General features: G+C 72.6%; 46 protein-coding genes (1 of these 46 running past the window's edge). 31 read left to right on the top strand and 15 right to left on the bottom strand.

Going from position 1 to position 57,671, the window contains the following annotated elements; genetic code table 11:
• Positions 1-691: the start of an FtsK/SpoIIIE domain-containing protein gene (locus QSK30_RS27245; RefSeq protein ID WP_285507058.1), read on the bottom strand. It extends 2,012 nt beyond the left edge of the window; only the first 691 of its 2,703 coding nucleotides appear in the window; the start codon lies at positions 689-691; its stop codon lies off the left edge, out of view.
• Positions 692-781: 90 nt separating this feature from the next.
• Complete coding sequence (locus tag QSK30_RS27240; RefSeq protein WP_285507057.1) at positions 782-1,033, bottom strand: hypothetical protein; 252 nt, start codon at positions 1,031-1,033, stop codon at positions 782-784.
• A 254-nt stretch (positions 1,034-1,287) separates the two neighbouring features.
• On the opposite strand from QSK30_RS27240, the gene QSK30_RS27235 reads away from it, so the two are divergent.
• The 8 genes from QSK30_RS27235 to QSK30_RS27200 all read left to right on the top strand — a co-directional run bounded on the left by QSK30_RS27235 (position 1,288) and on the right by QSK30_RS27200 (position 8,943).
• Positions 1,288-2,724, top strand: a complete 1,437-nt coding sequence (locus QSK30_RS27235; RefSeq protein WP_285507056.1) for a S1 family peptidase — start codon at positions 1,288-1,290, stop codon at positions 2,722-2,724.
• 121 nt (positions 2,725-2,845) lie between these two features.
• A complete protein-coding gene (locus QSK30_RS27230; protein WP_285507055.1) occupies positions 2,846-3,820 on the top strand; it encodes a LysR family transcriptional regulator in 975 nt (324 codons plus the stop codon).
• Between the two features lie 597 nt (positions 3,821-4,417).
• Positions 4,418-4,774 carry an antibiotic biosynthesis monooxygenase family protein gene (locus tag QSK30_RS27225; protein ID WP_285507054.1) on the top strand — a complete coding sequence of 119 codons (357 nt, stop codon included), beginning with the start codon at positions 4,418-4,420 and terminating at the stop codon, positions 4,772-4,774.
• A gap of 79 nt (positions 4,775-4,853) precedes the next feature.
• Positions 4,854-6,029, top strand: coding sequence for an acyl-CoA dehydrogenase family protein (locus QSK30_RS27220; protein WP_285507052.1), 1,176 nt, complete (start codon positions 4,854-4,856; stop codon positions 6,027-6,029).
• Positions 6,029-7,036 (top strand): s-methyl-5-thioribose-1-phosphate isomerase, encoded by a 1,008-nt coding sequence (locus QSK30_RS27215; protein WP_285507051.1) that lies wholly within the window; start codon positions 6,029-6,031, stop codon positions 7,034-7,036. Before QSK30_RS27220 ends, QSK30_RS27215 begins: the two co-directional genes overlap by 1 nt.
• The gene (mtnC, locus tag QSK30_RS27210; RefSeq protein WP_285507049.1) at positions 7,033-7,761 is read left to right on the top strand and encodes an acireductone synthase; all 729 of its coding nucleotides are present in this window, start codon (positions 7,033-7,035) and stop codon (positions 7,759-7,761) included. Before QSK30_RS27215 ends, mtnC begins: the two co-directional genes overlap by 4 nt.
• Positions 7,758-8,363, top strand: a complete 606-nt coding sequence (mtnB, locus tag QSK30_RS27205; RefSeq protein WP_285507047.1) for a methylthioribulose 1-phosphate dehydratase — start codon at positions 7,758-7,760, stop codon at positions 8,361-8,363. Before mtnC ends, mtnB begins: the two co-directional genes overlap by 4 nt.
• Before the next feature lie 7 nt (positions 8,364-8,370).
• Complete coding sequence (locus tag QSK30_RS27200) at positions 8,371-8,943, top strand: 1,2-dihydroxy-3-keto-5-methylthiopentene dioxygenase (protein ID WP_285507046.1); 573 nt, start codon at positions 8,371-8,373, stop codon at positions 8,941-8,943.
• Between the two features lie 51 nt (positions 8,944-8,994).
• On the opposite strand, the gene QSK30_RS27195 is transcribed toward QSK30_RS27200, so the two are convergent.
• The gene (locus tag QSK30_RS27195) at positions 8,995-9,636 is read right to left on the bottom strand and encodes a DUF305 domain-containing protein (protein WP_285507045.1); all 642 of its coding nucleotides are present in this window, start codon (positions 9,634-9,636) and stop codon (positions 8,995-8,997) included.
• 77 nt (positions 9,637-9,713) lie between these two features.
• The gene (locus tag QSK30_RS27190; RefSeq protein WP_285507044.1) at positions 9,714-10,496 is read right to left on the bottom strand and encodes a lytic polysaccharide monooxygenase; all 783 of its coding nucleotides are present in this window, start codon (positions 10,494-10,496) and stop codon (positions 9,714-9,716) included.
• 425 nt (positions 10,497-10,921) lie between these two features.
• Here QSK30_RS27190 and QSK30_RS27185 point away from each other — a divergent pair, with 425 nt between their 5' ends.
• Positions 10,922-12,988, top strand: a complete 2,067-nt coding sequence (locus QSK30_RS27185; RefSeq protein ID WP_285507043.1) for a DNA gyrase/topoisomerase IV subunit B — start codon at positions 10,922-10,924, stop codon at positions 12,986-12,988.
• Positions 12,989-13,037: 49 nt separating this feature from the next.
• Complete coding sequence (locus tag QSK30_RS27180; RefSeq protein WP_285507042.1) at positions 13,038-16,580, top strand: DNA gyrase subunit A; 3,543 nt, start codon at positions 13,038-13,040, stop codon at positions 16,578-16,580.
• A gap of 77 nt (positions 16,581-16,657) precedes the next feature.
• Here QSK30_RS27180 and QSK30_RS27175 read toward each other — a convergent pair whose 3' ends face one another.
• The gene (locus tag QSK30_RS27175; protein WP_285507041.1) at positions 16,658-16,879 is read right to left on the bottom strand and encodes a hypothetical protein; all 222 of its coding nucleotides are present in this window, start codon (positions 16,877-16,879) and stop codon (positions 16,658-16,660) included.
• Positions 16,880-17,074: 195 nt separating this feature from the next.
• Between QSK30_RS27175 and QSK30_RS27170 the strand changes: the two genes are divergently transcribed.
• The 5 genes from QSK30_RS27170 (at position 17,075) to QSK30_RS27150 (ending at position 24,427) form a co-directional block, all read left to right on the top strand.
• Positions 17,075-18,424 carry a helix-turn-helix transcriptional regulator gene (locus QSK30_RS27170; RefSeq protein WP_285507040.1) on the top strand — a complete coding sequence of 450 codons (1,350 nt, stop codon included), beginning with the start codon at positions 17,075-17,077 and terminating at the stop codon, positions 18,422-18,424.
• A 112-nt stretch (positions 18,425-18,536) separates the two neighbouring features.
• Positions 18,537-19,136, top strand: a complete 600-nt coding sequence (locus QSK30_RS27165; RefSeq protein ID WP_285507039.1) for a NucA/NucB deoxyribonuclease domain-containing protein — start codon at positions 18,537-18,539, stop codon at positions 19,134-19,136.
• Positions 19,124-19,750, top strand: a complete 627-nt coding sequence (locus tag QSK30_RS27160) for a DUF6461 domain-containing protein (protein WP_285507037.1) — start codon at positions 19,124-19,126, stop codon at positions 19,748-19,750. The genes QSK30_RS27165 and QSK30_RS27160 overlap by 13 nt, the downstream gene beginning before the upstream one ends.
• Positions 19,751-19,986: 236 nt before the next feature.
• Positions 19,987-22,749: a helix-turn-helix transcriptional regulator gene (locus tag QSK30_RS27155; protein ID WP_285507035.1), complete on the top strand. Its 2,763-nt coding sequence runs from the start codon at positions 19,987-19,989 to the stop codon at positions 22,747-22,749.
• Between the two features lie 538 nt (positions 22,750-23,287).
• The gene (locus QSK30_RS27150; RefSeq protein ID WP_285507033.1) at positions 23,288-24,427 is read left to right on the top strand and encodes a S1 family peptidase; all 1,140 of its coding nucleotides are present in this window, start codon (positions 23,288-23,290) and stop codon (positions 24,425-24,427) included.
• Between the two features lie 69 nt (positions 24,428-24,496).
• On the opposite strand, the gene QSK30_RS27145 is transcribed toward QSK30_RS27150, so the two are convergent.
• Positions 24,497-27,262 (bottom strand): ATP-binding protein, encoded by a 2,766-nt coding sequence (locus tag QSK30_RS27145; protein WP_285507031.1) that lies wholly within the window; start codon positions 27,260-27,262, stop codon positions 24,497-24,499.
• Positions 27,263-27,482: 220 nt separating this feature from the next.
• Between QSK30_RS27145 and QSK30_RS27140 the strand changes: the two genes are divergently transcribed.
• Positions 27,483-28,169, top strand: a complete 687-nt coding sequence (locus tag QSK30_RS27140; RefSeq protein WP_285507029.1) for a dioxygenase family protein — start codon at positions 27,483-27,485, stop codon at positions 28,167-28,169.
• Between the two features lie 366 nt (positions 28,170-28,535).
• Here QSK30_RS27140 and QSK30_RS27135 read toward each other — a convergent pair whose 3' ends face one another.
• Positions 28,536-29,237, bottom strand: a complete 702-nt coding sequence (locus tag QSK30_RS27135; RefSeq protein ID WP_352231630.1) for a GntR family transcriptional regulator — start codon at positions 29,235-29,237, stop codon at positions 28,536-28,538.
• Positions 29,238-29,588: 351 nt separating this feature from the next.
• On the opposite strand from QSK30_RS27135, the gene QSK30_RS27130 reads away from it, so the two are divergent.
• Both QSK30_RS27130 and QSK30_RS27125 read left to right on the top strand, forming a co-directional pair.
• A complete protein-coding gene (locus QSK30_RS27130; protein WP_285507028.1) occupies positions 29,589-30,251 on the top strand; it encodes a hypothetical protein in 663 nt (220 codons plus the stop codon).
• A 29-nt stretch (positions 30,252-30,280) separates the two neighbouring features.
• Entirely contained in the window at positions 30,281-31,732 is a 1,452-nt protein-coding gene (locus QSK30_RS27125; RefSeq protein ID WP_285507026.1) for a tyrosine-protein kinase domain-containing protein, read from the top strand.
• 28 nt (positions 31,733-31,760) lie between these two features.
• On the opposite strand, the gene QSK30_RS27120 is transcribed toward QSK30_RS27125, so the two are convergent.
• Positions 31,761-33,119, bottom strand: a complete 1,359-nt coding sequence (locus QSK30_RS27120; protein ID WP_285507024.1) for a sugar transferase — start codon at positions 33,117-33,119, stop codon at positions 31,761-31,763.
• 165 nt (positions 33,120-33,284) lie between these two features.
• Between QSK30_RS27120 and QSK30_RS27115 the strand changes: the two genes are divergently transcribed.
• A complete protein-coding gene (locus QSK30_RS27115; protein WP_285507020.1) occupies positions 33,285-34,325 on the top strand; it encodes an LCP family protein in 1,041 nt (346 codons plus the stop codon).
• Between the two features lie 200 nt (positions 34,326-34,525).
• Here the strand turns inward: QSK30_RS27115 and QSK30_RS27110 are convergent, their stop codons facing one another.
• From QSK30_RS27110 to QSK30_RS27100, 3 genes are read right to left on the bottom strand one after another with little or no spacing between them, the layout of a single operon-like run.
• Positions 34,526-35,149: an arsenate reductase/protein-tyrosine-phosphatase family protein gene (locus tag QSK30_RS27110; protein ID WP_285507018.1), complete on the bottom strand. Its 624-nt coding sequence runs from the start codon at positions 35,147-35,149 to the stop codon at positions 34,526-34,528.
• A 9-nt stretch (positions 35,150-35,158) separates the two neighbouring features.
• The gene (locus QSK30_RS27105; protein WP_285507017.1) at positions 35,159-36,385 is read right to left on the bottom strand and encodes a glycosyltransferase family 4 protein; all 1,227 of its coding nucleotides are present in this window, start codon (positions 36,383-36,385) and stop codon (positions 35,159-35,161) included.
• On the bottom strand, positions 36,385-37,374 hold the full coding sequence (locus tag QSK30_RS27100; protein WP_285507015.1) for a GDP-L-fucose synthase family protein: 990 nt from the start codon (positions 37,372-37,374) through the stop codon (positions 36,385-36,387). The genes QSK30_RS27105 and QSK30_RS27100 overlap by 1 nt, the downstream gene beginning before the upstream one ends.
• A gap of 122 nt (positions 37,375-37,496) precedes the next feature.
• Between QSK30_RS27100 and gmd the strand changes: the two genes are divergently transcribed.
• The 7 genes from gmd to QSK30_RS27065 all read left to right on the top strand — a co-directional run bounded on the left by gmd (position 37,497) and on the right by QSK30_RS27065 (position 45,503).
• Positions 37,497-38,561, top strand: coding sequence for a GDP-mannose 4,6-dehydratase (gmd, locus tag QSK30_RS27095; RefSeq protein ID WP_285507013.1), 1,065 nt, complete (start codon positions 37,497-37,499; stop codon positions 38,559-38,561).
• A complete protein-coding gene (locus QSK30_RS27090; protein ID WP_285507011.1) occupies positions 38,558-39,721 on the top strand; it encodes a glycosyltransferase in 1,164 nt (387 codons plus the stop codon). The genes gmd and QSK30_RS27090 overlap by 4 nt, the downstream gene beginning before the upstream one ends.
• Positions 39,700-40,506 carry a glycosyltransferase gene (locus QSK30_RS27085; RefSeq protein WP_285507010.1) on the top strand — a complete coding sequence of 269 codons (807 nt, stop codon included), beginning with the start codon at positions 39,700-39,702 and terminating at the stop codon, positions 40,504-40,506. Before QSK30_RS27090 ends, QSK30_RS27085 begins: the two co-directional genes overlap by 22 nt.
• An 11-nt stretch (positions 40,507-40,517) precedes the next feature.
• Positions 40,518-41,180 (top strand): acyltransferase, encoded by a 663-nt coding sequence (locus tag QSK30_RS27080; protein ID WP_285507009.1) that lies wholly within the window; start codon positions 40,518-40,520, stop codon positions 41,178-41,180.
• A 120-nt stretch (positions 41,181-41,300) separates the two neighbouring features.
• The gene (locus tag QSK30_RS27075; RefSeq protein WP_285507007.1) at positions 41,301-42,764 is read left to right on the top strand and encodes an O-antigen ligase family protein; all 1,464 of its coding nucleotides are present in this window, start codon (positions 41,301-41,303) and stop codon (positions 42,762-42,764) included.
• A gap of 1,147 nt (positions 42,765-43,911) precedes the next feature.
• Positions 43,912-44,655 carry an FkbM family methyltransferase gene (locus QSK30_RS27070; RefSeq protein WP_285507005.1) on the top strand — a complete coding sequence of 248 codons (744 nt, stop codon included), beginning with the start codon at positions 43,912-43,914 and terminating at the stop codon, positions 44,653-44,655.
• Complete coding sequence (locus QSK30_RS27065; RefSeq protein ID WP_285507003.1) at positions 44,652-45,503, top strand: FkbM family methyltransferase; 852 nt, start codon at positions 44,652-44,654, stop codon at positions 45,501-45,503. Before QSK30_RS27070 ends, QSK30_RS27065 begins: the two co-directional genes overlap by 4 nt.
• Before the next feature lie 50 nt (positions 45,504-45,553).
• On the opposite strand, the gene QSK30_RS27060 is transcribed toward QSK30_RS27065, so the two are convergent.
• Complete coding sequence (locus QSK30_RS27060; RefSeq protein WP_285507002.1) at positions 45,554-46,135, bottom strand: serine O-acetyltransferase; 582 nt, start codon at positions 46,133-46,135, stop codon at positions 45,554-45,556.
• Here QSK30_RS27060 and QSK30_RS27055 point away from each other — a divergent pair.
• Positions 46,134-46,964 (top strand): class I SAM-dependent methyltransferase, encoded by an 831-nt coding sequence (locus tag QSK30_RS27055; RefSeq protein WP_285507001.1) that lies wholly within the window; start codon positions 46,134-46,136, stop codon positions 46,962-46,964. The two genes, QSK30_RS27060 and QSK30_RS27055, sit on opposite strands and share 2 nt — an antisense overlap.
• Positions 46,965-47,072: 108 nt before the next feature.
• On the top strand, positions 47,073-47,837 hold the full coding sequence (surE, locus tag QSK30_RS27050) for a 5'/3'-nucleotidase SurE (RefSeq protein WP_285507000.1): 765 nt from the start codon (positions 47,073-47,075) through the stop codon (positions 47,835-47,837).
• Here surE and QSK30_RS27045 read toward each other — a convergent pair.
• The 3 genes from QSK30_RS27045 to QSK30_RS27035 form a co-directional block, all read right to left on the bottom strand.
• Positions 47,834-48,214 (bottom strand): anti-sigma factor antagonist, encoded by a 381-nt coding sequence (locus QSK30_RS27045; RefSeq protein ID WP_285506999.1) that lies wholly within the window; start codon positions 48,212-48,214, stop codon positions 47,834-47,836. The two genes, surE and QSK30_RS27045, sit on opposite strands and share 4 nt — an antisense overlap.
• Before the next feature lie 220 nt (positions 48,215-48,434).
• A complete protein-coding gene (locus QSK30_RS27040) occupies positions 48,435-49,412 on the bottom strand; it encodes a helix-turn-helix transcriptional regulator (RefSeq protein ID WP_285506998.1) in 978 nt (325 codons plus the stop codon).
• Between the two features lie 509 nt (positions 49,413-49,921).
• Positions 49,922-51,262, bottom strand: a complete 1,341-nt coding sequence (locus tag QSK30_RS27035) for a PucR family transcriptional regulator (protein ID WP_285506996.1) — start codon at positions 51,260-51,262, stop codon at positions 49,922-49,924.
• Positions 51,263-51,831: 569 nt separating this feature from the next.
• Between QSK30_RS27035 and QSK30_RS27030 the strand changes: the two genes are divergently transcribed.
• The 3 genes from QSK30_RS27030 (at position 51,832) to QSK30_RS27020 (ending at position 57,407) form a co-directional block, all read left to right on the top strand.
• The gene (locus QSK30_RS27030; protein WP_285506994.1) at positions 51,832-53,928 is read left to right on the top strand and encodes a DUF6801 domain-containing protein; all 2,097 of its coding nucleotides are present in this window, start codon (positions 51,832-51,834) and stop codon (positions 53,926-53,928) included.
• A gap of 75 nt (positions 53,929-54,003) precedes the next feature.
• Positions 54,004-55,728, top strand: a complete 1,725-nt coding sequence (locus tag QSK30_RS27025) for a DUF6801 domain-containing protein (protein ID WP_285506992.1) — start codon at positions 54,004-54,006, stop codon at positions 55,726-55,728.
• Positions 55,729-56,201: 473 nt separating this feature from the next.
• A complete protein-coding gene (locus QSK30_RS27020) occupies positions 56,202-57,407 on the top strand; it encodes an IS110 family RNA-guided transposase (RefSeq protein ID WP_285506991.1) in 1,206 nt (401 codons plus the stop codon).
• The last annotated feature ends 264 nt before the right edge of the window (positions 57,408-57,671 follow it).

Genomic DNA, 57,671 nt, shown 5'->3' with positions numbered 1-57,671 from the left:
GGTCGTCGAGCCGGGTCGGGTCGTGCACCACCAGCAGGCCCGCCGCGGTGAGCGGGTGCAGGTTGGGCAGCGGGCCGGTGAGGTGGCCGATGTCCCACAGGTGCAGCCGGACCAGCCCGGGGGTGAACGTGCTGAGCAGCCGCAGCAGCAGGGTCTCCACCATGGAGTCCACCGCGGGCCGGGCACCCAGCGCCGAGTTGAGCCGCAGGTTGGCCCGGTCCAGGAACGGCACCGCCAGCGGGAACCCGTCCTCCGGCGAGGCGTGCTCGACCTGCGCGGTGCCCAGCCGCCACAGGCTCGGCGCGCTCGCGCCCGGGTCGGTGCCCAGCCTGCCCAGCCAGTGCTCCCACGGTGCCCCCGGCGGACCCGCGGTCTCGGCGGTCGCCAGCGCGCGGACCGCGCCGAGGCCGTCGCGGCGCCACTCCTCGTAGCCCGCGTCGCGCTCCGCGCAGATCCGCGCCCACACCGCGGCCAGCGCCGGGTCGCCCTCGACGGCCGCGCGGACGTCGGCGTCCCGGGTCGCCCGGGCCAGGCCCAGCTTCTGCACGGTCTGCTCGAACTCCAGCGCCCGCTTGGCCGTCTCGGCCCGCTCCCGTGCCCCGCTCGCCGCGCCCAGGGCCAGGTTCAGCACCGCGCGCAGCTCGTCGAGCGCGGTCGCCGCGCGCCGTCGGCGCTCACCCTTGCCCAGCATCCACGGCCCCATCAGGTAGTAGTCGGGTCATCGGCCTGCGCGGCCACGTGGCCGGCCCGCGGCGTGGCGGGTCGGCGTCCGGGCCGGTCGTCAAAGGCGGGCCGCGCAACCCTCGGCGGAGGTCATGCTCGCGCGCAGGGTGCCCTGGGCGGCGTCGAGGCCGTGCTGGGCGTCGGCGAGCAGGTCGAGCGCCTCGGCCAGCCCGGGGTGCCCGCCCCCGGTGAGCAACGCCGCGCGCGCGTCGTCGATCTCCAGCGACGCGTGCACGATGGCGGCCACCGCCGCCTGGGACTTCTCGGTCGCCACCGCGATCCCGGCACGGATCTGCTCTACGCCCGCCATACCTGGACAGGTTACTGCCGATGATCTCTCCCGGCCGAACCGGGTTCGGCCCGCTACTCCGATCGTGTCCGGGCCCGCGGATGGGAAGTGCTATGGGGATTTGTGATCTCTCCGCCCTGGTCAAACGCGGTTTACCTTCGGTTCACCCGCCAGCGCAGGCCCGTCGACGGCCTGCCCCCGGCCGCGGCGGCCCGACCGGCGGCCGCACCGGAGGCGGGCCCGTCCCCACGCCCTGCCCGACGAGGAGTTCCCGCATGCCCAGAAACCGCCTGTCCCCGGCGATCGCGCTGGTGGTGACGACCACTGTCGCGGGTGCGCTGGCCGCTGCGGCACCGGCGATCGCCGCGCCACCACCAGCGGCCGACCCGCAGGTCCTCGCCGCGATGACCCGTGACCTGGGTGTGGCCGAACCGGGCGCCCGGTTGGCCGCCGAGCGGGTCGCCGCCAAGACCGACCGGGTGCTGCGCGCGACCCTCGGGTCCCGTCTGGGCGGCAGTTGGTTCGACGGCGAAACCCTGGTCGTCGGGGTCACCGACACCCGGGCCGCGGCGACCGCGCGGGCCCTGGGCGCCGAGCCCAAGTTGGTCGCCCGCAGCGAGACCGCGCTCGTCGCGGCGAAGAACAGGCTCGACGCCGGCGCGGCCGCCGCGCCGTCGTCGGTGCCCGGCTGGCACACCGACCCGGTCACCAACACGGTCGTGGTCAAGTACGCCCCCGGTACCCAGGCCGAGGCCCGCGCCTGGGTAGCCGCCAGCGGCGTCGGCGCGGGCCCGGTGCGCTTCGTGGAGACCACCGAGCGTGCCCGCCCGACGATCGATGTCGTCGGCGGCAACCGCTACTGGACCAGCAAGTACGGCTGCTCGGTCGGGTTCGCGGTGCAGGGTGGCTTCATCACCGCCGGGCACTGCGGCAAGGTCGGCGAGACCACCACCCAGCCGGGCGGCCGGTTCGAGGGCTCCAGCTTCCCGGTCGACGACATGGCCTTCGTCCGCACCGACGCGGGCAACACCCTCGTCCCGGCGGTGACCAACGGCAGCACCCGGGTCGCGGTCACCGGCGCGCAGGAGGCGCCGGTCGGCTCGTCGATCTGCCGCTCCGGCGGCACCACCGGCTGGCACTGCGGCACCATCACCTCGCGCAACGCCACCGTCGACTACGGCTCGCAGATCGGAAAGGTCTACGAGGCGCTGGAGACCACGGCGTGCGCCGAACCCGGCGACTCCGGCGGTTCCGCGATCTCCGGCAGCCAGGCCCAGGGCGTGACCTCGGGGACCTCCGGGGACTGCAAGGGCGGCCCGTCGACCACCTACGCGCAGCCGATCGCCGAGATCCTGCGCACGTACAACCTCACCCTGCTGACCTCCGGCGGCGGACCCGGCGACCCGCCCACCGGCTGCGGCACTGCCGCGACCGGGACCGTGTCCACCGGCGGCACGTCCGTCCAGCCGCCCGCGGGCTCGTTCCAGGCGGCAGCGGGCGCGCACAAGGCGTGCCTGACCGGCCCGGCGGGGACCGACTTCGACCTGTACCTGCAGCGCTCCAGCGGCGGCCAGTGGACCACGGTCGCCTCCGGCACCGGCCCGACCTCGACTGAGACGGTCACCTACAACGGCACCGCGGGCACCTACCGCTGGCAGATCCGCTCCTACAGCGGATCCGGCCAGTACCGGCTGGAGGTGACCAAGCCCTAACCGATCACCGCGCAAGGGGCCCGCACGGGTGCGGGCCCCTTCCGCGCGTGCGCCGAACGGGGGTACCGTCGCGAGATCGCCGGGGGCTTGGCGTCCGCCCGGCGGGGAGGCGGAGGACCCCGTGGAGCTGGAAGTACGCCACCTGCGCGCGCTGACCGCGATCGACGAGACCGGCAGCCTGACCCAGGCGGCCAAGCGGTTGGGCATGTCCCAGCCCGCACTGTCGGGGCTGCTGCAGCGCATCGAGCGAACCCTCGGCGGCAGACTCTTCTTCCGCGCCGAATACGGCTGCCTCCCAACGCCGCTGGGCTCCGAGGTGCTCACCGAGGCCCGCGTGGTCCTGGGCGGCATGTCCGCCATCGCCGACCGCGTGGACGAGTGGTCCCGACGCGGCCTCCCCTCAGACCCCCTCCGCGTGGGCGGCTACTGCGGCTTCCTGCACGTGATCACCAGCAAGTGGCTCCGCGACCAGCCGTGGTGCAGCGGGGTGAGCCTGCAGGAGGACATGGACGAGCGCGTCAGCGTGGACAAGGTCGGCATCGGCGCCCTCGACCTGGCCATCGTCTACCGACCACCGCTCGCCGGGATGACTGTCCCCCCGGGCGTGCAGAGCGTTCTGGTCCACCCCGCCGAACCCGTGTTCGTGGCGATGGCCCACGACCACCCCATCGTCCGCCCCGGACCGATCCCGCTGGCCGACATCGCCGAGCACCCCTGGGTGGACGAACCGCCGGGCACCAACCGTTGGTCCACCTACGTGGCGCAGGTGTGCCAGCAGCACGGGGTCGTACTGGAACAGCCGCACAGCACCCAGTGCCTGGCGACGTTGCTGGAACTGGTGTCCGCCCAGCTCGCCATCGGCCCCGCCCTGGCCACCAGCCGCGACAGGCCGGGCAGCATCGTGGTGCGCGCCATCGAGGGCATGCCCCTGTGGCAGGAGGTCCGGCTGTTCTTCCGACCGAACACGGTGGTGGCGGCCCACATCGAAGAGATCCACGCGTATGTGCTGAACAGCTACGCAGAGCGCCAAGGCTGCAGCCCCGCCTACGACGCTTGGTGGCGTGAACGCGGGCGAGAGCTGCTGACCGCCAGCTGAGCGAGGGGAAGAGGGGAAGAGGGGAAGAGGGGAAGAGAATCCACCTACCCTCCAGACCGCAGCGAAACCCCCAACCCCGCTGGTGCCGCAGCCGAAGGCCAGGCCCGCAGATTCCGCCCCAACCCCGACCACCAACCAAAGGAGAGCAGCAGAGAAAGGCCGCTCCGCCGCCGCCGCAGCCGAAGGCCAAGCCCGCAAGTTTCCCACCCCACCCCACCCCACCCCCCGCCCAACCGCAGCGGAGAGGCCGAGCCCGCTGGTACCGGCGGCCCCGCTACGGATGCTCGATCTAGTGGACTCGCTTCGTGTGGGGGGAGAGCACCGCTGAACTTGACCAGGTGGTGGGGATGCCCTTCACCCCACGCTTTTCCCCCACCGCGGTGCTCTAGGGGCCCCGCACGAAGTGAGTTCACTAGATCGAGCCCTGCTCGAAACCCGGGGCAACGAAGACGGCAACCTCACGACGCACGCCCTAGATCGAGCCCACGCTCCGAACCCCGGGCAACCGAGGCAGCGGAGCCCAGCCCAACCAACTGCAGCCCAACCACGCAGCAGCCCAGCAAACCCTGTCGAACCCTGACAGCATCTCCAGGTTGAATGACCACCATGGACCTAGCCGTCACCCCAGACCCGCCCTACTACGCCGTGATCTTCTCCTCCCTGCTCTCCCCACACGACCAGGGCTACGCCGAGGCCGCCACCCGGATGATGGACCTGGTCCAGTCCTCGCCCGGCTTCCTCGCTGTCGACTCCGCCCGCGGCGACGACCGCCTGGGCATCACCGTCGCCTACTTCCGTGACGAGGAGTCCATCCGCGCCTGGCGGGACCACGTCGAGCACACCACGACCCGTGAGCGTGGTCGCGCCCAGTGGTACGACGCCTACGAGCTGCGCGTCGCCAAGGTCGAGCGCGCCTACGGCTTCCGCCGCGCACCGGCCGACATCCGCCCCTGAGCATGGGAGTCCCACATGCCGGCGCCGCGCGGGCGGCCCGGCATACTGCCTGCGACGGCGTCGTAGGGCGGGGAGTGTGATGGGGCGAGAGCGCTGGGTGGCGGTCGCGCGGGATGTCGCGCGGCGGTTGGCCGTCGACGCCGTTGAGCGGGAGGCCAAGGCGGCCGAGCCGGTGGTCGAGGTCGCGTTGTTGCGGGACAGCGGGTTGTTGCCGCTGATGATCCCCGCCGAGCGGGGCGGTCACGGCGAGGACTGGACCACCGCGCACGCCGTGCTCGCCCAGGTCGCCGCCGCCGACGCGTCCGTCGGGCACCTGCTGGGCTACCACTACCTGCACGTGTGGCGCTCCCGCCTGTTCGACCGGCCCGAGCTCGCCGAGCGGATCGACCGGGAGACCACGGCGAACGGCTACTTCTGGGCTGGGGTGGCGAACCCGCGCGACGACGCCCTCGTTCTGTCCGATGTGGACGGCCGCTTCGAGGTTCGCGGCCGCAAGTTCTTCGCCACCGGTGCCAGTGTCGCCGACCGGCTCGTGGTCAGTGCTCTGCACGAGTCCACCGGGCGCAAGCTCACCTTCGTGCTCGACGCCAACGCCCCCGGTGTGCGCTACCTCGGCGACTGGGACAACCTCGGGCAGCGGCTCTCGGCCAGCGGTGGGGTGGAGTTCGCCGGTGTCCGCGTCGACCGCGACGACGTCCTCGGCGCCCAGCCCGCTCCCGGCGCCCCTGGCGTGCACCGCGATTCCCTTGCCGCGCTTGGGTTCCAGCTCGTGCTCAGCCGCGTCTTGGTCGCCACCGGCCGGGGCGCGCTCGACGAGGCCGCCCGCTACACCCGCGAGACCACGCGCGCCTGGCCCGCCTCCGGTGTCGAGCGCGCCGTCGACGATCCCCACACCACCGCGGGCTACGGGACGCTCATCGCCCGGCTCGACGCCGCCGACCTGCTCGTCGACGCGGCCGTCGCGGCCTACGACGACGCCGAAGCGCGTGGCCCCGACCTGACCGCCCAGGAGCGTGGCGCGACCGCGTTGCGGATCTCCGCCGCCAAGGTCGTCGCCTCGGAGTTGGCCACCGAGATCGGCAGCCGGGTGTTCGAGCTGACCGGCGCCCGCGCCACCGCCGCCCGGCACGGCCTGGACCGCTTCTGGCGCAACGCCCGCACCCTCACCCTGCACGACCCGGCCGTCTACAAGGCGACCGAGCTGGGCAGGCACCTGCTCACCGGCGAGCTGCCCCCGGCCACCGGGTACAGCTGATGCCCACGCTCGCGCACAGCGTCCGGCTCACCGACGACGCCGTCGTCATCCTGGACCGGCGCCGCTTCCCGTTCGAGCGGGTCTGGGTCCGCTGCACCACCGCCGAGGACGTCGCGGTCGCCATCGAGGACATGGTCACCCAGTCGTCCGGGCCGTACTTCGCCGCGCTCTTCGGCATGGTCCTGGCCGCCCGCGAAGCCCGCCACCTCGCACCCGCGGACGCCCGGGAGGCGCTCGGCAGGGCGGGAGAGCGGCTGATCGCGAGCCGTGCGACCAACAACGCCATTGGCAAGGCGGTGGCCGTGGTGCTCGCCGAGGTGGACAAGAGCCCGGGGGAGGACCTCGTCGACGCGGCCACAAGAGGCGCCTGGATAGGCGACGAGCGCTACCGAGCCAAGAGCCGCGCCCTCGGCGAGCACACGGTCAAGCTGCTGCCCGACAACGCGCGTGTGCTCACCCACTGCTGGGCAGACACCTACCTGATCGCGACCGTCGAGGCCGCCGCCCACCTGGGCAAGCGCCTTTCATTCGTCTGCACCGAGACCCGCCCGTACCTGCAGGGCGCCCGGCTCACCGCGGAGACGCTGGCCGAGATGGACGTGGACACCACCCTGATCACCGACGGCATGGGCGCCTCGGTGCTGTCCCAGGGGATGGTCGACGTCCTGCTCACCGCCGCCGACCGGGTCACGATGGACGGACACGTGGTCAACAAGGTCGGCACCCTCGGCCTGGCGGTGGCCGCGCACGCGTTCGGCGTCCCGTTCCTGGCCCAGGTCCAGGCCCCCGACCCGGCCGCGCGCACGGCCGCGGCGGTGCCCATCGAGCACCGTCCCGGCACCGAGGTGCTGCACACCCTGGGCGTGCGCACGGCCAGCGACAAGGTGCGCGGGCACTACCCGGCGTTCGACATCACCCCGCCGCGCTTCGTCACCACCATCGTCACCGACCGGGGCCCGTTCGCCCCGGACGCGGTGGCCGACTACCACGCGAGAGAGGAACCGTGACCGACACCCTGCACGCCCAGTGGGTCGTCCTGGACATCGAGGGCACGCTGATGCCCACGGCCGGGGTCCACGTCGTGCTCTACGACTACGCCCGGCCCCGGCTGGGTCCGTGGATCGACGCCCACCCGGACGACCCGACCGTCGCCTCGGCGGTGGCCCGGGTCAAGGCCGAGGCGGGGCTGCCCGCCGACGCGGGCACAGCGGCGGTGGTCGAGGTCCTGCACGCCTGGATGACCGCCGACCGCAAGGCCGCGCCGCTCAAGGAGCTGCAGGGCCTGATCTGGCAGGACGGCTACGCGCGCGGCGAGCTGGTCTCGGAGTACTTCCCGGACGTGGTGCCCGCCCTGCGTGCCTGGGTGGCCGCCGGGCTGCGGCTGGCAGTGTTCTCCTCCGGCTCGGTCGCCGGCCAGGTGGCGTCCTTCTCCACCACCACCGAGGGTGACCTGACCACGCTGTTCCGCCACCACTTCGACACCGTCAACGCCGGTCCCAAGCGCGAGTCGGCCTCCTACGCCGCCATCGCCGAGGGCCTGGGCGGCCCGACACCGGGGCGGATCGTGTTCCTCTCCGACGTGCCCGCCGAGCTCGACGCCGCCGCCGAGGCAGGCTGGAAGACCGTCGGCCTGGCCCGCGACGGCGAGCCCTACGCCACCGCCGACTTCGGCGAACACCTGGTGGCCAAGTCCCTCGACGAGTTCCGCGTCGTCCCCGACGAGGAACCGTGAGCGCGCCCGACGAGGTGCGCGCCGCGGGTCGTGCGCTCGCCGCGGAGTCCGCCCGCTACGCCGCCCTCGGCTGGATGCGCGGCACCTCCGGCAACCTCTCGGTCACCCTCGGCCGCGACCCGCTGCGCCTGGCGGTCACCGCCAGTGGCCTGGACAAGGGCGAGCTGACCGAGGCCGACGTCGTCGTGGTCGACGAGCGCGGCGACGCGCTGCCCGGCCAGCCGCTGCCGCCCTCGGCCGAGGCAGGGCTGCACGCCAGGATCGCCGCCGTCGCGGGCGCGGGCGCGGTGGTCCACCTGCACGTGCTCGCCCCGGTGGTCGCCGCCGAGCGCTGGCCGGGCGGGATCGAGCTGCGCGACCTGGAGATGCTCAAGGGCTTCGGCCGCGCCGCGCACGACGACCTGGTGACCATCCCGGTCGTGCCGAACTCCCAGGACATGCGCGTGCTCGGCGACGCGTTCGAGACGGGCTTCGACCCGGCCACGCCTGCCCTGGTGGTGGCCCGGCACGGGGTGTATGTGTGGGGCGAGGACCTGTCCGCCGCGCGGCACCGGGCCGAGTGCCTGGAGTGGTTGCTGCGCTTCAAGACCGCGACGGAGTGAGGAACCCATGACCCTGCTGACCGTCTGGGCCGACGACGACCCCGCGGCCGTGCGCGTCCGCACGGCCGACCCGGCCGAGATCACCGCCGTGCTCGGCGCCTTGGGCGTGCGCTTCTCCCGGTGGCCGCTGGTCGACCTGCCCGCCGAACCGACCTCGGAGGAGGTCATCGCCGCCTACCGGTCGCATGTGGACGAGGTGGCCGCGCGCGAGGGTTACGTGTTCGTCGACGCGGTGTCGATGGTGCCCGCGGACACGGGGGAGTGGCGCGAGAAGGCCGCCCAGGCCCGCGCGAAGTTCCTCTCCGAGCACACCCACGACGACGATGAGGACCGGTTCTTCGCCCGCGGCTCGGGGATCTTCTACCTGCACGTCGACGGCAAGGTCCACGCCGTGCTGTGCGAGGCGGGCGACCTGCTCAGCGTCCCGGCGAAGACCACGCACTGGTTCGACATGGGCACCCGCCCCGAGTACGTCTCGATCCGCTTCTTCCACGACGACGACGGCTGGGTGGCCGACTTCGTCGAGGACTCGATCGCGCACCGCTTCCCGACCTACGACGAGATCACCGCCGCGCGCTGAAACGCCAAGAGGGTCCCCTGCCCACAGGGGACCCTCTTGGCGTGCGCGGTACTACTGGGCGAACCGGAGCAACTGCTGGATCTGTCCGCTCCGCGACTTCACGATCTTGTCCGCGAACGCCTTGACCGGCGCGCTGGCGCCGTCCTTGCCCTCGGTCAGGGCGAACTCGACGGCGTTGTGCTGGTGTCCGGTCAGCAGCGTGACGAACTCCTTCTCGAACTGCCCGTCCGGCGCCTTGTCCAGCTCGGCGAGCGCCTGCGGGTCGGTGATCGGCATGCCGCCGTGGTGGGCGTGCGCGCTCGGGTCACCGCTGACCTCGATCGGCTGGGACCAGTCGGTCAACCACTTCGTCATCGTGGTGACCTCCTGCTCCTGGGTCAGCCGGATCGCGTCGGCGAGGTCCTTGACCTCCTTGCGCACCGGGTGCTTGTCGGCGAGGCCGACCAGCGCGATGCCCTGCTTGTGGTTGGCGATCGCCATCTGCAGGAACATCACGTCGGCCAGGTTGTAGTCGCCGACGGCGGGTTGGGCCGCGGCGGCCGAGCCGGACACCGGGGCCGCCGCCGAGGCGGCGACCGGGGTGGTGGGGACCGCGCCGTGACCGGCGTGCGCGTCGTGGCCCGCGTGCTCACCCGCGCTGCCGCACCCCGCGAGCAGGGCCAGGCAGGCGGCGGCGATGAGGGGACGTCTCATGCGTGCCTCCAGGGCCTTTCCGTGCGGCGGTGGTGGGAGCCCGGCCCGGGCCCGCCGAGACCCGGGCCGGGTGATCATCAGCTCCGCGCCCAGAGTGCCGGGGTGGTGTCCGGCTCCCAGCCCGCGAGCGCGGTGTGGGCCTGCAGGCAGCGGTACGACGAGCCGTTGTAGGTCACCGTGGCACCGGTGGCGTACGCGGTGCCCGCCGCCCACGTGCCCGACTGCGGCGGCGTGGTCGTCGTGGTCGTCGTCGGCCGGGTGGTGGTGGTCGTCGGCCGCGTGGTGGTCGTGGTCGGCCGGGTCGTGGTGGTGGTCGGCTGGGTGGTCGTGGTGGGGTTGCCACCACCCACCTGCAGGTCGACGCAGCTGTAGAACGCGTTCGCCGTGTCGGCGATGTTCCACACGGCCAGGACCTTGATCCGGCCGGTGCGGCCACCGAGGTCCACGTTGTGGCTCTTGGTCGCGCCCGGCTGGGCACCGCCGTCGTTGAACACCGCGATGCGGGTGTTGTCGACGAAGTACTCCCAGGTCGAGGTCGCGTGCCGGGCGGTGAGCACCCAGTTGAAGTTGACCTGGTTGCTCACCGAGGTGACGGGCCAGTTGCGCGAGTCGTCGTTGAGCTCGGCGAACTGGCTGTTCCCGCCGTTGCAGCTCTTGAGGCCCTTGGGGCCCTCGACGCTCTGCGGCTCGTACTTGATCTCCCCGCAGCTGACCTTGCCGGAGGCGCAGTTGGCCTGGCGGCTCGGCGGCGAGTTGATGTAGCCGTGCGCGAACGCCGGGCTCGCGGGCAGGGCGACCATCAGCAGGGGGGCGATGCCGACCCCGGCCGCGATGGCGGCGAACTTGCGCTGGTGCTTCATAATCGTTGCTCCTCCACAGGAGTGGACGGCGTTTCCGCCGGGCGTGTCAGGCACACCCGGCGCAGGGGGGAAACGGGGAGCAAGGGGACGCCTGCCACCCGTCGGGCGTCGGCCGGACCCGGACGCCGGAGGGTCGTACGAATGGTGGATCAAGCCGTGCTTTGGTCTAGACCATAAACTCGGTTCGGATCACCCGTCAAGACGCCGAGGACCGTCCACCCGGCGGTAAATTCACACATCGTCAGCGACGTTTCAGCCCCGGGTCAAGCGGCCGTATGGGCCACGCCATCACCAGAAGGCACTCTCGGCCGTGGCGGTGGCCACTCCCGCGGTGCGGCGCGGTGCCGCCTTGCCGTCATGGCCCGCGGATACCCTCCGGTACCTTGGGACACCTGTTCGAGCGAGACAACCGGGGAGAGCGACCAGTGACAGCCGAGACCCTCTACGGGGCCGACGACCTGACGCACCTCGAGGGTCTCGAGGCGGTCCGCAAGCGCCCCGGCATGTACATCGGCTCCACCGACAGCCGGGGCATCAACCACCTGTTCGCCGAGATCGTCGACAACTCCACCGACGAGGGCGTCGCCGGGCACGCCAAGCGGGTCGTGGTCACCCTGCACGCCGACGGCAGCGTGCAGGTCGACGACGACGGCCGCGGCATCCCCACCGGCGTGCACGCCAAGTCGGGGCTGTCCGGTGTGGAGCTCGTGCTCACCCGGCTGCACGCGGGCGGCAAGTTCGGCGGCTCCGGCTACAAGACCTCCGGCGGCCTGCACGGCGTGGGCGCCTCCGCGGTCAACGCCCTGTCCCACCGCTTCGACATCACCGTCAAGCGCGAGGGCAAGGTCCACCAGATGTCCTTCGCGCACGGCGCGCCGGGCACCTTCGACGGACCCGGCCCGAAGGCCAAGTTCACCCGCAAGTCCGGCCTGGAGGTCCTCGGCCGGATGAAGCGGGGCGAGTCCACCGGAACGTCCATCCGCTACTGGTACGACGCGCGCTACTTCGAGAACGGCGCCGCGCTCGACGTCGAGGCCGTCCGGGCGAAGATGCGCAACACCGCGTTCCTGGTACCGGGTGTCACCTACGTCCTGCGCACGGTCACCACGTCCGAGGACGAGGTCACCTCGTTCGCCGAGGAGACCTTCCACTACCCCGCGGGCCTGCCTGACATGGTCGACTTCCTGTCGCCGTCGAGTGAGCGGGCCGTCTCCGGCACCATCCTGGTCACCGGCGAGGGCACCTACACCGAGAACGCCGCCGACGAGAACGGTGTGATGCGGTCCAAGGTGGAGCGCCGCGCCGAGGTAGAGGTCGCCTTCCGCTGGGGCACCGGCTACGAGCGCACCGTGGAGTGCTTCACCAACACGATCCGCAACGTGCACGGCGGTACCCACCGCAAGGGCTTCGAGCGCGCCGCGGTCAAGGCGCTGCAGGACGCGATCACCAAGACCCGCGGCCTGCTCAAGCCCAAGGAGGACCTGCCCACCCTCGACGACGTGCTGGAGGGCATGACCGCGGTCGTACACGTGCGCGTGCCCGAGCCGCAGTTCACCTCCCAGACCAAGGACGAGCTGTCCACCGCGGGTGTCACCAAGGTCATCCAGGCCGTGGTGGAGCGGCACCTGCGCGAGTGGACCGAGGACCGGCGGACCAAGTCCGAGGCCAAGGTCGTGCTGCAGAAGATCGTCGACGCGGGCCGGGTGCGGATCGCGCAGAAGCAGCAGAAGGACGCCGCCCGGCGCAAGACCGCGCTGGAGGGCGCGGCCATGCCCGCCAAGCTGGTCGACTGCCGCACCACCGGCCTGGCCCGCAGCGAGCTGTTCCTGGTCGAGGGCGACAGCGCGCTCGGCTCGGCCCGGATGGCGCGGGTCTCGGAGTACCAGGCGCTGCTGCCGCTGCGCGGCAAGATCCTCAACGTGCAGAAGGCCAGCCTCGCCGACACCCTGCGCAACGCCGAGATCGCCTCCATCGTGCAGGTGCTCGGCGCGGGCACCGGCCGCACCTTCGACCTGCCCGCGATGCGCTACGGCCGGGTCATCCTGATGGCCGACGCCGACGTCGACGGCTCGCACATCCGCACCCTGCTGATCACCCTGTTCGCCAAGTACATGCGCCCGGTCATCGACGACGGCAGGCTCTACGCGGCCATGCCGCCGCTGCACAAGATCGTCACCCGCGGCCGCGGCGCCGAGACGATCTTCACCTTCAGCCAGCGCGAGATGGAGACCACGGTCGCCAGGCTGGAGAAGGCGGGCAAGCAGGTCGTCACCCCGGTGCCCCGGTTCAAGGGCCTGGGCGAGATGGACGCCGACGAGCTGTGGGACACCACGATGAACCCGGCCACCCGCTCGGTCCGCCGGATCACCCTGGACGACGCAGAGGCCGCCGAGGCGGCGTTGGAGCTGTTGATGGGCGAGAAGGTCGAACCCCGCCGCAACTGGCTGGTCGACTCCGCCGCCCGGGTGGACCAGTCCGCGATCGACATGTAGGTCGGTCCTGATGCGTAGCCCAGTCGTACACGAGAGAGAGTGCTGAGCAATGGCCCGCCGCAAGGCCCCCTCGACCAAGGTCGACCCGTCCGCGTTCGACCAGGCGGGGGCGCAGGTCTTCGACAACCCGGTCAAGACCGAGATCGAGGACTCGTACCTGGAGTACGCCTACTCGGTCATCCACTCCCGAGCCCTGCCCGACGCGCGCGACGGCCTCAAGCCGGTCCACCGCCGGATCCTGTTCTCGATGAACGAGCAGGGCTACCGCCCCACCCACGCCTACGTGAAGTCCTCCCGCGTCGTGGGCGACTGCATGGGCAAGTACCACCCCCACGGCGACACCGCGATCTACGACGCGATGGTGCGGCTCGCCCAGGACTTCTCGCTGAACGCGCCGCTGGTCGACGGGCACGGCAACTTCGGGAGCCCGGACGACGGACCGGCCGCGAGCAGGTACTGCGTCGTCGGAGACACCCGAATCCGGCTGGCCGACGGGTCGAGCCCGCGGATCTCCGATCTCGTTGACCTCCCGGCCGACTCCGAGGCCGAGGCCGATTTCGAGGTACTGGACAAGGACGGCAAGTCCGTCCGGGTCGATCGGGTCTTCAACTCCGGCGTGCACCCGACCCTGCGGATGACCACCGGCTCCGGGTTCTCCATCCGGGGCAGTGAGAACCACCTGGTGCTGTGCCTGGAGGCCCCGATGGGCGTTCCGATCTTCCAGTGGCGCCGTCTGGACGAGCTCACGACGGGGATGACCGTCTGCGTGGCGCGCAACGCTTGGCAGCAGGTCGTGCCGACCGCCAGGGAGCACCTGCTCGGCATGGCGGCGTTCCGCGCCGGACTGCCCGCGGCGCACGGCACCACGGCTCGGGAGAAGGTCGTCCCGGACACCGTCTGGACGGGTGGCTGGGGAGTCAAGCGGGCGTTCCTGATGGCCGCTTTCGAGAGCGACGGCGAACCGCGCGTGACCGAGGACGGCGTCACCGTCCACTACGCGACCGACAGCGGGAAGCTGGCCACCGAGGTGCAGGAACTCCTGGCGGAGTTCGGTGTGCTCGCGCGGATCCGGTCCTCCTCGGGCGCGAGCGGATCGGTCGAGCACCGCCTCACCGTGTCCGGCCCGCGCGACGTCCGGGCGTTCGCCGAGCGGGTCGGCTTCCTCAAGACCAAGCAGGCGGAGCTGCTGGACCTGCTGGCGCACCCGCGGCCGGACCGGCTCGACCACGACCTGGTCCCGTTCGTGGCCGACTACGTCCGGGCCGCCGTCGGCATCGACCTGCGCACCGGGCACGACCTCGACCGCGTGCAGCGGTGGGAGACCGAGCGCCCGCTGATCATGGACCGGATCGGGGACACCGAGGTCCTGGCCACGATCCTGCCGATCATGGATTCGGGCTACCGCTTCGAGACGGTGACCGACGTGGTCGGCGACGCCCCGGCGGAGGTCTACTCGGTCCGGGTCGTCTCGGAAGACCACTCGTTCCTCGCGGGCGGGTTCGTCAACCACAACACCGAGGCCCGGATGTCGGCCGAGGCGATGCTGCTGGTCGGTGAGCTCGGCGAGGACACCGTCGACTTCCGGCCGAACTACGACGGCTCCCTGCTCGAGCCGACCGTGCTGCCCGCCGCCTTCCCGAACCTGCTGGTCAACGGCACCTCGGGGATCGCGGTCGGGATGGCCACCAACATGATCCCGCACAACCTGGGCGAGGTCGTGGCCGCCGCCCGGTACCTGATCAGCCACCCGGACGCCTCGCTCGACAAGATCATGGAGTTCGTGCCCGGGCCGGACCTGCCGACCGGCGGGATGCTGCTCGGCCTCGACGAGGTGCGCAAGGCCTACGAGACCGGCCGCGGTGTGGTGCGGATGCGGGCCAAGGTGGAGATCGGGCCGCTGGAGGGCAGTCGGGGGCGGCAGGCGATCACGGTGACCGAGCTGCCCTACCAGGTGGGCTCGGAGAAGATCATCGAGAAGATCACCGACGAGGTCACCAAGTCCAAGCGGCTCACCGGGATCGCCGACGTCAAGGACCTCACCGACCGGGAGAACGGGACCCGGCTGGTGATCGAGTGCAAGGTCGGGGTGAACCCGCAGGCGCTGCTGGCCGACCTCTACCGGCTCACGCCGATGGAGCAGTCCTTCGGCATCAACAACCTGGTGCTGGTCGAGGGGCAGCCGCGCACGCTCGGGCTCAAGGCGCTGCTGGAGGTCTTCCTCGGTCACCGCTACGAGGTCGTCACCCGGCGCACCCGCTACCGCAGGCGCAAGCGCGAGGAGCGGCTGCACCTGGTCGAGGGTCTGCTGCTGGCGCTGATCGACATCGACAAGGTCATCCGGCTGATCCGCGGCAGCGACGACGCCGCGGCGGCCAAGGCGGGACTGATCCGCCAGTTCAAGCTCTCCGAGGTCCAGGCCGCCTACATCCTCGACACCCCGCTGCGCAGGCTCACCAAGTTCGACAAGCTCGAGCTGGAGACCGAGCAGGACAAGCTGCGCGGCGAGATCGAGGAGCTGTCCAAGATCCTCGACGACGACAAGGTCCTCAAGCGGGTCGTGTCCACCGAGCTGGCCAAGGTCGCCAAGGACCTCACCGCCGAGCGCCGGACCGCGCTGATCGACGGCGACCTCAAGGAGGTCTTGGCCGCCTCCAAGCCCGCCGGGCCGCTGGAGGTCGCCGACGACCCGTGCCAGGTGATCCTCTCGGCCACCGGCCTGGTCGCCCGCACGGCCGCGGAGTCCGAGGAGGCAACCGAGGGCCGCAGGCGCAACGGCCGCGCCCGGCACGACGCCGTGGCCGCGGTGGTCCACTCGACCGCGCGCGGCCAGGTCCTGCTGGTCACCAGCGCGGGCCGGGCGTTCAAGACCGACGTGCTCCCGTTGCCGGTGCTGCCCGAGCAGAGCGGCACGGTCTCGGTGAGCGGCGGCATGGCGGCGGGGGAGCTGGTGCCGTTGGCCAAGGGTGAGCGCGTGATCGGCATCGCGCCGCTGGGCGAGCAGGCCGTCGGGTCACCGGGCCTGGCGGTGGGCACCAAACAGGGCGTGGTGAAGGTGTGCGCGCCGGAGTGGCCGGTCCGGTCCGACGAGTTCGAGGTGATCACCCTCAAGGAGGGCGACGAACTGGTCGGCGCGACCTGGCTGACCGACGGCACCGAGTTCCTGGCCTTCGTCAGCTCGGAGGCGGCCCTGCTCAGGTACGCCTCGAGCCTGGTCCGCCCGCAAGGCCTGCGCGGCGGCGGCATGGCGGGCATCACCCTGCCCGGCACGTCGACCGCGGTGTTCTTCGGCGCGATCCGCACCGACGACCCGGACCACGGCGAACCGATGGTGGTCACCTCCACCGGCCAGTCGGTGAAGGTCACCCCGTTCGCGGAGTACCCGCCCAAGGGACGCGCGACCGGGGGCGTTCGGGCCCACCGGTTCCTCAAGGGGGAGGCGGGCCTAGTGCTGGCCTGGATCGGCCCGCGCCCGGCGGGCTCGAACCGCGCGGGCTCGTCGGTCGAACTCCCGGAGACCGACCTCCGCCGCGACGGTTCGGGGCACGCGCACCCGGGTCCGGACGTGGTCGGCCACCTGATCGAACGCGACTGAGCACCGCCCCCTGGTCGCCGCTGTCGGCGACCAGGGGACGGTGTTTTCCTTGTCCTGCTTCGACTTGACGGTCTTGGTCAGAGGGGGCTCAGTGCGATGGCCTGGGCGGTGGTTGGGTCGTCGAGCAGCTGACGGCACCTGGCGAGGCTGTCGTGGCAGGCGTGTTCGTAGGCGGTGAGGTCGTCGGGGGTCAGGTCGCCGTCGGTGATGGCCTCGTGCAGGACCTGGGCGAGCACGTGGACCTCGGTGAGATCGGCGTAGACGGGGTGCCGGGTGGACTCGGGGGCGGCTGCGGTCATGGCTGTCAGCACCTTCACTGTCGGTTGAGCGAACTCTGGCTCGCCGCGGTCGAAGGTGCCGTTTCCGCTGTGCTGGTCACAGAGCGCGGGCAGAGCGTCCTTGTCGGGCACGCGGTGCCAGAACTAGGCATCGAACGCGCTGACCAGCGGTGATCGTTCATACGCGGTAAGTCACCACTGTGCGAGACTGGTGGCATGGCGGCACGACGGGCCCGAATGGCCAGAGCGCGCAAGGCGGCCGGCTACACCCAGGACGACCTCGCCGAGGCCCTGCACATCGACCGCAGCACCGTCCACCGCTGGGAGTCCGGCCGCAGCGAACCGCTGCCCTACATCCGGCCCAAACTAGCGCGCCTCCTCGGCCTCACGGCGGCGCAGCTCGAAGACATCCTGGCCGGGACCCACCCGGACGACGTGGTCGCGTCGGGATCCACCACCGGGATGGGGCAGTTCGACAGCACGAGTCCGAACGGGGCCGCGCGGGTCGCCGGCACCGACCATCAGTTGGCGGCCCTGGTCCGCCGTTGGGTGGGTGAGATGAATCGTCGTGAGCTTCTCCAGTTGCTCGGGTTGGGAGCGGTCACCGCGGGCTCGCCGGAGCTGCTCGACCTCGATGACCAGGAGCGGGTGGCACGAGCAGTGGCCACCCCGGCTCGTGTTGATGAGCGGGTCATTGAGAACCTGCGGGCGGTGTACTGGGCGTGTCGGCGGCAGGATGACGCGCTCGGTCCGCAGGCGGTGCTGCCGACGGTCTCGGCGCAGCTCAAGCTCGTCCGCGCGATGCTCGATGACTGCCCGAGCCCGTTGCGCCCGCGGTTGCTTTCGACCTATGGCGGCCTGTCCGACCTGGCGGGTTGGTTGTACACCGACATCGGGGACTACACGACTTCGTGGCAGCACTTCGAGCGAGCCCGGGAGATCGCCCACGAGGCCCGAGACCCGGCGTTGAGCGGCTTCGTCCTCGGTCGGATGAGTCATACCGCGCTGGCCCAGGACAAGATCCACCTGGCCATCGACTTCGCCGAGGCGTCGCGCAAGGTCGCCGAGCGAAGCGATGACGCGCTGGTGCGGGCTTACGCGGCCAGCGAGACCGCGAAGGCGTACGCCAAGGACGGGCAAGTTTCCCCGTGCCTGGAGGCTGTCGAGGAAGTGGAGCAGCGCATGGGGGAGGTCGATGCCCAGCCGGCGGCGTCGTCTTCATTGGCCTACTTCTACGACAATGGCTCGGTCGGTAGCGCCAAGGCCAAGTGCTTCCTCGCCTTGGGCCGCCCCCACGACGCCGCCGCCGAAGCCCGCACAGCCCTTGCCCAGCACGAGAAATCGTTGGTGCGGGACAACGCTTTCACGATGCTCTACCTCGCCAACGCCCACATCCAGCTGCGTGAACCGGATGCGGCCGCGTTGATCATGGGTGATGTCATCGAGGCCACCACCCAGAACCGCTCCGTGCGGCTTCTCGAACGCCTGCACGGCGCCCGATCCGCCCTGAAGCCCTGGAATGACGCCGATGCGGTGAAGACACTGGACGAGCAGTTGCGGGCATAGAACCCGGTCGCCGACTATGTTGCACGAGTCCGGACCGGGTCGTGTGGGTGCCGGCACCGACCATCGGTCGGGGTTACGAGGGGGCGCCATGGGAACGAGGAGCAAGGGTGGCTTGCTGCTGCCGGTGGTGGCGATTGTGGCTGTCGTCGCGGTGTTTGGTGTCGACAAGGTCATCGATACGGTGACCGGTGTGTTCGGTGGTGGCGGTACGGAGATCATCGCGGAAGGCGAGTTCTCCATCATGGTCTCGTCAGCCGACGAGAAAAAGGTCAAGAGTTGCCAGGCTCGGCAAGTCATTCAACAGAAACAATGTAACAACCTCAAAGTCGTCGTGATAGACGCGAAGAAGATGCCCTACATCGGCCGCGGAATACGAGAGGCGTGGGAATCGGGTTTGCCTGGACTGCTGATCATGAATCGAGCCAATGAGGACGTGAACCGTGCTGCGTCTTGCCGGAGCAAACGTTATCAGCGCAACTATCAAGGTACGAGTTGCGACGAATACCCGATGGCGCCGACCGATGAGGGAGGGGAGAATGCTCACGTGGAGGAAGTGCCCAAGCGGGAGAACCTCTGCCAGGGTGGCACGGTACGATGGCAGTACCCGAAAGACGGCGACAAGTTTCTAGTGGTGATCAGCAATCCGGGCAGTATTGCGCCCCAGTCGTATGTGGGCGTGGACATCGCTAAGGACCAGATATGTCCAACCTGAGTGAATTGGTCAAGAAGTATACGTGGGTGGAACCGCTGGCGCGGGAGCTTGTGTGGTGTGTTTCCGTGGTGGACGGCAAGTCTGCGGGCGATGTGATCAGCGTCTTCGGTGGTGATCGATCCGCGGCGGAGGGAGTGATGACGGTTCGCCAGGCGGAAGACGTGGTGCAGCGGACTTCCGCCGAGTTCGGCGAGTTCTTCCTTTGCCAGGTGTTCCAACGCGGGTCTCATGTCATCGTGTTGGAGAACAACGGGTACAGCGGATCCATTCCGGAGCTGGCGCGGCGTGTGTCGGCGAACGGCGGCAAATACTTCAGCTACTTTCGCAATGTGAACGGGGACAGTAGCCTCGTTCAAGCGCGGGATGGAAAAGTTGTGGCGTATTTCGACCCGATGCTCGTCGATGATGGCCCGCACAGTGGGGACGTCTATCCCGATTGGGCCCTCGGTGTCAGATTCGAGCCGGGGTCGGCGCGCGCGACCAGTTTCGCGTTGATGGAGCAACAAACCGGTCTGGAGTTCGACCCGGTCTGGTTCGACCTGGAGTTGCCCACTTACCGGATCCCCGACCCGTACGCGATGCTCAAGGACGTCGAAGGCGTGGACCTGCCGTAAGGCCGAAGCTGCGCCTGACTGCCGGCACTGGCGTACTCGGCCCAGCTGCGTAGGCACATACCTCGCCGTACGTGGAACGTAGTGCTGCCAACGGATCCGGGCACCATGCTCACGGCACGTCACCGGTGAGCGTGGGAGGGCTCCCGCTGGCGCGCGGTTGGTTGTCCGGTTCGGGTGGGTCTCTGTACTGTGTCGGCACCTTCGGACCGGTGAGGTGAGTCGCGATCGGTGACCGGGTGATCGTCGAGGTCGTGCCGCCTGCCCCGCGCAAGCTCGTCGGCCGGGTCGGGTTGTTGGCGCGGGCGCGGGAGCGGCTCGTGCACGGTGGTGGCGTCCTGTTCACCGGTCCCAGCGGTATCGGGAAGACCACCCTGCTCGACGCGCTCGCGCACGATGCCGTCGGGGAGACCGTGTTGCGGGCGACCGCCGCCGAGGCCGAGCGGTGGATTTCCGGGTCGGTGCTGGCCGATCTGCTGGTCCAGGTACCCGCCGACGTGGTGGCGGCGCTCCCGGTTCCCGCTCGCGACGCCGTCACCGCGCTGCTCACCGGGCACCGGGACGACCGGGGTGGGGTGCCGTTGCGGCACGCCTGGCACCTCGTGCTCCTCGCGCTGGGGGCCCGGTCGCCTGTTCTCGTCCTGCTCGACGACGCCCAGTGGATCGACGCCGCGTCCGCCGATGTGATCGCCTACGCGGCCCGGCGCACCGGGGCTTCGCCGGTGCGGGCCGCCATCGCGGGGAGGTTGCCCGAGTCGGTTCCGCTGGACGACGACGGGCCCCGCGCGGTCCCGCCCGCCGCGCTCACGCCGGGGCCGGTGCTGCGGCTGACGGTCCCGCCGCTGACCGCCGACGACTTGGCCGAGTTGTTCGACGCGCACGGTCTCCCCGCGCGTACCGCCAGCCAGATCCACGCCGACTCGGCCGGCAATCCCTACCTCGCGCTCACCCTTGCGGGCGCGTTCTCCCGACACGTGCACGGTCCCGCGCCGCTGCCGCCCGCCGTGGCGGCGATCGTCTACGAGCGGCTGACCGCGCTCACCCCGCAGGTCAAGGAAACCCTGCTGCTGTGCGCCCTCGCGGTCCGCCCGACGGTGCGCCTGCTCCAGCGCGCGGGTCGGGTCGACGCGCCGCGGGACATCGCGCGGGCTGCGGAGGTGGGGTTGGTGGTCACCGACGCGGAGAACATCCGGTTCACCCCGCCCGGGGCGGCCACCATGATCACCGAGTTGGCCGACGCCGCCCAGCGCGAGACCGCGCACACCCTGTTGGCCGAGGCGGTCACCTTCGACGCCGACCGGGAGCGCCACCGCGCCCTCGCCTCGGCCGACCCGAGTGCCGCCGCGGCCCGGTCGCTGGTGGCGGCCGCGGAGACCGCGCACCGGCGCGGCGCGCGGGACCTGGCCGCCGAGCTCTACCTGCTCGCCGCCGATCGCACCCCGCCCGAGGCCGAGGCGCACCGGGTGGAGTGGTTGGTGGCCGCCGCCGAGACCGGGGCCAACGCGGGGCGGCCGGAGTTGGTGCACCGGGCGGCGGGCGCGGTGCTGGCCGCCGACGCCACCCCGTTCCAGCGGGTCAAGGCCCGGATGATGCTGATCCACCTGGCCGGGCAGGGCATGTCCGAGATGCGCGAGATGTTCGCCCTGGCCATGGCCGACGCGGGGGAGTGCCCGCGCTCGGGCGGTCTGCTGCACCTGTGGCGGTCCTGGGCGGCGATGATCAACGGCTGGCCGGGCACCTCGATCGCCGAGGCCGGGCAGGCCGCCGCGCTGGCCCGCGAGGTCGGCGACACCTCCGTCGAGGGCATGGCGCTGGCGGTGACCGCGCTGATGAAGCGGCTGGCGGGCGAGCCCGACTTCGACGAGCCGCTGCGCCAGGCCCTCGAGCTGCCCGCACCGGACATGGACGGCTGGCTGCACATGTCGCCGGTCTACATCGTCGCCCGGTTCGCCGCGCTGGACGAGCGGCTCGAGGAGGCCCGCGCGCAGTACCTCGGGATGCTCGCCATGGTCGAGCGGGGCGCGGTCGAGGAACTGCTCAACGTGCTGCGCGGGCTGGCCGAGGTCGCCTGCCGGATGGGCCGCTGCCCGGAGGCCCTCGACTACGCGGGCCGCGCCCTGCGGGTCGCGGGTGAGGCCCGGATGAGCCCCGGGCCCGGCTGGCACATCTGCGCCATGGCCGAGCTCGCGGGCGGCAGCGTGGCGCGGGCGCTCTCCTACGCCGAGCGCGGTGCCCGCGCGTCCGAGCAGGAGTCCGACCTGGTGTTCCTGCGCAGGCACCTGCACCTGCTCGGGCAGGCGCTGCTGCGCACCGGGCGCCCCGCCGAGGCCGTGGCGGCGCTGAGCCGGATCCCGGAGCTGGAGCGCCCGCGCGGCATCCGCGACCCCACGATGCTGCGCTGGCACCCCGACCTGGCCACCGGCCTGGTCTCGGTGGGCGAGTTCGACCAGGCCGACGACCTGCTGCGCGAGACCCGGGAACGGCTCGCCGACGTCCCCCAACCGGCCGGGGTCGCCGCCCAGCTCGACCGGGCCGAGGCGAACCTGCTGGCCGCGCGCGGGCAGGGCGAGCGCGCCGTGGCGCTGCTGGAGCGGGCCGAGGCGGTGTTCACCGGGCTCGGGCAGCCGATCGAGGCCGGGCACTGCCTGCTGGTGCGCGGCCGGGTCGAGCGCGCCCGCCGCCGCTACGCCGCCGCCCGCGCGCCGGTGGAGCGGGCCGCCGCGCTGTTCGCCGCCGCGCGCGCCACCCCGTGGAGCGAGCACGCCGAGCGGATGCTGGCCCGGCTGGTCGGCGCGGACGCCGTCGGCGGCACCCCGGTGCTGACCGCCACCGAGTCGCGGATCGCCGGGCTGGTCGCCGAGGGCGCGAGCAACCGGGAGATCGCCGACCGGTTGTTCATCAGCGTCAAGACCGTCGAGGCCACGCTCACCCGGGTCTACCGCAAGTTCGGCCTCCGCTCGCGGACGCAGCTGGCGGCCAAGGTGCGCGAGGACAACTCATAGGCCGGCCCAGGGCAAGGGTTTTCCCCGATGCCCCGGACCGCTCGGGTGCCTAGCGTCTCGGAAGCGGACCGCGGTCACCGAAATACCCCGGACCCCTAGTCCTCCGGTGCCGCGGGCTACGATTGTCACCTGGGTGCGTTATCGGCCCAGAGCGAGCGCGGACCCCGCTGGAATATCCACCTTACGCCCGAGGTAAGTGGGGTCCGTGCCGCGCTCGACATCGCCGAACAGCTAGTTCACCATTCACCTTTCCACAGTTAACCGAGAGCGCCGTTGGCCCTCGGTAACCATCCTGAGCTGCTGCTCCCGGTGGAAAACCGAATGCCGCTCATGGTTGTGGTGAAATGCTCGGGCTCGATCACATTCACACTGGGTTGCCGTCCGGTAACAAGTTGCCCTTGTGTTTTCGGGACCACGTCGAGCATTATTTTCGGTATCGCCGGATACCTCGTGAGTGAGGGCTCAAGGGTATTCGGCGGAATGTGGGCCCGCCGTGCCACGGGCCTTCCCCCTGCAATCGAGCACCGATGGAGTCAATGTGAAACGCACACTCGTCGCCGCTGTGCTGCTGTCCACGGCGGCCGCCGCCGTCGTCACCCTGCCCGCGTTCGCGGGCCAGGACGCCGCGCCGACCGCCCCGGCGGCCGACCAGGCGTCCCCCGAGGTGCTCAGCGCGATGGAGCGCGACCTCGGCCTGACCCGCGACGCCGCGCTCGCCCGGCTCGACAGCGAGGCCAAGGCGACCGCGCTGGAGTCCGACCTGCGCGGCGCGCTGACCGAGTCCTTCGGCGGGGCCTACTACGACGCCGCCGCGGGCAAGCTCGTGGTCGGGGTGACCGACGCGGCCAAGGCGGCCGACGTGCGGGCCCGCGGCGCGAACGCGACCGTGGTCAAGCACAGCGCCAAGAGCCTGGACGCCACCGCGGCCAAGCTCGACGCCCAGGCCGCCACCGCCCCGCGCGGCGTGACCGGCTGGTACGTCGACGTGCAGCGCAACACCGTCACCCTGACCACCGCCAAGGGCTCGGGCGAGGCCGCCAAGCGGTTCGCCGCGACCGTCGACGGCTCGGCGATCAGCGTGGTCGAGTCCACCGAGGCCCCGCGCACCCTCTACGACGTGCGCGGCGGCGACGCGTACTACATCGGCAGCGGCTCGCGCTGCTCGGTCGGCTTCTCGGTGCAGGGCGGCTTCGTCTCGGCGGGCCACTGCGGCACCCGCGGCGCGTCCACCAGCGGCTCGAACCGGGTCGCCCAGGGCACCTTCCAGGGCTCGTCGTTCCCCGGCAACGACTACTCGTGGGTCAAGACCAACACCAACTGGACCCCGCGCGGTGTCGTCAACCGCTACAGCGGCTCCACCACGGTCGCGGTGAAGGGCTCCACCGAGGCCGCCGTGGGCGCCTCGGTCTGCCGCTCCGGCTCGACCACCGGCTGGCACTGCGGCACGGTGCAGTCGAAGAACCAGACCGTGAACTACTCCCAGGGCGCGGTGAACGGCCTGACCCGCACCAACGCCTGCGCCGAGCCCGGTGACTCCGGCGGCTCGTGGCTCAGCGGCAGCCAGGCCCAGGGCGTGACCTCCGGCGGCTCGGGCAACTGCTCCTCCGGTGGCACCACGTACTTCCAGCCCGTCAACGAGATCCTCTCGGTCTACGGGCTGCGCCTGGTGACCAGCTGATCCAGCTGATCCGCCTGGTATAGCCGCGGGCCCGGGTGTCGACTCGTCGAGTCGGCACCCGGGCCTTCGCTATCCGGCGGTACCGGGGAAGTCGCCGGGCAGCTCGACCCGGGTGCGCACACCGCACTTGCGCAGGGCGTTGGCCACGTGGTCCTCGACCGTGCGCACCGAGATGAACAGCGCCTCGGCGATCTCCCGGTTGGTGCTGCCGCGCGCGGCCATCCGCGCCACCGCCTCTTCACGCGGGGAGAGCGCGTCGCCGTAGCCGCGCCTGCCGCCGCGGTGGCGCGGTGCGACACCGTGCTTGCGCAATAGTTGCGCGCACCGGGCGGCGTCCCAGCGGGCGCCGAGCGCGGTGAACGTGGCCACCACGTCGAGCATCGGTTGCTTGTCCCCGGCGGCCAGCAGCACCTTCGCCGCGGCCTCCCGGGCGTGCCCGGCCCAGTAGGGCCTGCCCATCGCGTCGTACCCGGCTGCGGCGGCCTCGAACAGCTCGGCCGCGGCCACCGACGACCGCGCGACGTGCCCAGCCGCCACGTACGCCGAGGCCACCGAGGTCGGGGCGTCCCGATCGGCGGTCTCCCGGGCGAACTCCTCGTGCAGCCGCACGGCTCCCGCGCGGTCGCCGTCGGCGACCATCGCCGCGCAGGCCAGCGGCACCAACGAGGACGCCCACACCCAGTTCCCGTGTCGCCGCACCGCTTCCAAGCCCGGTGCCAGCGCCGTGACCGCCTCGTCCGGACGGCCCGCGGCCAGCGCGATCCGCGCCTTGGCCGCGCACGCCGCGGCCAGCAACGGGACGTTCAGCGCGGCGCCGAAGGTGAGCACCGCGTCCAGGTCCCGCTCCGCCTCGGTGATCGACCCGGTGGCCAGCGCCAACTCGGCGGCCACGATCCGGGTCTCGATCCCCAGTTGCGGCAGTCCGTGCGCGCACGCGCCCGCGCGCACCTGCGCGATCTTCTCCGCCAACCCGTTCCACTGGCCCGCGGCCAGGTCCAGCCGGAGCCGCGTGCTCGCGACCAAGTGCGCGGTGTAGCGGCCCGCGTCCTCCTCCACCAGGCTGGGGATGAGGTCGAGCAGCTCGCGCGCGCGGGCGTCGTGACCGAGCCAGACCGCCGCGTCCGCGCCGTTGCTGGCCCCGCGCAACAGGTGCAGCCGGGCCTCCGGCGTGCTGCCGCGGGCGAGGGCGGCGCGCCACACCGGCCAGCCGTCGGGAGCACCGGAGTAGAGCAGCACCGAGGCGTGGTTGACGTGCACCGCGGTGTGCACGGCGTGGTCGTCGAACGAGCCGAGCATGCCCAGCGCCCGCTTGGACCAGGCCAGGTGCTCGCCGATGGTGCCGGAGGCGTCCGACGGGATGGCCAGCGCGGCCATCGCCCGGGCGGCCAGGTCGGGCCGGTCGTCGAGGTCGTCGACCGCCGCGCGCAGCTCGTGCCTGCCCTCGGTCGCCTCGCCGTTCTGCGCGATCAGCAGCATGCCCAGGCCGAACCGGATCTCCCCGCGCCCACTGGCGGGCAGCTCGTCGTCGGTCAGCACGGCCCGCAGCGCGGCCACCGCCTCGCCGTGGCGCAGCCCGGGTTGCGCGGCGCGGCTGAGCAGCGCCGCGACCCGCGCCCGGGTGCCGATGTCGACGGCCGCGGTGGCGACCACGTCGGCGAGCAGCTCCGCCGCGGTGTCGCTGTCGCCGAGCGCGACCGCGCGGGTGGCGGCGGCCTCGGCGTGGCGCACCCAGTCCTCCACCATCCCGGCCTGCCTGCAGTGCCGGGCCAACCGGGCGTGCGGCACGGGGTCGACCGAGGCCAGCGCGGCGGCGGCGTTGCGGTGCGCCCGGCGCAGCTCGCCCGGGGTGAGCAGGTCGATCACCGCGCGGGTGGCCAGTGCGTGCCGGGTGCCCAGCAGCCCGGGGGAGGGTTGGTGCAGCAGGCCGTGCACGAGCGCGCGGTCGACCGCGTCGCCCGCGGTGGCCCGGTCCAGCCCGGTGACCCGGACCAGCAGCTCCTCCTCGACCGGCGCGGCGAGGGTGGCGGCCGCGGCCACCACCTCGCGCACCGCCGGGGGCAGCGCGGCCAGCCGCTCGGCGATGGAACCGCGCAGCGCCACCGGGGCGGTGAGCCGGTCGAGCACCGAGCGCGGCGCGTCGGCCAACCGGGGCGCGGGCTCGTCCGGCAGCGCCCTGGCCACCTCCTCGACCACGAACGGGACGCCGCCGGTCAGCTCGTGCAGCCGGGTGGCGAACTCCGCGGTGACCTTGGTCAGCCCGAGCAGGCCCGCGGCCAGCTCACCGACCTCGTCGACCTCCAGCGGACGCACGGTGACCTCCACCGCCCTGGCCCAGCGCGGCAGGTGGCCCGCGAGATCCACCACCGGTCGCTCCACCCGGGTGCTCTCCGGGCGGTAGGTGATCAGCACGCGCAGCTTGGGCGGCAGGCCGCGGCAGAGGAACCGCAGGAACTCGTAGGTCGCCTCGTCGGCCCAGTGCAGGTCCTCCACGACCAGCACCGCCGGACCGAGCTCGGCCAGCGCCGCGCGCACTCTGGGAAAAACGTCGATCCGGTCCACCCGGCCCACCGGCGGGGTGAACACGTCCCGGCCGCTGAGCGCGTCGAGCACCGGGCCAAGTGGGAACGGTTCGCGCAGCGGCAGGCACTCGCCGATCAGCCAGTGCGCGCCGACCACGTCCGGGTGCTCGCGCAGTTCGGCCACCAGCCTGCTCTTGCCGACCCCCGCCTCGCCCGCGACCAGCAGGAGTGCCGGTGGGGCAACCGAGGACAGCCGGGCGAGCTCGGCCACCCGGCCGACCAGCGGCGCCCGGTCGAGCGGTGTCGATCTGTCCACTGTGGTTCCCAGAGGACCGGTTTCCATGCTGCACCCTCAACCTCGGGGGAACGCGGGATCGGCCGGACGCCGCGCGTTCACCACGGATCCTGCTCACGGTAGTGCCTGAGTTAAGCCCGTATCACCACGGATTGCAACGGATCCATCACTGCAACAGCATCGGTCAGGCCAGTCCGTGACGATCATCCACCCGGAGATCTCGTCTAGGAGGTTCCCCCAAGTGACTGCTGAACTCCCACCCGAGGACGACTTTTCGAGCGAGGGAAACATCACTCGCAAGCGCCTGCTGCAACTGGGCGCGCTGGTCGTGCCCGCCGCCGGTCTGCTCGGCGCCACCGCGGCGAGCGGCGGCGCGGGCTTCGCCTCGGCGAGCGTTGCCGAGAACCGGCCCAGCACCCTGCCGGTCAACCTGGAGCTCACCCCGGAGTGCCACGACGGCGACGCGCCGACGATCGCCCAGACCGAGGGCCCGTACTTCAAGCCCGGCTCACCGGAGCGCACCAGCCTGATCCAGCCCGGCACCACCGGCACCCGGCTCACCGTGAGCGGCTACGTGTTCAGCCGCTCGTGCAGGCCGCTGGCCAAGGCGCTGCTGGACTTCTGGCAGGCCGACAGCCGGGGCACCTACGACAACCGCACGTACAACTTCCGCGGTCACCAGTACACCGACGCCAACGGCAAGTTCACCCTGACCACGATCGTGCCCGGCCTCTACCCGGGCCGCACCCGGCACATCCACGTCAAGGTGCAGAACCCCGGCGGTCGCATCCTGACCACCCAGCTCTACTTCCCCGGGGAGCCGCGCAACAACACCGACACCATCTTCGACCCGCGGCTGCTGATGAACGTCCGCACCGTCGGCTCGGCCAAGGAAGCCACCTTCGACTTCGTGCTGAACGTGGCCTGACGCTCCACAGAGGAATGATCGTCCGACGGCGCGACGCCGCGGACGGCACCACCCGACGCGGCGGCACAACCGAAGGCGGACCGTGCACCTACGCCTCGCGCACCGCCACCGCCCGCGTCGGGTCTGGTGCCGCCCGACCCGGTGCCACCCACGTCGGACTCGCGGTCGCCCCCGGGCCGGACCGGCCGGGGAACGGCCACGGGGGTAGGGGCGCCGGGCACAGCAGGGCCCGGCGCCCCGTCCCGCGACCGCGATGGCTTCGCCGCGACGGTGATCTCCCCGCCGCGACCATGATCTCCCGCGCGACCGTGATCTCCCCGCCGTGACCTCCCCGCGGCGGCGGGGACCGGCGGGCCGGGCGCCCGCTCAGGCCCGCAGGTCGACGTCGAGCTGGTAGCCCGCGCGGGCGGAGAACCCCGCCACCACGCTGAACCGGTCGCCGCGCACCACCGTCTGCCGCCACTCCACCGGGGTGCGCTCGGCCATCCCGAGCCGGTCGATGGACAGCGCCGCCACCCCCTCCGGCGAGGCCAGCAGTCGCCGCTCGCCGATGGTCGGCACCACCGCCCGGATCCGCTCGTGCCCACCGGTGAGCCGGATCCCGCACCGCGCGTCGAGCTCGGCGTAGAGCGAGGTCTCGCTGAAGTCCGCGCCCCGCAACGGTTCCGCCAGCGCCAGCGGCAGCCACACCCGGTCGACGGCCAGCGGCGCGCCGCCCGCGAGCCGCACCCGCTCCAGGTACAGCAGGGGCGTCGACTCCTCCAGCCCGAGCCGCACCGCGACCACGCCGTCGGCGCGCGCGTCGAGCACCCGCACCAGGCTGCGCGCCTGCTGGCCGCTCTCGCGGACCGAGGCGAACAGGCTGTACAGCGCGCCCAGCGGCTGGGTGATCTCGGTGGCCCGCCCCAGTCGCGGCGGTTGCCCGCGCCCGGCGACCACCGTGCCGTCCGCGCGCAGCCTGCGCAGCGCCTCCCGCACGGTGTTGCGGCTGACCGAGTACGCCGCGGCCAGCGCCAGCTCGCCCGGGAAGGCCTCGTCGAACTCGCCGCTGTCGACCCGGCGGAGCAGGTCGGCGTGCAGCTGGGCCCACAGCGGGGTGGACAGCGCGCGGTCGAGCTCGGCGGCGCCGGTCGCCTCGACGGCCCTGGTCAGGGGGCCACCCCCTCCGCTGCGGAAATCGTGCGGTCGAACTTAGCAAAGTGCGGTCTGACCGTGGCATCTGAGCTGCGGATCGACCCGCGCGGGGTGGTCGGGTCCCACGATGACCACCCGACGGCCTGGCCGGCTTCCCAGCCGCCCACGCCGACAATTGCCCTGCTCGCACGATGAATCGTTCGATTTCAACCTATCGGGGGATACTTGCCGCTGGGCCGTGTCTCCTGCTGGCAACCGGGCGGGGCACGCCGGAGACTGTCGCGCATGGCGCATACCGAAGTGGCCGACGACGCCCCCGCGCGCGACGGGAGCGACCCGGCCCGCGGAGCCACCACCGACCCCGGGTTCGACACCGACCACGACACTGACCCCCACGCGGCGGGGGCCACGGCGGGCGACACCCAGTTCGACATCGCCTTCCGCGGCTACGACCGCGCCCAGGTCGACGCCCACATCAGCGCCCTGCTCGAGCGCGCCGACCGCGCGGTCGCCGCCTTGCGCGCGGCCCGGGCCCACCCCACGGGTCCCTTCGTGCCCGTCCCGCGGCCTGAGGCGGCCCCGGTGCGCGCCGACCTGCCCGGGCTCGGCGAGCGCGTGGCGAGCGTGCTGGCCACGGCCGAGCACGAGGCCCGCGCCCTGCTCGCCGACGCCGAGACCGAGGCGCACGCGCTGCGCGCCCGTGCCGAGGTCGAGGCCGCCGACACCCGGGCCGCGGCCGAGCAGTTGTTGGCCGAGGCGTACGCCGAGGCGGAGCGCACCGCCGCGGCGGCGGAGGCCGACGCCGAGGCCGCGCTCGCCGACGCCCGTGCGCGCACCGCCGAGATCCTGCGCACGCACGACAAAGTGGTGGAGGACCTGGCGGCCATCCGCGCGCTGATCGACCTGACCGACGCCGCCGGACCCCGCCGGTCCGCTACGAGCGCCTGAGACCGGAAACCCCCGAAGGCGAGTACACCGTGGAACTGCTGGACTTCCTGCGCGCCCTGCGCGTGCGCTGGCGCTGGGTCGTGGCGGGCCTGCTGATCGGCACCGTCGCGGCCACCGTCGTCACGCTCGCCACCACCCCGCAGTACGAGGCGCGCACGCAGCTGTTCGTCTCCACCCGGCAGGGCGCCGACGGCACCGAGCTCTACTCCGGCAGCAGCTTCTCCCAGCAGCGGGTGAAGTCCTACATCGAGGTGGTGACCACCCCCCGGGTGCTCGACCCGGTGATCGCCGAGCTCGGCCTGACCGCCACCGCGGCCGACCTGGCCACCCGGATCACCGTGGCCGCCCCGCTGGACACCGTGCTGGTCGACATCGCCGTGCGCGACCCGGACGGCCCGCGCGCCGCGGCCATCGCCAACGCGGTCAGCCGCTCGTTCATGTCAGTGGTGGAGAGCCTGGAGAAGGTCGGCGACGATCCGTCGCCGGTGCGGGTCAGCTCGGTGCGCGACGCCGCACCGCCGGAGCGCCCGGTGGCGCCGTCGGTGCCGTTCAACATGGTCCTCGGTGTCCTCTTCGGACTCCTGGCGGGCGGCGCCGCGGCGATGGTCCGGCAGCTGCTCGACACCGCGGTGCGCGGCGAGCGCGACGTCACCGCGCTGGTGGACGCCCCGGTGCTCGGCGAGATCCCGTTCGACCGGCAGGCGGGGACGAACCCGACCCTGGTGCGGCAGCCGCAGAGCGTGCGCGCCGAGGCGTTCCGGTCGCTGCGCACCAACCTGCAGTTCGTCGACGCGGTGTGCAGGCTCGACGCGCTGGTGGTCACCTCCTCGGTCCCGCAGGAGGGCAAGAGCACCACCGCGGTCAACCTGGCACTGGCCTGTGTGGACAACGGGCTCACCGTCTGCGTGGTCGACGCCGACCTGCGCAGGCCGCGGATCGCGCACTACCTCGGGCTGGTCGACTCGGTCGGGCTGACCACCGTCCTGTTGGGACGGATCGAGCTGGACGGCGCGCTGCAGCGCTGGGGTGGCGGCAACCTCTACGTGCTCACCGCGGGCGACACCCCGCCCAACCCGAGCGAGATGCTCGGTGCCGCCGTGATGTCCGAGCTGATCGACCAGCTGCGCGAGCGGTTCGACCTGGTGATCATCGACGCGCCGCCGCTGCTGCCGGTGACCGACGCCGCGCTGCTGTCCACCCACGCCGCGGGCGCGCTGCTGATCGCGGGCGCGGGCAAGGTGCACCGCGATGAACTCCGCCGGTCTCTGCGGATCCTGGACAACGCGGGCGCCCGGCTGCTGGGCGTCGTGCTCAACCTGCTGCCGCTGAGCAGCCGGGCCGCGCAGGGCTACTACAACTACGCCGCCGACAAACCCGGCTCAGCGGCCCGCAGGCTGTTCCGCCGCCCCCCGGACCCCGGTGGCGAGTCGGTCGACCCGGCCGCTGCGCCGGTGCCGCAGCCGGTCGCGCGCACGCACTGAGAGCGCGGAACCACTGGGCCCCGGAGCCTCAGTAGGCTCCCGTGCCCGCCGCGACCACGCGCGCGGTCTTCCACAGGATCACCAGGTCGGTGGTGAACGACCAGTTCTCCACGTAGTGCAGGTCCAGCGCGATCCCGTCGGTCCAGGTCAGGTTGGAGCGGCCGCTGATCTGCCACAGCCCGGTCAGCCCCGGCTTGACCAGTAGCCGCCTGCGGGTGTCCTTGGCGTACTGGCGCACCTCCTCGGGCAGCGGCGGCCGCGGCCCCACCAGGCTCATCCGGCCGACCACCACGTTGTAGAGCTGGGGCAGCTCGTCGAGGGAGTAGCGGCGCAGGAACCGGCCGACCCGGGTGACCCGGGGGTCGTCGCGGATCTTGAACAGCGGCCCGTCCTGCTCGTTGACCGTGCGCAGCGCGGCCTGGCGGCGCTCGGCGTCGGCGACCATGGTGCGGAACTTGACCATCCGGAACGGCCTGCCGTGCTTGCCGATCCTGGTCTGCCGGTGCAGCACCGGCCCCCGGCTCTCCACCCGCACCACGACCGCGATGGCCAGCAGCACCGGGCTCAGCGCGAGCAGCCCGGCGGTGGCCGCGGCGACGTCGAAGAGCCGCTTGGCGACCCGGCCCGCGCCGGTGAACGCCGGTTCCTCGATGCACAGCAGGTGCAGGCCCGCGATCGGCCTGGTGTGCACCCGCGGACCCGCCACCGCCACCAGACCGGGGACCACGACCAGCTGCGTCCCGGTGCCCTCCAGCAGCCAGCCCAGCCTGCGCAGCACCTCGGCGCCCATCGCGTCGCAGGTCGTCACCGCGATCACGTCGGCGTCGTTGCGCCGGGCCAGCCGTAGCACCGCGCGGGCGGTCTCGGCGGCGTCCGTGCCCGCGTCCTGGCCGACGATCCAGGCGGCCACCACGTCGTAGCCCAGGTGCCTGCGCCCGGCCAGCTGCTCGGACAGCTCGCGCACCTGCGGACCGCTGCCCACCGCGAGCACCCGGTGCGACCAGCCCTCGCCGCGCCTGCGGTGGGCGTGCAGCCACTGCCGCCAGCACCACCGGGTCAGCAGCAGCGCGCCCAGCCCGGCGGGCAGCGCGATCAGCAGGTACGCGCGCGGGGTCTCGGTGCGCGAGAGGTAGCCGACCACGGCGATCACACCGGCGAGGTGCGCGTGCGCGGAGACGAGCCGCTTGTACTCCTCTTGCCCCACACCGAGAACGCGCGGGTCGCGGGAGCCGGAGACGGCGAGGACGAGCCACAGGACGGCGGCGGCCGCGACGGTGGTGAGCAGCGGGCGTTGCTCGATCGCCCGGCCACCGCCGCCGACGAGCGGGACCAGCCCGGCGGCGGCCAGCGCCACGGCGGCGTCCGACACGGCGAGCAGTGACCGCAACCGAGCCGACCACACACAGACCTCCCGATCGGGCGGCCGCGCGCCCGGTCAAGCCGCCCGGTTCATTGTGGATCAATGCGGTACCGGCCGCACGGATGTCACTCCATCGTGGACATCCGCGCCGACCTCGGCTCCGAGGCGCCCGGTCGACCGTAGGGTTTCGCCATGAGCGCTGATCTCGGCTGTGGTCTGGGCGGGTTCGACTGGTCGGCACCGCCACCGGGCAAGCGCGGCAGACCGATCACCCTGCTGGGCAAGGTGATCGTGCTCCTCGTCGCGCTCTTCGTGTTCGCCTGCGTCGGGTTCGGCTGGCTGCTGCGCACCGCGGTCGAGGAGAACATCACCACCCTGCCGGACGTGTTCGGCGAACTGCCGTCACGACCCGCGGCGACCGGTGGGACCGGTGTGACCACCGCGCTGCTGATCGGCACGGACCGGCGCAGCGGCCCGGACATCGGGGGCGGCGTGCTGGGCGAGCGCGCGGACTCGCTGATGCTGGTGCGCATCGCGGGCGGCAGGCGGGTCGACGTCCTGGCGCTGCCGCGCGACTCCTGGGTGCCGATCCCCGGGCACCGCCCCGCGAAGATCAACGCCGCGCTGGCGCTGGGCGGCCCGCCGCTGGTGGTGCGCACCGTCGAGGACCTCACCGGGCTGCGCGTCGACCACGTCGTGGTGGCCGACTTCGCCGCCGTCCGGGACATCACCGGCCTGCTCGGCGGGGTGACGGTGTTCAACCCGGTGGCGACCGTGGACCCGTTGACCCACACCGAGTTCCCCGCCGGGGACATCCTGGTCGAGGGTGACCGCGCGCTCACCTGGGTGCGCCAGCGGTACGGTCTGCCCGGCGGCGACCTGGACCGGATCGCCCGCCAGCAGCGGCTGCTCGGCGCGATCGGCACCCGGCTCACCACGGCCCGGGTGCTGACCCACCCGGGGGAGCTGGCCGACGTGGTCACCGCCGTCAGCCGCGACCTCACCGTCGACTCGGGCCTGACTGCGGCCCGGATGGCCGAGTTGCTGGCGGCCCTGGGCGCCACCCCGCACGAGGCGATCCACTTCTACACCGCGCCGGTCTCGGGCACCGGCCGCTCCGCCGACGGGCAGGCGTACCTGACCCTGGACGGGCCCGCGCTCGCCCGGGCCTGCGCGGCCATCGGGACCGAGCAGGCGGTCGAGCTGACCCAGGAACCGGTGCTCGGCGGCTGAGCGCACCGAGCCCGGGCTTGCCTGCCGCCACCCCGCGCGACTGGCCAAGAGTCACAGCCGAGATCCACAGCCGGATCTACGACGGCCGGTCACCCGAGGGCTCGCCCTGCGCCTGGTAAGCGGTGGCAGGCTTTCACCGCACGGCCGGGTCGAGGTGTGCGGCCGGGGGAGCGGCCGGGCGCCGCACCCCCGGCCCCGCGTCAGCGCAGTGGTGTGGCGCCGGGGGCCACCGTGGCCACGACCGCGCGCACGGCGGCGCCGATCGACTGCGTGGTCGCGGCGAGCGTGTGCCGGGAGCGGCCCACCGGGTCCGGGATGTCGTCGTCGGCCGGGTCGGCCGGGCGGGTCGGCCCGCGGTCGCGCACGGTGCGCGTGACCAGGGCTCGCAGTCGGTCAGGACCGTTGGTGTGGCGCCCTTCCGGCGCGCGCAGCGCGCAGCGGTGCAGCTCGGCGAGGGTGACCGTCCGGTGCAGCGCCGTGGGCACCAGCCGCAGCACCTCGCTCAGCTCGGTGCGGGTCATGGTGACCACCGCGTCGGCGCCGCGGACCACGTCGGGGGAGAGCAGGGCCGAGCGGAACTCCCACGAGAAGCCGGTGCCGCCCAGGGCCGCGCGGCACTCCTCGACCATCGGCAGGCCGGCCGTGGCTCGGATCCCGGCGCTGAAGACCGTCCAGGTCTCCCCGGTGACGCCGTGCACGGCGGCGGCGAACAGCGCGTGCGCGACGGGTGATCGGCAGATGTTGGCGTTGCAGACGAACAGCACGCTCGCGCGGGGCAGCGGGTGCGCGTCGTCGTGTGGTTGGGCTGATGGTTGGGCTGACATCAGGTTTCGTCAGGTGCTTTCGCTCGGTTCGGTCAAGGTGGACACCCAGGCGCGGTAGCGGTCTGCGGCGTCGGTCGAGTTGAGGCGGGCGGCGGCGTAGCCGCGCCCGCGCTCAGCGAGTTCACCGCACCGGCGCGGGTCCTGGGCCAGGGTGGTGATCGCGTCGAGCAGGACAACCGGGGCGCCGGGGGGTACACGGACCCCGGCGCCCGAAGCGGCCAGCTCGGCGGCTGCCGGGCTGTCGTGCTCGGTGGCGGCCACGATCGGCCTGCCCGCGGTGAAGTACGAGGTGAGCTTGCTCGGTGCGCACATGGTGTGCAACCCGGGCCGCTCGTTGACCAGCAGCGCGTCGGCGGCGGCCAGCACGTCCGGGAACGCCTCGTCGGGCACCGGGTCCAGGATGGTCAGCGTGTCCAGCCCGCGCGCCTGCTCGGCGATCTCGGCCCGCTGGGCGCCGTCGCCGAGCAGCACGAAGCGCACCGGGCTGCGCCGCTCGCGGGCGTAGCGGGCGGCCGCGACCAGGTTCGTCAGGTGCTGCTTGGCGCCCATGTTCCCGGCGTGCAGCGCGATCACCTCGCCCGGGCCCCAGGCCAGCCCGGCCCGCACCCGCTCGCGGCTGCCCTCGGCCGGGCGCGGGATGTGCGCCCAGTTCGGGATCACCGTGATCCGGTCGCGGTCGACACCCAGGCCGGTGAGCGTCTCGGCGAACTGGGCGTGCACGGCCACCACGGCCTCGGCTCCGCGCAGCAGCCGCGACTCGAGCGAGCGCACCGCCCCGCCCGCGCGCCCGCCCAGGTCGGCGACCTCGGTGGCGGCCGTGCTGTAGAGGTCTTGCACGACCACGCCGAGCGGGGCCCGCTGGGCGCGGGCGATCCGCGCGGCGGCGGCCACCGACAGCAGCGACGGGCTCACCGCGACCACCACGTCGGCCCGGTGCCGCCCGCGCGCCCAGGCGTGCGCGGCGAAGGACGCCTCGTGCAGGATCCGGCGGACCCCGGTGGAGCTGCCCGGCACGTAGTGGCGCAGCCTGGTCAGCCGGACCGCGCCGTCGCGCTCCAGGGTGCGCAGGCCGCGGTAGCCCGGCGCGAGCGCCCACTGCGGGTAGTACGGGAAGCCCGCCACCACGTGCACCTCGTGCCCGGCCTCGGCCAGCGCGCGGGCCATCCCGGTGGTGTACGGGGCGATCCCGGCGTGCTCCGGGGCGTAGTTCAGCCCCACCACCAGCACCCGGGCCATCAGCGGACCACCTCGTGCCCGCGCACCTCGCCGCGCTGGCGCGGCAGGTCGAGGCTCTCCAGGTACCAGGCGTAGGTGGCGGCCACGCCCTCGCGCAGCCGGATGCGCGGCTCCCAGCCCAGGCCGGTCAGCGTGCTGATGTCGAGCACCTTGCGCGGGGTGCCGTCGGGCTTGCTCGGGTCGAACTCGATCCGGCCGGTGTAGCCCGCGGTCTCGGCGACCAGCCGGGCCAGGTCGGCGATGGTGATGTCACGGCCGGTGCCCACGTTCACCGGGTCGGGGCCGTCGTAGCCCGCCAGCAGGGTGAGGCAGGCGTCGGCGAGGTCGTCGGCGTGCAGGAACTCCCGGCGCGGCGTGCCGGTGCCCCAGACGGTGACCGAGTGCGCGCCGGACTGGGCCGCCTCGTGGAAGCGGCGCATCAGGCCGGGCAGCACGTGCGACCCGGTCGGGTGAAAGTTGTCGCCGGGGCCGTAGAGGTTGGTGGGCATCGCGGTGATCCACGGCAGGCCGTCCTGCTCGCGCACCGACCGCACGTGCGTGATCCCGGCGATCTTGGCGATGGCGTAGGCGGCGTTGGTGGGCTCCAGCGGCCCGGTCAGCAGCGCGCTCTCCTTGATCGGCTGGCGGGCCTCGCGCGGGTAGATGCACGACGAGCCGAGGAAGAGCACCCGCGGCACGCCCAGCGCCCGGGCCGCGTCCAGCACCGAGAGCTGGATCCGCAGGTTGTCGGAGAGGAAGTCCGCGGGCGCGGCGGCGTTCGCCGCGATGCCGCCGACCCTGGCCGCGGCCAGGACGATCACCTCCGGCCGCCGGTCGAGCAGGAAGCGCGCGGTGGCGCCGCGGTCGCGCAGGTCCACTTCGGACGACGTCGCCAGCACCAGGTCGTGGTGGCCGGTCGCGCGCAGCCGCCGGACGAGTGCCGACCCGACCAGGCCGCGGTGGCCCGCCACGAAAATCTTGGCCGATCGGGTGAATTCGGGGGCGCGCATGCCAATCCTTTCGAGTGACCTGGGTGGGCTGACCGGGCAGCCCTGGTGGCGCTGAACTATCCACTACATGAAGCGTCCATTCAGGAAGCCCTGGAATCCACATCGTGAGGTGCCCGGTCCCCATGAGACGAGCGTTGATCACCGGTATCACCGGACAGGATGGCAGCTACCTGGCCGAACTGCTGCTCGCCAAGGGCTACGAGGTGCACGGAGTGGTGCGCCGGGCGAGCACGTTCACCACAACGCGTATCGATCACCTCTATGAGGACCCCCGAGAATCCCTCACTCGACTGATTCTGCACTACGGCGATCTCACGGACAGTTCACGAATTGCCGGGCTGCTGCTGGAAATCGCCCCCGATGAGGTGTACCACCTGGCCGCCCAGAGCCACGTTCGAGTGAGTTTCAACGAACCGCTGCACACCGCCAACGTGACCGGGCTCGGCACCGCCCGGATCCTCGAGGCGATCCGGATGGTCGGGCTGCCCTGCCGCTTCTACCAGGCGTCCAGCTCGGAGATGTTCGGCGCCACCCCGCCCCCGCAGGACGAGAGCTCGCCGTTCCACCCGCGCTCGCCCTACGCCGCGGCCAAGACCTTCGGCTACTGGATGACCCGCAACTACCGCGAGGCGTACGGGATCTTCGCGGTCAACGGCATCCTGTTCAACCACGAGAGCCCGCGCCGCGGCGAGACCTTCCTGACCCGCAAGGTCAGCCGCGCCGCCGCGCGGATCAGCCTCGGCCTGCAGAAGCGGCTCTACCTCGGCAACCTCGACGCGGTGCGGGACTGGGGCTACGCGCCGGAGTACGTCGAGGCGATGTGGCTGATGCTGCAGGCGCAGGAGCCCGCCGACTACGTGGTGGCCACCGGCACCGCGCTCACCGTCCGGGAGTTCCTGGCGCACTGCTTCGAGCACGTCGGCCTGGACTGGGCCGAGCACGTCGAGTTCGACCAGCGGCACCTGCGCCCGACCGAGGTCGACTCGTTGATCGGCGACGCGGGCAAGGCCGAGCGCGAGCTGGGCTGGAAAGCCCGGGTGCACGGCGCCGCGCTGGCCCGGCTGATGGTCGAGGCCGACCTCGCCGCCGAGCGCGCCGCGCCGCCGCCGTCCCGGCTGCACGAGCTGCTGCGGGACCCGGCACCCGCGCCGCGCCAGGCCGAGTCGTCGCGGGTGAGGAGAGCATGAGCCTGCGCGTCCTGCACACCGTCGCCAGCGTCGGCGACACCTACGGCGGGGTGGCCTCGGCGCTGCACGTGCTCGGTGCCGTCGAGCAGGCCGCGGGGCACGACGCCACGCTGCTCACCCTGTCCCGCCCGGAGCAGGGCTCCGCGCTGCTGGGCTCGATGCCGCACTTTGACGTCGCGCTCATCCGGCCGGGGCGGCTCGCGGGCAGGCTGCACGGCGGCAGCAGGCTCGGCGCCGCGCTGCAGCGGCTGGTGCCCCAGCACGACCTGGTGGTGCTGCACGGGGTCTTCGACCTCACCTCCCTGGTCGGCGGGCGCACCGCGCGCCGCTTCGGCGTGCCCTACCTGCTGTGGCCGCACGGCAGCCTCGACCCCTACGACCTGGTCAAGCACGGCTCGCTCAAGCGCAGGCTGGCGCCGCTGTGGCGGGAGAACCTGTCCGGGGCCACCGCGCTGATGTGCACCACGGCCCGCGAGGCCGCGCTGGTCGAGACCTTCGGCGCCAGCACCGCCACCGCGGTGCTGCCACTGCCGGTGGCCGGTGCCGCGCAGCCACCCGACCGGGCGCGCGCCCGCGCCGCGCTGGGCCTGGCGCCGGACGCCCGGCTGGTGCTGTTCTGCGGCCGGGTCGACGCGAAGAAGGGCCTGCCGCTGCTGCTGGACGTCTTCGCCGCGAGCGCGGGTCCACGCGACGTGCTGGTGGTCGCCGGGTCCGGCGACGAGCGGCTCGCCGAGCGGCTGCGCGCCCGTGCCGCCGAGCTGCCCTGCGCCGACCGGATCCGGTTCCCCGGCTGGGTGGACGCACCGAGCCGGGCCGACCTGCTCGCCGCCGCCGACGTCTTCGCGCTGCTGAGCGAGAACGAGAACTTCAGCGTGGCCACCGCCGAGGCGCTGCGCGCGGGCACCCCCGCGCTGGTCAGCGACCAGGTGTACCTCGCCGACGAGCTCGGCCGGGCGGGTGCGGCCAGGGTCTGCCGCGCCGAGCACGTCGCCGCCTGCGCCGCGCTGCGCGGGCTGCTCGACAACCCGGGCGAGCGGGCCGCGCTGGCCCGGGCCGGGCGGGCCTGGGCGGCCGAGACGCTGGACCTGGCGGTCGTCAGCGGCCGCTACCGGGAACTCGTGCAGGAGGTGATGAGCCGGTGTCCGCAATCAGTGTTCTGATGCCCTCGTACAACGCCGCGGCCCACGTGCGCGCGGCCGTCCGCAGCGCCACCAGCCAGCTCGGTCCGCGCGACGAGCTGGTCGTGCAGGACGCCTGCTCCACCGACGGCACCGCCGAGCTGCTCGCCGAGGCCGCCGTCGCCGACCCGCGGGTCCGGGTGCGCCACGAGCGCGACTCCGGGCAGTCGCAGGCCCTCAACCGCGGCCTGGACCGGGCCCGCGGCGAGCTGGTCGGCTGGCTCAACGCCGACGACCTGCTGCTGCCGGGCGCGCTGGCGGCCGTGCGCGCCGCGGTCGAGCGGCTCGGGCACGTGCCGGACGTGGTGGTCGGCGGCTGGCGGCTGCTGGGCGCCTCGGGCGCGGTGATCCGCGCCGAGCCCGCGCTGCCGCTGGCGCGCGGGCGGCTGTTCACCCACGGCTGCTACGCCTTCTCCGGCGCGGTCTTCGTCCGCCGCGGCCTGCTGCGCGCGATCGGCGGCTACGCCGAGCACCTGCACTACACGATGGACTACGACCTGATGCTGCGGCTGGTCGCCGCCGAGCCGGAGCAGCTGGTGGTCGAGGCCCCGCTGGCCGCGCTGCGCTACCACGACGAGAGCAAGTCCGGCGCCGCGGGCAGGCACTTCTTCACCGAGGCCCTGTCCGTCCGAAAAGGACACTGCGACTCGGCGGGCGACCTGGTGCGCGCCGCGGCGGGCACCCTGCTGCACGGCGTCGGCGTGGCCACCGCCCGGCTCCGGTTCTCCGACACCTACTCCAGGCTCCGCCTGGGAAGATCACTCTGAGAGGTCTGCGCATGCTCCGCTCCCTGCTGCGAACCGCGTGCTGGCTCCTGCCGCCGGGCGGGCTGAAGAACCGGCTGCTGCGCGCGCTGGGCCACCGCGTGCACCCCAGTGCCCGGGTGGGCGTCTGCCTGCTGACCGGCGCCACCGACGTCAGCGTGGGCGCGGGCGCGACCATCGGGCACGGCAACGTCTTCCGCGGCCTGCGCGGCCTGCACATCGGCGCGGACGCCATCGTCGGGCAGTTCAACTGGTGGTCGATCGCGCCCTCGCTGGAGCTGGGCGGGCCGGAGTCCGGGCACGGCGTCGCGGTGCTCGGCGACCACGCGGTGCTGACCAACCGGCACTACCTCGACATCTCCGGCGGGCTGCGGCTGGCCGAGTTCGCCACCCTCGGCGGGGTCCGCTGCACGGTGCTCACGCACAGCGTCGACCTGGACTCCGGCAAGCAGACGCTGGCCGCCGTGGTGCTCGACCACCAGGCGTTCATCAGCACCAACTGCGTGGTCATGGCGGGCAGCCACCTGACCGAGCGCGCCGTCCTCGCCGCGGGCAGCGTCACCGCGCTCGGCGGTCGGTACGCCGCGCACACCCTGCACGGCGGCGTCCCGGCCAAGGTGATCCGGCCCATCGACGGCGCCTACTTCCACCGCACCGAGGCCTGGATCTCGCAGTGATCAGGGCAGCGGTGATCAGGGCAGTGGTGATCCAGGCAGCGGTGATCAGGGCAGCCGTGATCCGGGCAGTGGTGATCAGGCCAGCGGTGAACCGGGCCCAGCGGTGATCCGGACGCGGCGGTGACCCGAACCCACCGGCCCGACACCCCCGGGCAGGCGGGCGACGACGTCGTGGTGCCCGCGGCGGTCCCGGTCGCCGAGCAGTCGGGCAACCCCGGGCGGAAGGTGCGGGACCGGGCGTCCGCGGCGGTGGCGGCCGGTGTCGGCGCCTGGGTCTTCCTCCCGCTCGGCGGGCGGATCTCGATCACCGAGATCGCCGCGGTCCTCCTCGCGCCCGCCGCGGTGCTGGCGTTGCTGCGGGTCCGCCGCGGCCGGGCGTTCCTCGTCCTCGGCGCGGCCTGGCTGGGCGGCTTGCTGCTCGGCCACGTCCTGCACCCCGCGCCCACCGCGGTGCTGGTCAAGGCCCTCTCCTCGGCGACCGTCCTGGTGCTCACCGTGGGTCTGGTGTGCGCCGTGCTGCGGCTGCACTCCCGGCCGGGGCAGGCGCGGGACCTGGTGATCGCCGGGTTCGCGGTCGGCCAGGTCGTCGGGATGGTGCTGACCCCGCCGGCGTACGCCGCGTTCGACCCGTGGAAGTTCGGCCTGGGCCAGGCGTTCACGTTGCTCGTGCTCATCGCGGTGAGCCGGGTGGCGCCCGCGGCGCAGCGGGTCGCGGTGCCGGTGGCGCTCGTCGCCCTCGCCGCGCTGCACCTCGTGCTCGGCTCCCGCAGCCTGTCGCTGTTCGCGCTGCTGATCGCCTTGGCCGCCGCGGTGACCCCGGCTGTGCTGTCCCGGCGCGGGTGGGGGAGGGCGATCGGCCTCGCGGCCGTCGCGGTGCTCGCCGCGGTGCTGCTGGGCAGGCTCTACGCAGACCTGGCCGAGTCCGGTGAGCTGGGCTCGGTGCAGCAGCAGAAGATCCAGTTCCAGAACGGCGACTACGGGGTCGGCCTCGGTGGTCGCAAGGACGTGGTCTTCCTGGCCTCGGGCATCGTGGAGAACCCGCTCACCGGGTGGGGGCCCGCGGCGCGGGTGCCCTCGGGGGTGAAGACGGCGGCCGTGGTCTGGCTGCGCACGCACGGGTACCCGATCGGCGGCTACGACCTGGTCACCTTCGTGCTGCCCGACTCGCTCTACCTGCACTCGGTCCTGCTCGGTGCCTGGGTGACCGGCGGGATCCTGGCGCTGCCGCTGTGGCTGCTGGTGTTCGGGCTGATCGGCCGGGCGATGATCCGCGCGGTGCGGGCGCGCTCACTCGCCGAGGCGTACCTGCTGCTGGTCGCGGCCTGGCACATCCTGTTCTCCCCGCTGGGCGACTCGACCCGCGGGCACATCGCCGTCGCGGTCGCGCTGTCGCTGACCTCCCTGGCGCAGCGCCGCCAGCAGCGCGCCGGTGGTGAGGGCGCTGACCAGGGCGTAGCCGACCCCGGCGGCGACGGCGGCGTGGTCGGGGACCAGCCACGCCCCGGCCGCCACCGCGCCCAGCCCGGCCAGCACACCGGCCAGGAGAACGCCGCTGACGACCGACTCCCGGCCCCGGGCCTGTAGGCGCACCACGAGCGTCTGCGCCACCACGATCAGCGCGGTGACCACGATGTAGCAGCGCACCGCGGGCACCGCCGCGGCGAACGAGGGCCCGGCCGCGAGGGGGACCACGGTGTCGGCGGCGGCGAACAGCACGGCCAGGGCGAGCAACGAGAGCGCGGCGACGCCGTGCAGCGTGCGCAGCGCCGAGCGCTCACCGCGGGCCAGCCCCGGCAGGGTGGCCGTGCCCGCCGCGGTGAGCAGCAGGACCATCGGACCGAGCAGGCGCGCGCCGACGGCGTAGAGACCGGCCTGCACCGGGCCCGCCACGGCGGCGACCAGCACGGTGTCGAGGAGCACCAGGTTCCCGGCCACCGCCGCGCCCGCGAACCGGCCGCCGTGGCCGACGGCCGTGCCGAACCGGATCTCCCGGGCGCCACCGCAGGCCGCACGGACCGTGGGCGCGGCGATCACGGCCACGACCAGCGCGCCCGCCACCAGGCCCGCGCACAGCGCCACCGCCCCGGGCAGGCCCAGCGCCGCCAACCCGAGCGCGCAGCCGGTCGCGACCGCGCGCTCGGCGATCACCGTGCCCGCCGCCCGCGCGGGCAGACCCCGGGCGTACCAGAGGGACTGGGCCAGCAGCCCGACGCCGCGGACCCCGGCGTAGGCGAGTGCGAGGCCGAGGGCGGTGTCGCCGGAGAGCAGGCCGACGAGCGCGGCCAAGACCACCACGAGCGTGGGCTTGACCACCCCGACCGCGCGGGCGGCGTCCGGGTGGGTGGGCGTGGTAGCGCTGTCGCGCAGCACCCGGGTCGAGGCGCCCGCGTCGGCCAGGTTGGCCGCCGCCACGGCGATCCCGTAGTACACCGCCACCGTGCCCAGCGCCGCTACGTCGTCGTGGCCGAGGGCCAGCAGCGCCGCCGCGGTGAGCACCTGCGCGGCGAGTTGGCCACCGCCCACTGTCAACAGCGCCACGAGTGGATGACTCGATGGGGTAGTCCTGACGCGCCTGTGGAGCGACATGGCTCGCAGTATGTCCACAATCGAGCGCCCGGCGCCCCCGCGGGGCGGCGAAGTTCGCCGGTTCGAAGGACGCGGGCCCGCGAGCTGCCCGCCGATGTGTACGCCGATGTGAAGGATGTGAGCGGCCCCCGTGTCCCCCGCCTCGATGGACTCACTGCTGGTGTCGGTGCCCGCCCAGCTGCGCCACCTGGCCAAGCGGGCCGCGCTGCGCTGCGGGGTGGAGATCTCCCGCAACCCGTTCAGCAGGCGGCTCGCGGTGCTGTGCGAGCGGCTGGACGTGCGCGCGGTGCTCGACGTCGGCGCGAACAGCGGGCAGTACGCCACCTTCCTGCGCCAGTCCGGCTTCCGCGGTGAGATCGTCTCCTGCGAGCCGGTCGGCGACGCCTACGCCAAGCTCGAGCGCGCCGCCGCGCTGGACCCCGGCTGGCACGCCGAACGGCTGGCGCTGGGCGAGCGGCCCGGCGAGGTCGAGGTCAACGTCGCGGGCAACTCGTACTCCTCCTCGGTGCTGCCGATGCTCGCCTCGCACCTCGACGCCGCGCCGGAGTCGGGGTACGTGCGCGTCGAACGGGCCGAGATGTCCACTGTGGACGACGTGCTGGCCCGCCGCGGCCTGCGCCCGGAGCACACCCTGCTCAAGATCGACGTGCAGGGCTACGAGTGGGAGGTGCTGGCGGGCGCCACCGCGGTGCTGCCCCGGCTGGCCGCGGTGCAGGCCGAGCTGTCGCTGACCCCGCTCTACGCCGGGCAGCGGCTCATCGGCGACATCACCGACCTGCTCTCCCGGCACGGGCTGGTGCTGTGGGCCATCGAACCGGGCTTCTGCGACCCGGCCACCGGTCGGATGCTGCAGTGCGACGGCGTGTTCGTCCGCGAGGGCGCGGCGTGAGCGTGCCGGTGGTCGCGCTGCCCCGGCCCGCCCTCCGGCTGGCCGAACCCGCCCCCGCGCGAGTTGGCCTGGCACACGGCCTGGCCCGCGCGCACGCCTGGCTCACCCGCGGCACGTTGCGGATGCCGGTGCTCTCGGTGCTCGACCGGGTGTTGCCGCGCGGACCGCTGCCGCAGGTGGCGGCCACCTTCGCACCGGGGGTGTCGCTGCGGCTCGACGGCGCGCTGGCCCGCGCGGCGGTGATCGCGGCGGGCTACGAGCACCGCGAGGCCGAGGTGCTCGCCGCCGCGCTGCGCCCGGACGGGGTGTTCATCGACGTGGGCGCCAACGTGGGCTGGTTCAGCCTGCTGATCGGCACGCACCGCCCGGACGCCGTGGTGTGGGCGCTGGAGCCGGTGCCCGCCACCGCCGACCTGCTGGCCGCCAACCTGCTCGCCGCCGGGCTGCCCGCGGTGGAGCTGATCCGGCTCGCCGCCGGCCCGCGCCGGGGGAGCGCGGAGTTCACCACGCACACCGACAGCGCCTACGCCCACCAGACCGACCTCGACGCCGGCCGGGTCCCGCAGGTCGAGACCGGCGCCGTGCGCTGCGAGGTGGTCCCGCTCGACGAGCTGTGGGCCGCGCGCGGGCGGCCCCGGGTGGACGCGATCAAGGTCGACGTCGAGGGCGCGGAGCCAGACGTGCTGCGCGGCGCCACCGCGATCTTGCGCCGGGACATGCCCCTGCTGGTGGTGGAGGCGCCGACGGCGTTCGCCCAGGACGACCTGCGCGCCCGGCTGGGGCCACTGGGCTACCGGCGCAGGCGGTGCCCGGGCGCCCTGCCCTACAACGCCGTCTTCACGGCGTGATCAGCCTGGTAGCCGGCGGAAACGGCGGTCGTCGGGCACCGCGCGGACCGCTAGCGAGCGGCTGGCGCGTGCCGTCCGACGACCCGGGCCGGATTTCCGACAGCCGTGGCACCGGTCGGGACGTCTCGCAGGACAACAGCTCCCGCGCCGACGCGGGCGCCGTGGCCCACGCGCACCCCGCCGAGCAGGGTGGCGCCCGCGCCGATGAACACGCCGTCGCCCAGGGTGGGGTACTCCGGGGCGCGACCCGCGCCGAGGCGTTCGCCCAGGGTGACCCGCTGGCACAGGAACGCGTCCGCGCCGACCACCGCGCCCGCGCCGAGCACCACGCCGTTCGGGTGCTCCATCCGCAGTCCGGGACCGACCCGGCAGCCGGGTACGAAGTCGGCGCCGGTGAGCAGGTGCGCGAGCGAGCGCAGCAGCGCCGCGACCTTGCCCGGCGCCGCCTGCTGCAACCGCAGCAGGCCCACCGCGAGCACCCCCGGGCGGGTGAGCACCAGCCAGGCGGCCCGGGGCGCCGAGACGCCGGGCAGTCCGGTGGCCGCGCGCAGGTCGGCTCGCCAGTTGCTCCACTGTGGACTGCGCACGGGCTCTCCGATCATCGGCAGGTTCCCCAGGAGGTTAGAGGTCATGGCCGTGCTCCCCGGCGCTGACGCGGTGGCGCAACACCAAAGTGTGGGTTTCGGCGCCGGGTTCGACTACGCGGCGGGATCGCCGCACCTGCGCCACCACGGGCTCCGGCAGCGGGTGGTCGAGGCCTGCCAGCGGCAGGTCGCCGAGGCGCTCGCGCGCTCGGGGCGGGCGCGGGTGCTGGAGATCGGCGCCGGGCACGGTGCCTTCACCGAGCACGTCGCCGCGCTCGGCGCCGAGGTGTGGGTCACCGAGATGAGTGAGGCCAGCGCGGAGGTGCTCGCCGCGCGGTTCACGCACAACGACCGCGTGCACGTGGTGCACGACCCGGACGGCAGTGCGGCGGCCGAGGTGCCCGAGGTCGACGTGGTGCTCGCGATCTCGGTGCTGCACCACATCCCGGACTACCTGGCCGCCGTTTCCGCGCTGCTGCCCAGGATCGCCCCCGGTGGCGCGTTCGTGAGCTACCAGGACCCGCTCTGGTACCCGCGCCGCTCGGCGCTGTCGATGGCCGTCGACCGGGGCGCGTACATGCTGTGGCGGGTCGGCCGCGGCGACCTGCGCCGTGGCTTCGCCTCGGTGCTGCGCCGGGCGCGCGGTGCCTACGACGAGTCGAACCCCTCGGACATGGTCGAGTACCACGTGGTCCGTCAGGGGGTCGACGAGGACGCCCTCGCCGCGCTGCTGCGCCCCGCGTTCGTCGACGTCCGGCTCGACCGGTACTGGTCCACCCAGGCGGGTTGGCTCCAGCACCTCGGCGAGCGGGTGGGACCCGCGACCACGTTCGGCGTCATGGCCACGACCCGGTTGGACGACCGCTCCCCGGGATAGCGCCCCCAGCACCCGACGAGTGCGCAGCCTTTCCCGGTCGCACCTGGCGCGCGGCCGCGCGGGACCGGCATGATCCAGTCGCGGTCGTCGGGAGCGGGGAGGACAGGCGTGGCCGAGTCGGCGTTGATCACCAATGACGACGGGATCGAGGCACCGGGACTGGTGGCCTTGGCGCGGGCCGCCGAGGCAGCCGGGCTGCGGGTGACCATCGCCGCGCCGTTGAGCGAGGCCAGCGGCACCGGGGCCGGGCTCACCGCCGCGGGCGATCACCGGCGGGTGGCCAGCGAGGAGCGCGTCCTGGCCGGGCTGCCCGCGTTCGGCGTCGCGGCGCACCCCGGGCTCATCGCGCTGGTCGGCTGCCGCGGTGTGTTCGGCGAGCAGCCAGACGTCCTGCTGTCGGGGATCAACCGCGGCGCCAACATCGGCCGCGCGGTGCTGCACTCGGGAACGGTGGGTGCGGCGTTGACCGCGGGGATCGCCGGGGTGCGCGCGGTCGCGTTTTCTCTCGACGTCGGCATCGGCATCGGCGAGGCCGCGTTGGCGCACTGGGACACCGCGGCCGCGGTCGTCGCCGACGCCGTCGGACTGGTGCTGTCGTGTCCACCTGGGACGGTGCTCAACGTCAACGTCCCCAATGTGGCGGGGAATCCGCTGCCCGCGAGGTGGGCCACCCTCGCGGAGTTCGGTTCGGTGCGCAGCGCGGTCCAGCGCACCGACGACGGCGTCATCGAGGTGGGCGTCGTGGCCGTGGCGACCGAGCTGGAACCGGGCAGCGACGCGGCCCTGCTGGCCGCGGGCCACGTCACGGTGACCGCGCTGCGCTCGGTGTCCGAGGACGACCGGCCGCGGGGCTCGGTGGACTGGCCGGACTAGGGCACGCGCGGTGCCGGGATCTGGATCGCGCTCGCCAGCGCGTCGGACACGGTGGGGTACGGGGCGATCACGGTCAGCAGACCGGTGACCTCCATCGCGCGCAGCACCGCCGGGACCCGGCAGGCCACCAGCAGCCGCCCGCCCGCCGCCCGCGCCCGTTCGCGCGCCTCGGCGAGCAGGACCAGGCCGCAGGAGCCGACGAAGGCGACCTCGTTGAGGTCGACCACCAGCAGCTCCGGCCCCCGGCGCAGCCGCACCGACAGGGCCGCCTCGACGGTGTCGCGGGTGGCCAGGTCGATGTCGCCGCACAGGCGCAGGACCGGGACCTCGTGCTCGCGGTCGTGGCGGACGGACAACTCGCCCAGGTTGGGTCGCATGAGCGTGGCGCTCCCTAGAGCTTGCGGGGCGGCCACGAAGAAAATGTAGTCCGAGCTCGGTCTGCCCGAATGGCATCTCCGACGCAGCGTCACCTTGATCGGGGACACCCCCGACGCTACGCCTCCGTGGCCACGGCACAACCCCCCAGGGGGCGGGTCCACCCGGGCGCCGATCCGAGCCCGGCGCGGTCACGCCGCGTCACCACCGGGTCTGACCAGCTCAGATCCACCCGCGCCGGGCCGCCAGCAGACCCGCCTGGAAGCGCGTGTCGGCACCCAGGTCGGTCATCATCTCGGCGATGCGACGCACCACAGTGCGCTGGGCCACACCCAGCGCGCGGGCGATGGCCTGGTCCTTGAGGCCCGCGGCCATCAGCGAGAGCACCTGCCGGTCGCGCTCGGAGAGCCCCGCGGTGGCGGCCTCGGGCGCCTCACCGCCGGCGAGCACCGGGGCGGCCGAGGCCCAGAGCGTCTCGAAGCACACCACGAGGGCCTCCACCAGCGGGCGCGCCCGCACCAGCAGCCGGGTCCTGGTCTCCGCGGCGCCGAAGGAGACCGGCATCATCGCCACCCGCCGGTCGACGATCTGCATCTTCATCTGCACCGAGGCCAGCGTGCGGGCCTGCTCGCCCGCGGCGATGCACTCCATCATCTGCGTGTAGTGGCCGGGCAGCGCCAGCGCGGGACCGTGGTAGAGCGCGCGGTAGCGCACGCCGCGGCGCAGCCCGACGAGCTCCTGGGCGTTCTGCACCGGCGTGCCGAGCAGGTACGGCGGCGCGTCGACGATCATCACCTGCTCGCGGGCGCCGAGCTGGATCTGGGCCAGCCGGTGCTGGATGGCGTCCCGGCCCTCGATGATCTCCACCAGCCGCGAGTCGGCCGCCGCGGGCGTCTCGTGCAGCCGCAGCGCCAGTTCCCGGGCCGCGGCCCGCAGGCCCTCGAGCTCTTGCTGCCTGCGCGCGACCAGCGCCTCGATGGACAGCTCGGGCGGGGCGAGGACGTAGCGCATCGGCCGGGCCAGCAGCGGGGTGACCAGTCCGGCGTCGGTGAGCGTCTTGAGCGCGCGGCGCACGGCGGGCAAACCGAGCTCGGCGCTGTCGGCGACGTCCTGGGCGGTCCCGCGCGGGGTCGTGGCCAGGGCGAGGTAGACCGCGTTGTCGGTCTCGCTCAGGCCCACCGGGCCCAGCAGGTGCGCCATGGCGACACCCTAGGGGCGACCCCCGTCGTGATCACAGTGTCGACCTGGGAAAAACGCGGCCTGTCGTAGTTGCGCCGTTGTCCGGGTTGACCCTCGTGGTGGCCGTCGGCGACGGCTAGCTTTCCCCGTGTCGCACGGAAAATCCCCTGGAGGGAAAGGAAAGCCATGGCGCGCGCACGCCGACGGTCCACCACCCGGGCCTTCGCCTCGGCCTAGGCCGAGGTCCACACCGTTCTCACCCGTGGCCGCGCACCGGCCGGATCGGGTTCCGTGCCCTCGGCGTCGTCGGGATCACCGGGCTCAGGTTGAGCCGGGTCTGGGAACGCCTCGCTGAGGGGATCCATCCACACCACGTGGCAGCCTCGCTGTTCTCTCGCCTTTCCCTGCGCCCTGCCCCCTGGAGGCTTCCGGGGTGGGAAAGGTTGCCTGATGTGACGAGAACAGTTCAGTGGCCCGTGCCGGGAGTGGATGGGATGGGCGCTGGCCGCGGCGGGGGACGCCCGCCGCGGTCAGCGCCAGTGGGCGACCGGCTCGTCGTCGTCGGCGCCGAGCTCGTCCGCCGCCCCACGGGGGGCGGGCAGGCACGGACCGAGCAGCGCGCGGGCCCGCAGGGCGATCTCCAGGCAGAGCCGCTCCTGCGGATCGGCGAGCCGGTCGCCGACCAGCTGCTCGATCTGGTGCATGCGGTAGCGCACTGTCTGCGGGTGCACGTCGAGCCGCGCGGCGATCTCGTTGATCCCGCCACGGGTCTCCAACCAGGCCAGCAGCGTGCCGGTGAGCCGGTCGCGCGCCTTGGCGGTGAGCTCGCCGAACGGGGCCAGCGCCCGGGTGCTGAGCTGGGCGAGCAGGAACTCGTCGGCGAGCAGCACCAGCGCGGAGAGGTGATCGGCGCAGTGCACGACCTCCCCGGGCAGCACACCGCGCTGGGCCAGCACGAGCGCCCGGCGTGCGCACGCCAGTGAGCGGGCGGCCTCGACGGGTGGCACGGTCGGGCCGATCGCGGCGCGGCGGCCGCGCAGCTCGGCGGCGACCCGGGCCAGGTTGCGGTCCGGGTCGGCCACCACCAGGCACGGCTCGCCGCTCTCCAGGTCCACCAGCACCTCCGGCCCCAGCGCGGCCAGCGGCGCGCCCGGGTGCTCGTCGCGGTACTCCAGGGCGATCACCGCGACCAGCTCGGGCACCGGCCAGTCGGTGCCGCCCGCCAGGTCGGCGATCGCCCGCGCCGGTGCGGGCGGCTCGGCCAGCACCAGCTTGAGCAGCTGCCTGCGCCTGCGCTCCAGGGCGCCGGTCGCGTGGCCCTGGGCGTCGGTGTAGCCGGCGATGGCGACCGCGCACAGCTCGTCGACGTAGGCGAAGATCCGGTCGGCCAGGGTGAACAGGATGTCGGTGGAGACCCCGAGCCCGCGGCCGACCACGCTCATCCGCCGCCACACCACCCGGGCGCCGACCCGGACCGCGGTCTGCAGCGCGTCCATGGTGCGGCCCTGGGTGAACTCGACCCGCCCGGCGTAGCGGAACACCGCCGCCCAGTCCTGCTCGGTGGCCCGCGGGTCGCAGATGTTCTCGAAGCACTTGACGATGGCCATCTCCACCGAACCGACCAGCACCTCGCCGAACCGGCCCTCCAGCGGCAGGGCGTAGGCGGGCACCGCGGCCTGGATGGCGGTGATCACCTCGCCGACCAGCTCGCCCGCGATCGGGCGCATCCGGCCGGAGAGCTCGGCCGGGATGGCCGCCCACAGCTCGCGGGCCGCGCCGGTGCCGGTCCCGGCGCGCGGGTCGGGACCGACCGGCCGCGGACCGCGCGGGCTCAGCAGGGGTCCGGGCGGGCGCTTCGGCTCACTCGACATGCGCCACCTCTTCGTGACAAAAGTGCCTGCCATGTGACCCCACGGCGGCGACCGGTTTGCTCGGCTGACGATAAATATGCATGTCTTGGGTGTCAAACAGTTGTCGGTGCCGGTTTCCCGGAACCGGCTCCCGGCGGGGAACGTGAAGAACTTTCTTATCATGTCCGGATGAGTTTGACAAGCGGTGTTGTCCGATCATGACAAGGGCACAATCATGTTTGTCTGCGGTGACAAACCCGCTGGTCGGGCGCCTGTGTCGACGCTGAGCAGCGGGGCGCTGCCGGTCGGTGACTGTTGTCATCCAGGTGAGTGCGGCAGGCGTTCCGCATTGTGCTCCAGTGCTAATTAATGGTCGAAATCGAATGGTTTTTCGGGCCTTGCGATTAACCTTACTGCTCGGTAAGTTGCCCTGACATGGCCTGGTTGTTTCGGCTTGTCGACAGCTCCGAGCGCGGTGGTGCCGACATTGTCCCGCCCATCAGGCAGGCCAGGGAAAACGCTGGTGGCGCCAACTTTTGCTCACCGTACGAGCATTTCTGTCCCGCTATTTGTGCGCTTGGAGACCACATATGAGATTTCGAAGAGGATCGCGCAAGCTCTACGCGGGCGCGGCGGCCACCGGGGTCGTCGGCATCGTCGCCGCGGGCCTGCTGGTCGCGGCGGGCTCCAGTTCGGCGGCACCGGTCCAGGTGGACAAGTCGCTGAACTTCTCCTGCCCGTTCCCGCTGATCGGCACCCAGACCCTGGCCGTGCGCATCCGGGCCACCATCGACGCCCCCGACACCGAGGGCCAGGAGCTCAAGACCACCGACTTCTCGGCCACGGCCACGGTGCCGCCGACCGCCACCCAGGGCCTGACCCTGGTCGGCGCGACCACCGTGGAGGGCAGCGCCGCCGCGGGCATCACGCTCAACAACGCGGGCACCGCGCTGCCGATCGCCATCCCCGGCCTGGCCATCCCGAAGACCCCGGTGCCCGCCTCGGGCGCGTTCGACACGGTCGCGACCGGACCGGTGCCCACCGCGTTCCCCAAGGCGGGCGCCACCTCCATCGTCGTCGGCGACTTCAGCACGACGCTGACCCCGCGCACCGCCGCGGGCGCGGAGACCGGGCTGGGCACGTTCACCTCCGCGTGCACGCTGGTGCCCGGGCAGGACACCACCCTGCTCACCTTCACCGTCGGCTCGGCACCGACGCCGACCACGACCACCCAGCCGACCACCACGACGCAGCCGCCGGTGACCACCACGACGACCACCCAGCCGCCGGTCACCACGACCACGACGACCCAGCCGCCGACCACCACCACGACCACCCCGCCCGGCGGTGGCGGGGCCGTCCCGGTGGACAAGTCGCTGAACTTCTCCTGCCCGTTCCCGCTGATCGGCACGCAGTCGCTCGCCGTGCGGATCCGGGCGGACATCACCCCGCCGACCGCCCCCGGCGGCGTGCTCAAGACCAGCGGCTTCTCGGCCACCGCGACCGTGCCGCCGACCGCCACCCAGGGGCTGACCCTGGTCGGCGCGACCACGATCGAGGGCACCGCGAACGCCGCCGTCGTGGCCGACAACGCGGGCACCGTGCTCAACGTGGACATCCCCGGGCTGACCATCCCGAAGACCAACGTCCCGGCCTCGGGCGCCTTCGACACCGTGGCCACCGGCTCGGTGCCCGACCAGGTGGTGCCGAACGCCGGGCTGACCAAGGTCGACGTGGGCGGGTTCAAGACCACGTTGACCCCGCGCAACGCCTCCGGCGGCGAGACCGGCCTGGGCACCTTCACCTCGGACTGCACGCTGGTCCCGGGCCAGGACACCCAGCTGATCAGCTTCACGGTGCCCAGCGGCCCGACCACGCCGCCGACCACCACGACCACCACGACCCCGCCGGTGACCACCACCACGACGACGACCCCGCCGGTGACCACCACGACGACCACCGAGCCGCCGGTCACCACCACCACGACCGAACCGCCGGTGACCACCACGACCACGGTGCCGCCGACCACGACCACCACCCCGCCGGTGACGACCACGACGACCGAGCCGCCGGTCACCACGACCACGACGCAGCCGCCGGTGACCACCACGACGACCACGCCGCCGGTCACCACTACGACGACGACCAAGCCGACCACCACCACGCAGCCGCCCAGCGACGTGATCAAGGTCGACTACTCGGTCAAGGGCAAGAGCCAGATCAAGAAGCTCAACGCCACTGTGGAACTGGGCCCCGGTTCGCTCAACGCCCGCCTCTCGCTGGCGAAGGGCACCTTCGACGCCGACCTGGCGCTGCCCGGCAGCAAGATCAGCTTCCGGCTGTTCGGCCTGCTCCCGGCCACCGCCAAGCTCAACGTCGTGGCGAAAGCCCCGGTCACCGGCACGCTCGCCGCGGGCGCGGTGAAGGCCGACGCCAAGGTCGAGCTCCAGCTCACCGAGATCAAGGTGCTGGGCATCCCGGTTCTCTACTCCAACAACTGCAAGAGCACGGCCCCGACGACGATCCCGCTGCTGTCCAAGCCGGGCTTCGACCCGCTCAAGGGCGGCACGCTCGCGGGCAGCTACACCATCCCGCCGTTCGGCGGCTGCGGGTTCGTGACCCCGCTGGTCAACGCGATCACCGCGGGACCGAACAACTCGATTGAGATCACCCTCACCAAGAAGTGACCGACAGCGTTACCTGGCCCGCCCCGCGCGAAGTGCGCGGGGCGGGCCGGTCCCCATGGGAACGGAAGAAGGACTATGAGGATTCGTGTGGACTCCCGACGCCTGCTGGCGGCCGGGTCGGCGCTCGGCGTGACCGGGCTGGTGGTGGGCGGACTGCTCGTCGCGGCCGGGTCCAGTTCGGCGGCCCCGGTGCAGGTGGACAAGACGCTCACCTTCTCCTGCCCGTTCCCGCTGATCGGCACCCAGACCCTGTCGGTCCGCATCCAGGCGCTGATCCAGGCCCCGGACACCGAGGGCGGTGAGATCACCACGACGAACTTCTCCGCGACCGCGACCGTGCCGCCCACCGCCACCCAGGGCCTCACCCTGGTCGGCGCCAAGACCGTCGAGGGCGGCGCCGTCGCGGGCATCACGCTGAACAACGCGGGCACCGCGCTGCCGATCTCCATCCCCGGCCTGACCATCCCGAAGACCGACGTCCCGGCCTCCGGCGCTTTCGACACCGTGGCCTCGGGCCCGGTCCCGACCGCGTTCCCCAAGGCAGGCGCCACCTCCATCACGGTCGGCGACTTCAGCACCACACTCACCCCGCGCACGGCGACGGGCGCGGAGACCGGGCTGGGCACGTTCACCTCACCCTGCACGCTGAACCCGGGCCAGGACACCACACTGCTCAGCTTCACTGTCGGCCCACCGCCCACCACCACAACGGCGCCACCGACAACGACCACCACCACGACGCAACCGACGACCACCACGACAACGACGGACCCGACCACCACCACCACGGTCCCGACGACCACGACGACGGTCCCGACCACGACCACCACGTCGGACCCGACCACCACGACCACCCAGCCGACCACGACCACCACGACAACACCGCCTGCGGGCGGGGACGTGGTGAAGGTTGACAAGAAGGTCACCTACAGCTGCCCCTTCCCGCTGATCGGCACCCAACAACTGGCCGTGCGCATCCAAGCCGACCTCACCCCACCCACCACGGCAGGCGGGGCGCTCAAGACCGCGAACTTCTCCGCCACCGCAACGGTTCCGGCCACCGCCACCCAGGGCCTGGCCCTGGTCGGCGCCAAGACGATCGAGGGCGGCGCCGACGCGGGAGTCAAGGCGGACAACGCGGGAACAGTGATCGACGTGGCCATCCCCGGCCTGGTCATCCCCAAGACCGACGTCCCGGCGACCGGCGCTTTCGACACTGTCGCAAGTGGAACCGTGGCAGACCAGACGGTGCCGAAGGAGGGCAGCACAGTCCTGACCGTCGGCGACTTCACGACCAAACTGACCCCGCGCACCGCGACGGGAGCCGAGACCGGCCTGGGCACCTTCACCTCGATCTGCACACTGGACCCCGGCCAAGACCTGGAACTCGCCCGCTTCACGATCGGCGGCGGACCAACCACGGTCCCCACCACGACCACCACCACGCAGACCACCACGACTCAGCCGACCACGACAACAACCACCACTCAGCCGACCACCACAACCAAGCCCTCGACCACGTCGACTACCCAGCCCACCAGCAGCACCTCCACTTCGGCCCCCACGACCACGACGGAACCGGCGACCAACACAACTGAGCCCCCGGTGCTGACCATCGACCCGACCACCCCCGGCTACCCGGCCCCGGTCGACTACGGCACCCCACCACCCAGCGGCGGAAACCTGGCCTCCACGGGCGCTTCCATCGGAGTCCCACTCGGCCTCGGCGCCACACTGGTCCTGCTGGGCGGCGGCGCACTTCTCTGGCAGCGCAAGCGAAGCCGCGCCAACGGCAGCTGACCCCAGTCCCGGGTGTCCGGCGGAGCATCCCTCCGCCGGACACCCGGCCTCACATTCCGGCGCCACACCCGCCACACCGCACCAGACCCCACCACTCCAGACCCACCACTCCAGACCCACCACTCCAGACCCACCACTCCAGACCCACCACTCCAGACCCACCAGCCTCTACACCACGAACAACACCGCAGCACTCGGCCCACCACCTCCCCACCCCCCGCACACAGCCCGGCTCCGCTCACCCCGTTACCTTTTTCGTAGCTCCTGATCAAGGAGTTGTGGTCGCCAGGCCCGGCATGACTAACGCCCCCAGTCGCTTCCATGATCCGGGGGGTGGTGTCACCGGGTCTGGTGGCATCGACCGACCGCTGATAGGGACACGGCCACCACTGGGTAGGTCTCGTCGTAACGTGGGTGCCGGCGCTCGATGCCCAACCCGGTGACCACGTCGCGGCGAACGAACGGCATGGTGGATGAGCAGCAGTTTCGGGGTGTTTCTCGGCCTGGACGTCGGCAAGGACGCCCACCACGCGGTCGGCTTGGACCCGCGGGGGAAGCGGCTGCACGACGCACCGCTGCCCAACACCGAACCCAAGCTGCGAGCCTTGTTCGACAAGCTCGCAGGGCACGGAACGCTGCTGGTCGTGGTCGACCAGCCAGCCACGATCGGGGCCTTGCCGGTCACGGTCGCCCGCGCGGCCGGGCACCAGGTGGCCTACCTGCCCGGCCTGGCGATGCGCCGCATCGCCGACCTCTATCCGGGCCGCGCGAAGACCGACGCCCGGGACGCGTTCATCATCGCCGACGCCGCCCGCTCCCTGCCCCATACGTTGCGCCCGGTCGACGTCGGTGACGAGGCCTTGGCCGAGCTGGACGTGCTGGTCGGGTTCGACGACGACCTGGCCGCCGAGGCCACCAGGCTGTCGAACCGAATCCGGGGACTGCTCACCGGCATCCACCCCGCCCTCGAACGGGCCATCGGGCCCAGGATCGCCCATCCCGCGGTGCTGGAAATCCTCTCCCGCTGCGGCGGACCGACCGGCGTCCTCAAGGCCGGTCGTCGCAAACTCACCGCGATCGCGAAGACCCACGCGCCCCGCATGGGCGACAAACTCATCGACGCGATCATGGCCGCTCTGGGCGAGCAGACCGTCACCGTCCCGGGCACCGCAGCCGCGGACACTGTCCTCCCCCGCCTGGCCGACAGCCTCAAAACCGTTCTCCAGCAACGCAAACAGGTCGCCGCTCAGGTTGAGGGGATACTTGATGCGCACCCTCTTGCCGGGGTCCTGACCTCGATGCCCGGCATCGGTGTCAGGACCGCAGCCCGCATCCTGCTGGAGATCGGCGACGCCTCCAACTTCGCCAGCTCCGGGCACCTGGCGGCCTACGCCGGTATTGCCCCGGTCACCCGCAGCTCCGGCACCAGCATCAAGGGCGAGCACCCCGCCCGGACCGGGAACCGCAAGCTCAAACGGGCCTTCTTCCTCGCCGCGTTCGCTGCCTTGTCAGACCCCACCAGCAGGACCTACTACGACCGCAAACGAGCTGAGGGCAAGAAGCACAACGCCGCGCTCATCTGCCTGGCCCGCCGCCGCTGCGACGTGCTCTACGCGATGCTCCGCAACGGCACCCACTACCGCCACCCCGAACCAGCTCCCACCGCAGCCGCGGCTTGACAACCACATAGGGACACCCCCCGGCACACGGCCCAGCTCCGCCCGCCCCTCCGCACACCCCCATCCCCATCCCCACCCTCTCCCCACCGCCCTTTCTCTTCCCTTTCCCTAATTGCCGAGCCCGCCGGTACGCAAGTCCCGTTACGTTTGTGCTCGATTGGGTGGACTGCCTTCGTGTGGGGGGAGAGCACCGCTAAACTTGCCGTGTGGTGGGGATGCCCTTCACCCGCCCTTTTTTCACCACCGCGGTGCTCTAGGGGCCCC

The organism is Actinokineospora sp. NBRC 105648, from assembly GCF_030269645.1.
Classification (GTDB): domain Bacteria; phylum Actinomycetota; class Actinomycetes; order Mycobacteriales; family Pseudonocardiaceae; genus Actinokineospora.
This window is presented reverse-complemented; position numbering and strand designations above follow the sequence as displayed.

Excerpts from the sequence above, each read along its gene's own strand:
- QSK30_RS27240 (WP_285507057.1), bottom strand. The coding sequence starts at position 1,033 with ATGGCGGGCGTAGAGCAGATCCGTGCCGGGATCGCGGTGGCGACCGAG.
- QSK30_RS27235 (WP_285507056.1), top strand. The coding sequence starts at position 1,288 with ATGCCCAGAAACCGCCTGTCCCCGGCGATCGCGCTGGTGGTGACGACC.
- QSK30_RS27225 (WP_285507054.1), top strand. The coding sequence starts at position 4,418 with ATGACCACCATGGACCTAGCCGTCACCCCAGACCCGCCCTACTACGCC.
- QSK30_RS27220 (WP_285507052.1), top strand. The coding sequence starts at position 4,854 with ATGGGGCGAGAGCGCTGGGTGGCGGTCGCGCGGGATGTCGCGCGGCGG.
- QSK30_RS27215 (WP_285507051.1), top strand. The coding sequence starts at position 6,029 with ATGCCCACGCTCGCGCACAGCGTCCGGCTCACCGACGACGCCGTCGTC.
- QSK30_RS27200 (WP_285507046.1), top strand. The coding sequence starts at position 8,371 with ATGACCCTGCTGACCGTCTGGGCCGACGACGACCCCGCGGCCGTGCGC.
- QSK30_RS27195 (WP_285507045.1), bottom strand. The coding sequence starts at position 9,636 with ATGAGACGTCCCCTCATCGCCGCCGCCTGCCTGGCCCTGCTCGCGGGG.
- QSK30_RS27190 (WP_285507044.1), bottom strand. The coding sequence starts at position 10,496 with ATGAAGCACCAGCGCAAGTTCGCCGCCATCGCGGCCGGGGTCGGCATC.
- QSK30_RS27180 (WP_285507042.1), top strand. The coding sequence starts at position 13,038 with ATGGCCCGCCGCAAGGCCCCCTCGACCAAGGTCGACCCGTCCGCGTTC.
- QSK30_RS27175 (WP_285507041.1), bottom strand. The coding sequence starts at position 16,879 with ATGACCGCAGCCGCCCCCGAGTCCACCCGGCACCCCGTCTACGCCGAT.
- QSK30_RS27170 (WP_285507040.1), top strand. The coding sequence starts at position 17,075 with ATGGCGGCACGACGGGCCCGAATGGCCAGAGCGCGCAAGGCGGCCGGC.
- QSK30_RS27160 (WP_285507037.1), top strand. The coding sequence starts at position 19,124 with ATGTCCAACCTGAGTGAATTGGTCAAGAAGTATACGTGGGTGGAACCG.
- QSK30_RS27130 (WP_285507028.1), top strand. The coding sequence starts at position 29,589 with ATGGCGCATACCGAAGTGGCCGACGACGCCCCCGCGCGCGACGGGAGC.
- QSK30_RS27115 (WP_285507020.1), top strand. The coding sequence starts at position 33,285 with ATGAGCGCTGATCTCGGCTGTGGTCTGGGCGGGTTCGACTGGTCGGCA.
- QSK30_RS27110 (WP_285507018.1), bottom strand. The coding sequence starts at position 35,149 with ATGTCAGCCCAACCATCAGCCCAACCACACGACGACGCGCACCCGCTG.
- QSK30_RS27105 (WP_285507017.1), bottom strand. The coding sequence starts at position 36,385 with ATGGCCCGGGTGCTGGTGGTGGGGCTGAACTACGCCCCGGAGCACGCC.
- QSK30_RS27100 (WP_285507015.1), bottom strand. The coding sequence starts at position 37,374 with ATGCGCGCCCCCGAATTCACCCGATCGGCCAAGATTTTCGTGGCGGGC.
- gmd (WP_285507013.1), top strand. The coding sequence starts at position 37,497 with ATGAGACGAGCGTTGATCACCGGTATCACCGGACAGGATGGCAGCTAC.
- QSK30_RS27090 (WP_285507011.1), top strand. The coding sequence starts at position 38,558 with ATGAGCCTGCGCGTCCTGCACACCGTCGCCAGCGTCGGCGACACCTAC.
- QSK30_RS27080 (WP_285507009.1), top strand. The coding sequence starts at position 40,518 with ATGCTCCGCTCCCTGCTGCGAACCGCGTGCTGGCTCCTGCCGCCGGGC.
- QSK30_RS27070 (WP_285507005.1), top strand. The coding sequence starts at position 43,912 with ATGGACTCACTGCTGGTGTCGGTGCCCGCCCAGCTGCGCCACCTGGCC.
- QSK30_RS27055 (WP_285507001.1), top strand. The coding sequence starts at position 46,134 with ATGGCCGTGCTCCCCGGCGCTGACGCGGTGGCGCAACACCAAAGTGTG.
- QSK30_RS27060 (WP_285507002.1), bottom strand. The coding sequence starts at position 46,135 with ATGACCTCTAACCTCCTGGGGAACCTGCCGATGATCGGAGAGCCCGTG.
- QSK30_RS27045 (WP_285506999.1), bottom strand. The coding sequence starts at position 48,214 with ATGCGACCCAACCTGGGCGAGTTGTCCGTCCGCCACGACCGCGAGCAC.
- QSK30_RS27040 (WP_285506998.1), bottom strand. The coding sequence starts at position 49,412 with ATGGCGCACCTGCTGGGCCCGGTGGGCCTGAGCGAGACCGACAACGCG.
- QSK30_RS27035 (WP_285506996.1), bottom strand. The coding sequence starts at position 51,262 with ATGTCGAGTGAGCCGAAGCGCCCGCCCGGACCCCTGCTGAGCCCGCGC.
- QSK30_RS27030 (WP_285506994.1), top strand. The coding sequence starts at position 51,832 with ATGAGATTTCGAAGAGGATCGCGCAAGCTCTACGCGGGCGCGGCGGCC.
- QSK30_RS27025 (WP_285506992.1), top strand. The coding sequence starts at position 54,004 with ATGAGGATTCGTGTGGACTCCCGACGCCTGCTGGCGGCCGGGTCGGCG.
- QSK30_RS27020 (WP_285506991.1), top strand. The coding sequence starts at position 56,202 with ATGAGCAGCAGTTTCGGGGTGTTTCTCGGCCTGGACGTCGGCAAGGAC.